This window comes from Thermostichus sp. MS-CIW-34 (assembly GCF_054060435.1).
Map to the genome: position 1 here is coordinate 1 of NZ_JBSSDE010000026.1, position 44,949 is coordinate 44,949.

Here is a 44,949-nt window from a genome sequence, read left to right on the forward strand (position 1 = left end):
TCTACTATATCCCTCTCAATGACTTTTGCCAAACCGCCTAAAGCTCAGTAAATTCAGCAAAGTTCAGGGTTTTGGGGGTTAGAGGCATGCTCCACCCCCTCTGGACTGCGCCAGCGTTCCCAAATGCCGGCAAAGGCAAATACCGGTCGATCCACCAGGTGAAACCAGTAGGGTTGTCTGCCCTTCTTGGCCGTACCTGAGTCGGCCCACTCGTAGAAACCATCGGCCGAGATCAAGCAGCGACGACGGCGGAAAGCTTCGCGGAAAGAAGGCTTCTCAGCTACTGTCTCAGCTCGGGCATTGATCCAGCCGGCCTGAGGAGCTCGGCTCCAGCTGGGGATCAAGCCCCAGCGAAAATGGGTTGCCTCGCGCTGAAGGGATCCCGCCACCACCGCCAGCACCGGCTGAGAAGGAGCGATGTTATACCGGGGGACAGCTGCCCTTTCTTGGGCTGCCACCGGCAAGCCGAAATGCTGCATCAGCACTTCTGGCGCCACTCCCAGGCTAAACCGTCCACACATGCTTGTCCCCCAGTCGCTCACCCCAAATGGCCTGCCGACAGGATCCCCTAAACCTTGGTGGAAATGCCCAGCAACTGCAGGATCCCGCGCAGGGGAATCTCCACCCACTCGGGGCGGTGGTTCAACTCATAGCCCAGCTCGTAAATGGCTTTTTCCAGCAGATAGGCGTCCAACAACACCTCTATCTCTTGCAGGCTGCGGGGCAAAAAAGCCGCTTGGGAAGCCACCTGCAGATATTCGGCCAAAAAGCCCGCGCAGACCCAGCGGTGCCAAAACTGGGCCCACCGCATCATGTCGGGGCAGTGGTCGGCGCAGACCAAGCCGCTCTCCAGTTGCTGGCGCAAAGCTGTGTGGACAGCATAGTGGAAGGATCGCAACATCCCCGCCACATCCCGTAAGGGGCAACGCTTGAGACGCCGTTCGCCCAAAGAGCGGGCCGGCTCCCCTTCAAAGTCGATGATGACAAAGTCTTTGCCGGTAAACAGCACCTGGCCCAGGTGATAATCCCCGTGGCAGCGGGTACGCAGGGCAGTGATCTTCCGCTCCAGGATCAGGCGGAAGCGGCTCATGATTTCCCCTTCTTGGTCGCAAACAGCCCGAGCCAAGTTGGCCTCTGCTTCCGGCAGCTTGGGGAGCTGCTTATAAGGACTCCGTCCCGCTGACGCGAACAGCAGCGGAAACACCTGCCCCACCAAGTTGCGCATGGACTGGTAAACGGAGCGCTGGTACAGGCTGGAGAAAGGCTCTGGGGCAAAGTCTTTGTTCTCCGTAAAGGACTCCGTCCCGCTGACGCGAGCGGCAGCCAGGGCGATGTGCAGCTCGGCGGTGCGCTTGGCCAAGATCCGCACCGATTCTAGGTAGCTGCCGATGGTGGCGTAGGCCAGCTCCGGCAAGGGCTGTTGGGAAAGCTCCAAGAAGGATCCCTGCGGCACGGGCACGGGATCCACCTCTGGGTAGTGAACCAGCACCGCCTCAAAAAATTGCCCCAGGCTGTCCAGGGTGTAGTGCCAGGCATCTCCCTCGTTGGGGATGTACTCCTGCAAAATGGCCAGGGTAATGGGCTGATCGGCGGGATCAAACCCACGGGCCCCGCGACGACGGCGATACTCCAGGGATCCCAGCAGCCGTGGCACGCGCACCTGGGGATGGTGCTCCAGCAGGTAGCGGCCTATCTCCAGCTCTGGGTTTACCCCCTCGGCCACCCGGTGGTAGAGCTTGAGGAGGTAGTGGTTGCCATAGACAACGGAGGTGTAGCTCTGCTCCGCCTTGAGGAGGCGGGGTTCCAGGTCATGCTCAAGGGCAGCAAAGCTAGTGGCCCAGAGCTCTCCCTGACGGTGACGCAGGCGGCCCTGCTGGGCAATTAGCTGCAGCAGCCGCAGCAAGAAGCTTTTGTCAGCCAGAGCGTTGAAAATTACTCCCGCCGGCCCTCCGGCCACTTGCACAGGGAGGATGACCGCCTGGGGCATCTCTAGGCGCAGGTGTACGGCTGCTTCTTGGGTGGCATAGCCCACAGGGAGAGAGTAGAGCTGCGTATCGCCCTCGATAAACTCGGCCTGGAGAAGCAAGATCTGGCTGCCCAGCAAGGACTCCTCTTCTCGGCGGCAGGGGATAGCCTGCAGGATATGGATCGCCTGGAGCTGGCGGTTTTGGGAGCCAAACCAACGACAGCGGTAGAGGTAGTCCACCAAGACTGCCTCCAGCTGCTTTTGGCTTTCCCCTTGCAAGAGACTGTCCCAACTACCACTTTGAACAACCAGAGGACTACCACTTTGAACAACCAGAGGGACCAGGCGTTCCTGCTCCTCCGCTTTGCTGGGGCTGAGGTGGATGGTCTCCGTTTTGGGCTCAAGGGAAAACCAGTAAAAGGAATGGGGGCCTAGCGTTAGGAAATAGGGCAGTCGCCCAATAGGGGGAAACTCGGTGTGGCCAAAGATCTCCACCGGGATCAATCCTTCCCACGGCGATAGATCCAGCCCCACCCACTGGGCGTAGCGGGAGAGGTTGGCCACCACCAAGATGCGCTCATCGCCAAAGGCCCGCATAAAGGCAAGCACCTTGCGATTTTCCGGGTGGAGCAGCTCAAAGGAGCCGCGGCCAAAAGCTTGGAATCGCTTGCGCACGGCGATGAGCCGCTTCATGGTCCACCACAGGGAATGGGGGTTGTTTCGCTGCGCCTCCACATTGACAGCTTCGTAGTGGTACTCGGCGTCGATGACGATGGGCAGGTAGAGCTTCTGAGGGTTGGTCCGCGAAAAGCCGGCGTTGCGGTCGGCGCTCCACTGCATGGGGGTGCGCACGCTGTTGCGATCCCCCAGGTAGATGTTGTCCCCCATGCCGATCTCGTCCCCGTAGTAGATGACCGGCGTGCCGGGCAGAGAAAACAGCAGGCTGTTCATCAGCTCGATGCGGCGGCGGCTGTTGCCCAGCAGGGGGGCCAAGCGGCGGCGGATCCCCAGGTTCACCCGCGCGTTGGGATCCTTGGCGTACACCTGGTACATGTAGTCCCGCTCCTCGTCAGTGACCATCTCCAGGGTGAGCTCGTCGTGGTTGCGCAGGAAGAGGGCCCACTGGCAGGTTTCAGGAATGGGAGGGGTTTGTTGCAGGATGTCAATGATGGGGAAGCGATCCTCCATCTGGATGGCCATAAACAGCCGTGGCATGAGGGGAAAGTGGAACTCCATGTGGCACTCGTCCCCATCGCCGAAGTAGGCCACAGCATCTTCTGGCCACTGGTTGGCCTCCGCCAGCAGCATGCGGCCAGGATACCTTTGGTCAATGTGTCGGCGCAGAACCTTGAGAAAGGCATGGGTCTCCGGTAGGCTCTCGCAGGTGGTGCCCTCCCGCTCGTAGAGATAAGGCACCGCGTCCAGCCGCATGCCATCTACCCCCAAGCTCAGCCAAAAGTCCACCACCTCGAACATGGCTTTTTGTACGGCGGGGTTGTCGTAGTTGAGATCTGGCTGGTGGGAGTAAAAGCGGTGCCAGTAGTAGGCCTTGGCCGCTGAATCCCAGGTCCAGTTGGAGGCTTCAAAGTCTTGAAAGATAATGCGGGCCTCTTTGTACTTTTCGGGGGTATCGCTCCAAACGTAAAAGTCCCGCTCGGGGGTGCCGGGGGCAGCTCGTCTGGCCCGCTGAAACCAGGGGTGCTGATCCGAAGTGTGGTTGAGGATGAGCTCAATGATGACGCGGATCCCCCGCTTATGGGCAGCCTCCAGAAAGATCTTGAAGTCTTCTAGGGTGCCCAAGTCAGGGTGAACACTGGTAAAGTCAGAAACGTCGTAGCCGTCATCTTTTAAAGGCGAGGGGAAAAACGGCAGCAGCCAGACGGCTGTAATCCCCAGTTCTTGCAAGTAGTCCAGCTTTTCGGTCAGGCCCTGGAAGTCGCCCACGCCATCGCCGTCGCTGTCGAAAAAGGCCCGTGCCGGCAGCTCGTAGATGATTGCATCTTTGTACCAAAGGGGGTCGTGGGTGAGGGGGGAGATGAGGCTGCGCAGAGGGGCTCGGATCATCATGTCGGTCATGTCGGCAACAGAGACAGGATTGGGACACCTTGGCAACCCTAGCCGTTGAATGGGGATCCCCTCAATAGGCTACAGCCTTCTCTTGGGTGCCAGGGATCCCCGGCGTCGGTTCAGGCAATGCCACTCCGCTTCTGGGCTTCCTTGCGGGAGACGGCCACGTGGCGCAGGCCGGCCCGGAGCAGCTCCTGCTCGATCAAGGCAAAAAACCGCTGCCGATCCCCGCTTCTCACCACCGCCAAATGATGGGCTTCCGCCAAGGCGATGGGGTAGCCAAAGCCCTTGTGCACTTGGCTCAGCACCCCTGCCAGAGCCCGCTGCAGCAACTCCGCATCCTGGACCACCCAAGCGGGAAACTCCAGGCGAGCAATTTCGGCTTGGCCCAGGGATCCCTCGCCAACATTGAGGTAACAACAGTGGACGTGGTGTTCCCCGAAGGCGTCCAACACGCTGGCGCCGCTGCGCCAAAGGGGGCTGCGCTCTCCCGGCTGCAGCAGGGATCCCCAAAAGACGCGGTCTGCCAGGGGGGCGAAGGGATGGCAGGGAGGAGACTTCTCGCCGGGACAGTAGCGGTAGCAGTCACAGCCCAGGTACGGGCACAGCCCCAAGCGCAGGTAGTTGAGGGTTTCGCTGCTGCGGGAGGCGCTGATGTAGCCCACGAGAGGAATGCGGGCCGCCCGCAACTGCTCCAAGGTCGCCAGAATGGGATCCAACCAGGGGCGCCGGGCCGACTGGGGCAGAGGCTCCAGTCCCCAAGGGATTAGGGATCCATCCAGGAGCGCCAGCGTGGTGCGGCGACGGGGCACCGACAGGGCCAAACGAGCCAGCTCCTCCAGTTCCGCTTGGGAGCGTCGTAAGGCCAGTATCTCTTCCAGCCCCAACGAGGACTCCGTGCCGCTGGTAGGATTGCGTTCACCTGGGGTGCGCCGTGGGCGAGAGTCTCGCCGGTTAAGGGGGGCGCTCGGCAACCCTTCTGCCCTCCGCTCCGGGGAAGAGGAGTCTGAGTGCCGGGCAAAGGATTCATCTCCATACAGCAGCAGGGGCTGGCTGTCCAGGAGCGGCCACTCCTGGGTGCCGTAGTGGAGAACCACGCGCCCAACATTGATCAGCGAGCAGTAGGCAATCTCGTGGTGACTGGGCAAAATCTGGGATCCATCCGTGGCCACCACCGTGTGTCGCCCCTGCAGAGGCTCGACCTTGGGCAGGGATCCCCAAGCTTCCGGCAGCTCGGCAGGGCTGGCGCAAACAAACGACAGATGGGATCCCCACTCCACCCAGCGGGACTGCCAAACCTGCGGCTCCTGCTGCCAGCGCTCGAAAACTTGCCAGGCTTGGCGGAGGCGTTCTTGGCTGGCTTTCGACTCCTGTTGCAGGTGCCGGGTGAACGCAGGAATTTGCCCGCTCAGCTTAACCAGATCCAACATGATGGCCGCATCAGCCCTGCATGGCAATACGGCTGCCAGAAGCGGAAGAAGCCACATCTTGTCCTTCTGAGGAGTTGAGCAGCTCTTCCAGCGGAAACTCCCCATAGACCTCGCTGCTGTTGTTGGGACTCTCCTGCAGGCGAACCCGATGCAACTGCACCCCCAGCTCCCGCAGGGGCAGAGTCAGCAGCCGCTGGATGTAGAGGGCGATGTTTTCGGCAGTAGGCACCACCTGGGCAAAGTAGGGAATGTCTTTGTTCAAAAAGGTGTGATCCAGCGGCTTCACCACCTGCTCCTCGATCAGCCGCTGCAGGGCCGCCAAGTCCACGATCATCCCCGTGCGCGGGTCGATGGATCCCTTGACGGTGATCTCCAGGCCGTAGTTGTGGCCGTGGCCGTGGGGACGGGCACAGAGGCCGTAGATGGCGCTGTTTTCTTCAAAACTCAGGTGATCCAGAGCCAAGCGGTGGGCGGCGCTGAAATGGGTGGCAACAGTCAAGTAGGCTTGCATGGCTTCTCCTCGGTATTCGGCCCAAAGCTCAGGATCTTCGTACAGACGGACGCTGGTTAGGGGCAAGGCATCGGCCAGGCGTTGCCAAATCACGTAAGCGATAAACTCGGTAGTGGGCAAGGTTTGGGCAAACTCCGGCCAAGCTTGATTTAGATAAGCAAAGTTGAGATCTTGAATCACCCGCTGCCGGATCACCTGCTTCACCTCCGAGAGGTTGAGCACCATCCCATAGTCATCCACCTCACCACTCATGCCCACCTCCAGCACGTAGTTGTGGCCGTGGCCGGGAAAACGGGCATTGGGGCCAAAGCGGGCTAAGTTCTCGGCTTCTGAGAGTTCGGGCAACCAGTACCGATGGCTGGCGGCAAATTGCGCACGGCGGTAGATTGTACAGATTCTGGACATGAGTGGAGAGGAGAGCATCTGCCGGGGGATCCACCCTTTAGCTTGACACACTCCCCGGCCCAGAGGGTGGAAATTCTCAGCGGCCCTCAGCCTACCCTCCCAGTGGTCTTGCCGTCATCTCTGTCCTGCGCCAGGTCAGGCACTTGCCCTGCCGACCGGGTCGGCCTGTGCATACCCTCATTTCCCAGAAAGCATTTCGAGCAAGGTTTTGGCGGCATTGTGTCCTGAGAGCCAAGCCCCCTCTACGCGCCCTCCGGCGCACCAATCGCCGGCACAAACCAAAGGCAATCCCTCAGCAGCGGAAACCGGCACACGGGTGCTTAAGCTGGCCAATCCCGTGGTTTCCAAAGGCAAAGCGTAGCGCCAACGGTGCACCTGCATCCATTGTGGCGAAGCCAGCCAGGGATCCAGCCGTTGGGCTGCGTGGGCCAGCAATTCTCGACCGGCCTTTTCCAGCTCAGAGGGGCCGGCCTCCAAGTACAGAGATGACCACTCCGCCCCCCCATGCAAGACCACCACAGGCGGGAGCGGCTGCAGGCGCTTGCTGCTGTCCAGTCCCAGCCAGGCCAACATCGGATCCTCCAAGCACTTGATCCCCTTCCAAGGCGGCGTATGCTCAGAGTAGCCCGCCAAAACCGCAAGGCAGGGTTGATACTGGGCGGATTCCAGCAGAGGCAACAGGTTTTCAGCCGAAGGGATCCCTTCCCGGAGCAGGGGCAGCAACTGGGGGGCCGGAATTGTCGCCACCAGGGCAGCAGCCTCGTAGCATTGGCCGTTCTCCGCCCTCAATTGCCAGCTTGTTGCCAAAGGTTTGAGACTGACCACACGAGTTTGGGTGTGTACCGACAGCGGGGCAGCCAAGTGTTTGGCCAGCATTGTCATGCCCTGGGGGCAAGCGTAGCGTGGTTTCTCGTCGTTGGGATCCTCTGGGCGCAGCCCTTCTCGATCCAGCACATGCAGCGAGCGCGTCCATTCCGCCAGCAGCCCCAGGCCCAGCAGCTCCTTCACCCAGCGATAAAAGCCATCCGAATCGGCAGTCAGGTATTGAGCCCCATGATCCACCGGCACCGTTTGCCCAGCATGTTCAACTCGACGGGTGGCCATGCGCCCGCCCAAGCCTGCCGATTTTTCCAGCACCAGAACCTGGAGCCCTGCCCGCAGCAGTTGCCTTGCACACACCAAGCCGGCCACTCCGGCCCCAATAATAATCACATCAGCGGATTTTGGGCTTGTCCCCTCGGAGGGCGTTACCGCTGCCTGGGTTGCTTCGCCTAGCATACTGAGCCTGCCAGCTGTGACCGGATCCGCACGTTCAGCTCCCGCCTCTGCCGAAGGGGTTGTTGCCCCTCTCTCCGAAGAGCTTGGCTTCTCCCTTGATGGCAGCCTTGATGATGTTGTAGGCAGCCCAGGCAACCACCAAAACAATGGGCGACAGAACGATCAGCGGACGGAGATCAATGTCCATGGTTTTCATCCCCCCCTAACATAGATTGATTTACCGACTGCTTGGAACAAGAGCCTCCAGGGTTGGCCACCGCCAGAATCCCGATGGGGTGAAACCGTTTTCGACTCTGGATCCCGCATAAGCTGAGGTGCAACTCTGGAAAGATGGCTAAGTCCAGAATAAACCCAAATGGGGATCCCTACCGGCTAGACTTTGCCCCATCTGGGCTGCCAAGGCGGGAGCCAACAGGCCCACACTGAGAATCGCGTCCAGAACTAGCGCACCCACCAGGGATGTGCAATCGACCCCGATCACCTGACTAACTGCTGCCCAAGCCCGCAACTTGGATCTTAATTCTGGGCTCTTTCTCAGTTGCTGTAGATTTTGCCCAAGGCAGCCGGCGGACGAGTGCGGCGGGCGCGGCCCTGCATTCCCGATAGAACCCCCATCGTCAACACAAAGGGCAACGCCTGGATCAACACGGGTGGCATCACATCTCCCCCTTGCAGTTGAATGGCCAGGGCGTCGGTGGCCCCAAACAACAGCGTCGCGCCCAGGATCCCGAAGGGGTGCCACTTGCCAAAGATCATCGCTGCCAAGGCGATAAGGCCCTTTCCTGCTGACATGTTGCGGACAAACTGGTTCAAAAAGCCAATGGAAAGGTAGGCCCCCGCCAGGCCCCCCAACAGGCCGGAGAGCAGCACCGCCGCGTAGCGCATACCCAGGACATCCACCCCCATGGTGGCAGCAGCCTGAGGATGCTCTCCCACCGCTCGCAGCCGCAAGCCCCAGGGTGTTTTGAACAGCAACCACCAGGAGATTGGCACCAACAGAAAGGCCAGATACACCAAGGGGCTAAACCCATGCCACAGCGGCAGCCGATTGACAATTTCTTGAGAGTTGGTGGTGTTGCCGTAGAACGATTGCAGCACCAGCGAAGGCACGCTCATGGCCAACAGGTTGATGGCAGTGCCGCTGACAATTTGATCGGCTCTGTAGCGGATGCACATCAGCGCATGCACAAAGGCAATGGCCACCCCCCCTAAGGCGCCGGCCAACAAACCCACCCAAGGGATCCAACCCACCTGAGCTGCTGGAGTCTGGGCCAGAAGGGAAGCTTCCAGGCGTTGGGTGGTTACCGCCGCCGCCAAAGCCCCAAACAAGATGATCCCCTCCAGGGCAATATTGACCACGCCGCTGCGTTCGGAGTACATGCCCCCCAAGGCCGTGAGCAACAGAGGGGTAGTGGAGCGCAGGGTAGCCGGGATCAAAGCCCAAAACAGAGTTGCCATATTGCTCCGCAGCGCCAGCGCAAACGAGATCTCCGCTCAGAGGTACTCAAGTTGAGCGTTCATCGCAGTCCATTTCCACCTGGGCTGCCTGCAAGGGATCCGTGAAATAGCCGGGCAACAGGCCGCCTGCAGCAATGAAAAGGTGTAGGTGATCAAGTCCAGTTTGGTGCTCAGCTTTACAAAAAAAGGCGAATCGGGCGAGGAGCCCAGGCCGGGCCGCAGCAACCCCACCACCACCGCCCCTGCTGCCACCGCCGCCCCCAAGGCACTCAGGGGTACGATGATCTGCCGCTGCCGCACCAAAAAAGCTTTTCCTCCCGGCAACTGCAGCCGCCCCAGCAGCAACAGCAGCAGGGCATAGGCAAAGCTGGCATAGCCAGCCAAAGAAGGGCTGAACCGCCGCAACGGCAACCGAGCCGGCGGGATCCCCTCCGCCAGGGCCGCCCCATTCACCGCCCCCACTGCCCCATAAAACCAGAGCAAGCCCAGCCCAAATAGAACCAGACCGACCACTCCCAAGCTGTACAGCCAGCGGGCCCGCACTTGCCGCTCCTTGATCCCCAGAGCCAGACATGACAACAGCGCCAACAGCACCCAGGCCCAGCTCAACCCTGGGATCCAACCCACCGCCAAAGTCTCCGGGATTCCCAACTGCTGCGGGTCGATGAGGCCAAAGGTTCCCGCCAGCACCCCTGCTCCGCCGAACTCCCGCCTCAGCATCCACTCAGCATCCACTAAGGGCAGAGCAAAAACAGCAAAACGGCGCTCAGATTGGTCAGCAACAGCAGCATGGGCAGAGATTCAGCAAAACCAAAGGGAATAATCCGAAAAGATAGCAGCCAGCCCTCTTCTCAGCTCCTCAGCTCAAGACACTTCTCACGGGAAAGTGTTCCGCACCTCTGCTGCGGACAAGGCCAGTTGGATCTGTTCTGGCCTCAGGTCTCGAATCAAAGTGGTGCGCAGAGGTGCTGGGATCAAAATCGCGTGTGAGCAAATCTGCCAAAGCTGCCTGCTGCTCTGGCGTAAGCCGCCGCAGATAAAAATCCAACTGCCGGCTCACCGTGCCATTGTGAGCAAACTGGGCCAGATCCTCCACGGGCAAGGAGAACTCAATCAAACAAAGGCGGCAGAAACACCCCCAAGCGCTCTGCACCCCCCATCTGGCCCAGACCGAAGAAAACTGTCCCCAATCCCAGAGCCAAGGCCAACAGTCTCCGTGGCCAGTTCATGCCTAGAGTACTCCCTTCGAACTGGGGATCCCTTCTTGTCGGCGGGGATCCCGTTCTACAGCCATGCGCAGGGCACGGGCAAACGCCTTAAAACTGGCCTCGACAATGTGGTGGGCGTTGAGACCGGCAGCTTGGCGAATGTGCAAGGTAAGCTGGGCGTGGTTGACCACCGCCTGATAAAACTCCCGCACCAACTGGGTTTCGTAGCGGCCAATGCGCTCTGTGGGCAGCTCCAGGCCATAGCTGAGGTGAGGGCGACCCGAAAAATCCAGCACCACCTGCACCAGGGCTTCATCCAAAGGCGCCCAAAAATGGCCGAAGCGATGAATGCCCCGCCGATCCTGCAAAGCCTGCGCCAGAGCCTGTCCCAGCGTGATGCCCACATCTTCGTTGGTGTGGTGATCGTCGATGTGCAGATCCCCTATGGCCTTGATCTGCAAATCGATCAACCCGTGGGTGCTGAGCTGGGCCAGCATGTGATCCAAAAAGGGGATCCCAGTATCGATCTCATGGCGCCCGCTGCCATCCAGGTTCAGATGAATTTGGACATCCGTTTCTCCAGTGCGACGGTGAACAGAGGCCGTTCTGGGCTGGAGCAGGCGCGAGGAGTCGAGGGCAGTCATGGGAAAAGTATCGAAGCAGGCGGGAAGTCCCAGCTCTAGGATCGCACAAGCCCGCCGCCATCGACACCTTCACCCATGCAGCAGGTGAGAATCCCTTCTCTGCCGGGGATCCTGATCCCAGCCCCCTGGACACGGGGATAGGTGTGACAGGGATCCCCTACAGGCAAGCCGGTGGGGCCGATCCTCTGCGCCCTCACCCCTTGGGAGAGGGGAGCTAGCAGGTTCAGCGGGATTTGAAATAGCCTATAAGACAGCTTCTCCCGAAATCGCTGTAGATTGCTGAAGGAAATTGTTGAAAAGGGGGTTGCCGTTTGCAAGATTGGCAGCAGATTCAGCGCGCCCTCAAGCAACACTGGGGTTACGAGAGGCTGCGCCCACCCCAGGATCAGGTGATCCGCGCTCTGCTGGACAAGCGCGACGCGCTGGTGGTGTTGCCGACGGGGTTTGGCAAATCCCTGTGCTTTCAGCTAGTAGCCCTGCTGCAAACAGGGGTGACGCTGGTGGTCTCGCCCCTGATCGCCCTGATGGAAGACCAAGTTCAGGATCTCTGGAAACGCAAGCTGCCGGCAGCCTGTCTCCACAGCGAACTGGATCCAGCCCTGCGCAAGCGGGTGTTGAAGGCCCTTGAGGAAAACCGACTGCGCCTGCTCTATCTGGGGCCGGAGACCCTATTCAGCCCCCCCGTTTGGCAACGGCTGCAACAGCCTCAGGTGCACATCAACGGCCTGATCGTGGATGAGGCCCATACGTTGGTGCATTGGGGGGGATCCTTCCGGCCCGACTACCGCCGTCTGGGATTGCTGCGCCCGGCTCTGGCCCCGGTGAAGCCCTCTTTTCCCATCGCCGCTTTTACCGCCACGGCTGACCCCCAAACCTGCAGCCGCCTCAGCCAAATCCTGGGGCTGCGGGATCCGGAGCACATTCGCGCCGATCCCCTGCGGGCCAATATCTCCCTCAATGTCGCGATAGCCTGGAGCCCGGCGGATCGCCGTCGTCGTCTGCTGCGATTCCTGGGCGAGAATCCCGGGTCGGGTCTGGTCTATGTGCGCACCCGACGGGATGGGGAAGAGCTGGCCGAGTGGCTGGGCCGACAGAACTTGAAAACCGCCACCTATCACGGGGGGCTGGAAGCGCGATCCCGCCGCCGGCTAGAACGATCCTGGCTGCAGGGGGAACTGCGCTTTCTGGTCTGCACCAACGCCTTTGGCATGGGGATCAACAAGCCGGACGTGCGTTGGGTGCTGCACTTTCATCCCCCGCCCACCTTGATGGATTATTTGCAAGAGGTGGGACGAGGCGGTCGGGATGGTGGCCCTTGCCGGGCCCTGATGCTGGTCTCGGAGCCGACGGGCCTGCTGGATCCCAGCGATCGCCGGCGCCAAGCCTATTTCTATTCCCAGCAGGAGCGCCTTCAGGCCCGAGCACGCCACCTGCTGCAAACCTTGCCTCAGCAGGGATCCTACGCCGACCTGCCGCCTGGAGAGGCACGGGTGGCCTTGGGTCTGCTGCAGGAGATGGGCTGTTTGCGGTGGCCGGATCCCTTTCACTTTCAGGTGTTGCACCGCCGTTGGCAGCCTTTAAGACGAGAGGATCCCTGGCAAGGGATGGAAGCCCTCATCCACGCCCGCGGCTGTCGGTGGCAGGCGATCTTGCCCTATTTTGGCTACCCTGGGGAGCAGCCCGGCCTGCCCTGTGGCACCTGTGACCGTTGTCGGCTTTCTCGTTAGCCCTCAACAGCCCGCTGCGAGCCGCAACCGGCAGGAGTGGTTATCATGATCTGCGTTTTCTGCAAAGGGAGCAGTTCCCCTTGCTGACGAACTTTCGGCTGTGCCTATGAGTGTTTCCGGATCTCCGCTTGAGGAACTGGATCGACCCTTATCCCTAGCTCGGCAGGTGGCGCAACTGTTGGTGGTGCCGGTCTCGGCCCGTCTGGGATCCCAGTCTCCTCCCCGAGAGATCCTCAAACGGCTTATCCAGGAGGTGGGGATCGGGGGCATCTGGCTCACGGATGGCCACGTGGCCGAGGCCCTGCTGCTGATCGAGGAGGCCCAGTCTTGGGCGGCTCTGCCCCTTTTGGTGGCAGCCGAGGTCGGGCGGGGGCTGGCCCTGCAGGGGGCGACCCCTTTCCCCCATCCTCTAGGGTTGAGCCGCCTGGGGGCGGAAGCCGAGCGCTGGGCCGAGCAGTGGGGGCGGATCACGGCGCGGGAGGCGGCGGCCATCGGCATCAATTGGTTGCTCAGCCCGGTGGCAGAGCCGCTGGGGGAAGGGGCGCTGGCGGAGGATCCCCTGTCTGCTTTGCAACTGGCGCGAGCTTTTGTGCGCGGATGTGAGCAAGCCACCCCGGGCAGCACAGGCGGGATCCTAACCACAGCCAGCTCTTTTCCGGGCAAAGGCTGGAGGGATCCGGTTCAGGCCGGACTGAAGCCATCCCCAAAGACAACAGACACCCCCTGGTGCCCCCGATTAACCCTGACCCTAGCCCAGCTCCAAGAGGGACCTTGGCTGCCTTTTCGAGGTTTGGTGGAGCAGGTGGGGGCGATCTTGGTTTCCCACGTGGTGCTGCCGGAGTGGGATGAGCGCTGGCCTATCACCCTGCTGCCGGGGCGGCTGACCCAACTGCTGCGCCAGGAATGGGGGTTTGGTGGGCTTATCGTCGTGGATAGCCTCGATCAAGGCTGCTTGGCAGAGCTGGCCAATGCTAACGGGCCCAACTCATTGGCCGTGCGGGCTTTCCAGGCCGGTGCCGATCTGATTCTGGCCCCCCCCGATCCAACGGCATCCTTGGCAGCCGTTTTGGAAGCGGTGCAACAGGGATCCCTCAGCACAGACCAGCTTGCCCAGTCGGTGACGCGGGTGCTGCGGGCCAAACAGCGACTCCTACCTGCCGCCTCAGCTCTCCTCAAACAGGTGTGGCCGGCCTTGGCGGAAACGGATTTCAGCACCGTTGGCGGATGGATGGGAGCCAAGGATCCCACAGATCCAGCCCTCAACCGTGGCTCTCCAGCCGAGCAACTGAAGCCTTTGCTGTTGGGGGATCCCATCTCCAAGGACAAGGACTCCGTTCCGCGGACGCGAACGGCGTTGGGAAAGTTGTTCAACAGGCGCTCCCACCTGACCTCTGCTCTGCACAGAGCCGCACAGCTAGGATCCCTCTTGGCCGAGAAGGATATCGCCCCCTGTCAAGCGGCTATGGCCCGCGGTGGCGTGGAAGGAGGCCGGCCCCTCAGCCCGCCCGCAGAGCCCGGATGGTTGAACTGGATCTGGCAGGATCCCCCCTTGGGTGCTGCCGATGTGCAGTTGCAGTCTCCCGCCCTCCATGTTCCGGCTGCCCTGGGCATGCTTCCTGTGCTCAGCGATGCCCTTACCCCCCTGCCTTGGTTGGAAGCCGCTCTAGACAACGCCCCAGGGTTGATTTTCCAAGGTTTCCTTGGGAATCCCTTGCCCAACTATGTGCTGGATTGGCTGCAACAGCATCGGGAGCGGGTGGCAGCCGTCGTCATTTATGGTAATTTATCTCTCTACCGCCGCCTGCAGGCGCACTTTCCATGGGCCAATGCCATCCACAGCCTCAACCGGGATCCCTGGGCCCAAGCGGAGGTGATGGGGCGGCTCTTTCCCAACCGTTCCCCCTCAGAGGGATCAAAGTCTCACGTGGCCCAGCCAACCATTAAGAAAAAGTAAATACCTTTACAGATTATTGGCAGGGAAAGGCTCCTGAGTTATCGTGTTGGTTGAAATGTAAAAGATTGAAACGGTTTCTCTCAGCGTTGTCTGTGCCTCCCTCCCTCTCAGACACTCCTCAATCCTGCAGCAGCCAGTCGTCAACTGGCAGTTGGGTTGAGTTTGAGCAAAAGCGACTTCAACCTCCATCCCAACGACGTTTACAACCCTTCCTCAAATCCTTGCAGCAGTTCTTTACAAGTGTCTGGTCTCAGAAAACTCGGCTGGGTCTTGCCCTCCTCGGCCTAGGGCTGGCGATATTGACCTGGGCTTGGCTAAGTGCTGAGGCTCGTCTGGATCCCTACACGGAAGCCGTCCTCAGCTTACAGGGGCAGGTTAGCCATGGTGCATCCTTGTTTGCCCTCAACTGTGCAGCCTGCCACGGAGAAGAAGCGGATGGGCGAGTGGGGCCCAGTCTGCGGGGGGTGAGCAGCCGCCGCTCGGATCGGTTTATTATTCAGCAGGTGACCGGTGGCAAAACGCCTCCCATGCCCCAGTTCCAGCCGGATCCCCAGGAGATGGCGGATTTGCTCAGCTACTTGAAAACCCTCTGAGGCCGTTTCATGGGCCTGGCCCAGCAGCTTGCTTGCTATGCTCTCTGGCTGGCCGCCGTATTTGCTTTTGCGGAATGGCTGCGCTCCCGGCAGGTGGACGGGGAATGGGTGCGCAAGGCCATTCACATTGGTGTGGGCAATATCATTTTGTTGGCTTGGGCTTTGCAAGTGCCTCGCTGGCTAGGGGTGGGATTCTCTCTGGTGTTTGCCGGCTTGGCGCTGCTCTCCTACCGGGTGGCCATCTTGCCCAGCTTGAATGGAGTCGGTCGCCGCAGCTTTGGCACCTGTTTCTACGCCGTCAGCATTGGCCTGCTGCTGTTTTGGTTTTGGCGTCCCCAGCGACAGGTCTTCGCGGTGATCGGCATATTGGTGATGACGTGGGCCGACGCCTTGGCAGGGTTGGTGGGCAAAACTTGGGGCAAACACCCCTACCAACTGGGATCCATTCAAAAAAGCTGGGAGGGATCCCTGACCATGTGGGCGGTGAGCAGCTTGGTGATTGCAGCTCTGCTGCTGGGGTACTTTGGCTTCTCCCCCCCTTTGCTGGCCATCAGCCTCTTGGTGGGGGGGATAACCATGGGGTTGGAGGTGTTCTCTTGGTGGGGGTTGGATAACCTGACCGTGCCCCTGGCCAGTGCCGGCCTCTGTTTTGTTCTGCTGCAGATCCTCAACTATTTGTAACGCTTGCTACGGAACGTTCCTCTCCGGTTCCCGGCGGTATAGTGTGGAAACAGCCCTTGCTTCTCTTCGCCATGGCTGCAAGTCCTGCGCTGGCCTCTTCTGCCCCTCCCTCTCCCGCCCATATCTGTCCCCTTGCCCAGGCCTGCAGCTACCTAGATTGGGCAGCTGGCGAGCTGAAACTGGATCCCGGCTGGGTGGCGATCCTCAGCTAGAAATTGCAGGAGCCCCACACTGTACCCGTAGGGTCGGTGTCGGGAGGAATGCTATAATAATACTGCGGACACCAGAAACGGTTGTTTAAGGCACTGGTAACGGTCGATTGGGGGTGCTGTAAACCACCCCAGAGGCTCGTGGTTGGCTTGCTAACTGCAGGGCTACTAAAAGCCCGCTCCGTACCGCCTAGCGGTTGGTGTCGGGTAGTTTACGACCTGGAAATGCGCCCTTATGGGCATTCCCTACGGTGGGGCCAAAGGGGGGATCCCTATCGATCCGAGGCGTTATTCGGTCTCGGAGCTGGAGCGCATTACCCGCCGTTACACCAGCGAGCTGATCAAGGATATCGGCCCTGCAGAGGATATCCCCGCTCCAGACATGGGAACTTCTGCCCGTGAGATGGCCTGGGTGATGGATACCTATTCTATGAATGTCGGGCATGCGGTGCCGGGAGTGGTGACGGGCAAACCTCTCTCGATTGGGGGATCCCGAGGGCGAGAACTGGCCACCGGACGGGGGGTGATGATCACGGTACGGGAAGCCTTGGCCCGACGCGGTGGATCCCTGGCAGGGGCAACGGTGTTAATCCAAGGTTTTGGCAATGTGGGCGGGGCAGCGGCCAGCTTGCTGCATGAGGCGGGAGCTAAGATTGTGGCGGTTTCCGGCAGTTCTGGGGGCCTTTATAACCCCAAAGGACTGGATATCCCCGCCCTCAAAGCTTACATGAAGGAACGGGGAGGCCGCATGGCGGGCTTTCCACAGGCTGAGCCCATCAGCAACGCCGACCTGCTGGTGCAAAAAGCGGATGTGTTGATCCCTGCCGCTCTGGAAAATCAAATTACCGAAGCCAATGCCCACCAAATTCAAGCCCGGATTGTGGCAGAAGCTGCCAACGGGCCAACCACCCTTGCCGCCGACCGGATTTTGGAATCGCGAGGGATCCAGGTATTGCCGGATATCCTAACCAATGCCGGTGGAGTGGTGGTGAGCTATCTGGAGTGGGTGCAGGGACTCTCTTACATCTTCTGGGATGAGGAGCGGGTCAATCAAGAGATGGAAGGTCTGATGGTACGTGCCTTTGAACGGGTGGTGCAGGAGGCAGAACGGCGGCAAGTGTCGCTGCGACTGGCTGCCTACACCCTGGGGGTAGGCCGAGTGGCGCAAGCCCTACAGGATCGCGGCCTTTACCCGTAGACCGGGAACTCTTGGCTCAACAAGCCTACTTGCCAAGGTTCGATTGCCCTTTTCTCAAGCCCGACGGCGTTCTTGCTCTTCCTGCTGCTGCCATTGCTTGAGCAGCTCTTTTGCCGCCTGCGGGGTAAAGTAGTCCAGCTCCATCAGCTTACGGTAGGTCAGAATTTGCCGCATCTCCAGGGGCATGTCTGCTTTTTGGTAGAAGTAGCGAATGCGATTGATGTTTTGCTCCATTTCTGTAAACTCTTGCTCCCGCTTGATCTGCCTTTCCTGCTTGAGCACTTCATGGGGAGCGGACAGGCGGCTGTAGTTGGGGATCCGTTGCGTGCCTGTGGTTTTGCTGGCAGCAGGCAGACGGTGGCCTCCGGTTTGTCGGCTGTTGGCCTTGTTGGAATTGAAGAAGAAAGAGAGCATCGGCAAACCTCACACAAACAGATAAACGGCGGGAGCTTAACGCCAAGTCAACAATATCAAGTTTAGGTGAAGAAGCCTGTGATCCAGATCCTTCTTGGAAAAACCCGTACTTCCGGCGCGGCGCTGTATCTCTCCGCCTCTCCTACCCCCTCGGATGGTTGAGGAAAAGCTGGGGTTTGGCCTCAAGCCAATCTATTCATGAGTCCAGCCTACCGTGTTTACACGGAAAATGACTGAGATCACGTCCGAGAGTACAAGGTATTTAAGTATCTTCACGTCCTTTTGTTCGGGATCCCTGTATCGGATGTACTTTCCCGCAGGCCGCTACAGGTGGGATTCATCTCCGCTCAGCAGCCAAGTGACCGATACCCCCAACGCCTTGGCAAAGGCCACCAGTTCCTTGTCGATGACGCGCCGTTTTCCCTTTTCCACCTGGCCAATTTTGACGTAGTCCAACTGCACACCGTACTTGGCCAAGCGACCCGCCAGTTGATCTTGGGTGAGTTGCAGCTTCTCCCGTACCCAGCGCACCCGCTCCCCAATCAAGTTGGCCGATGGATGGTGCCGGTCGTTAGACTCCATAGGAGCAGAAAGCCGTAAATATTCTTTTCCAGACTGAGGAAGTTGAGGGATCCTCACATGGTAGCCTGAGCTGGCAAGGTTCCCTTTTCCTGGGATCCCACCCGGCAGCCGTTGAGCTGACTGGCTCAGGAACAATCTTATCTCAAGGTCTAGATCGAAAATCGCTTACCGCTTTTTGGCGAGCGACCCCTTGCCTGCAAAGACTTGGCGGACGGGACCCCTGCTGTTCCCGCATCCAAGCGGAAAAATCTCCGGACAAAAAAGAGGGGCATGATCGATTTTCGCTCGCAGCAGCAGCAGAAACCTTTTTAGACTGGGAGATGAAGTTCTCTCCTCACCTGGCTGTGGTTTTTTCTCGTCCTCATCCTGAACACTCTGTCTCTTCGCCTCAGGAGTTCGACGATCTCTGGTTCGACCCCGAGTCTGCCCCTCAAGACGACCTCGCAGAAGTTGACTCAGAGCCAGGGGCCGGCGGATCCCGGTTGAACGAGGACGCTGTCGATCACTACCTGAATACCATCGGTCGCGTGCCCCGCATCGATCACGCTGAGGAAATCGAGCTGTCGCGCAAAATTCAGCAAAAGCTCCTCATCGATCAAGCCCGGCAGGAATGGCGGCAACGGCGGGGGGAGGATCCCAGTGACGAGACTTTGGCCGAGGCCCTGCAGATTTCCGTATCCACCCTACGCTCCCGCATCCGACAAGGGGAGCAGGCTCAGCGCAAGCTGATCAACGCCAACCTGCGCCTGGTGGTCAGCGTTGCCAAGAAATACCTCAATCGGGGGGTGCCCTTTTTGGATCTGATCCAAGAGGGCAATATCGGGTTGATCCGGGCCACCGAAAAATTCAATGCGGAGCGGGGGTTTCGCTTCAGCACCTATGCTCATTGGTGGATTCGCCAAGGCATTACCCGTTGCATTGCCAATCAAGCACGGACGATTCGCCTGCCGGTACACATGGTCGACAAAGTGCGCCTGCTCAAGCGCACCAACCGCGAGCTGATGAAGCTGCAGGGGAGGCGGCCCACCGAAGCGGAGCTGGCAGAAGCCTTGGGCATTAAAGTCAAGAAACTGCGCATGATCCAGCAGGCTGCTGCTTTGCCCCTGTCGCTGGATGTGCCGGTCGGCCAGGAAGGAGAAAGCCGCCTTGGAGATTTGCTGCAAGATGAGCGGCAAGAGCAGCCCTTTCAAGGGATCCTCGTGCAATCGATGCAGCAGGATGTGCGTTCTGCCATGCAAACCCTGAAGCCGATTGAGAGGCAAGTGCTGGAGTTGCGCTATGGGTTAGACGGGCAACAGGCAAGAACCCTGCGGGAGGTGGGGGATCACTTCAACCTAACGCGGGAACGGATTCGTCAGATCGAGCGGGATGCCCTGCGCAAGTTGCGGGTGGGATATTCTTCGCGGGCTTTGGCCCAGTACATTCGCTAGTGGCTACAGGCCTGGCAGACCGATTTCCGGGCCAGCTTCTGCCCAGGGATAGCCTTTTTTCAATCTTCTTGGGTTGAACACCATAGCCCCTTGCAGCGGCGATGATAAGGATCCCTTATCCCCTGAGCCTATTGGGGCTGATGACCCCCCGGCTACCTCATCTTCACGACCAGAGCCAGTGGGAAGGACTTTGGCAGCTAACCTCTTTGGTCGTTGAGGAGTTGGCTGATCGGTTTCCTCTGGCGCTCAGCTAGAAATCGCAGGAGCCCCGCACTGTACCCGTAGGGTCAGTGCCGGGAGGAATGCGCTTTGATGAAGTACAATGAACTTATGAGCCAAATCCTGACCATATCCTGCAAGCTCAAGGTGTCCCCGTCGCAAGCCGCTAAATTGGACGCGACGATGGATGCCTTTGTGCAGGCACTGAACTGGGTCAACCAGAACACGCCGGAGAAGATCGTCAATGCGGTCAAACTGCAGTCCCTTTGCTACTACGAGATTCGCGCCCGATTCGGCTTGTCCAGTAACTTGGCCCAGCAGGTCTGCAGACGGGTGGCCGGCGCCCGCAAAGTGGCGAGACAGCGCAACCGTCCAGTTAAAGAGTTCAAGCGTAGGTTCGCTACCTACGACGCTCGTATCTTCTCGTTCCGCGAGAAAGACTGGACAGTGTCGCTGACCACGGTGGAAGGGAGAGAACGCTTTGAACTAGCCATTGGTAACTACCAGAGGGGAATGCTGGCTGGCTCTAACCCCAAATCGGCCACCCTAGTCCAGCGGAAGGACGGCTCCTACTACATCCAGATTTGCGTAGAGAAAAACCCGCCCAAGCAACAAGATACCGACAGGGTGATCGGGGTGGACTTGGGCAGGACGGATATCGCCCATACGTCAGAGGGGGACAATTGGAATGGGCAGCAGTTGAACCGAGTCCGCGACCACTACTCCAAGCTGAGGGCGGCACTCCAACGCAAAGCCAGTAAGGGCACACGCAGTTCGCGGCGCAGATGCCGTCAACTGTTGCAACGGCTGTCTGGCAAGGAGAGACGCTTTCAAACGTGGGTCAATCATCGCATCTCCAAAGTTATTGTCTCCAGGGCAAAAGCTACCAACAGCGCTATCGCCCTGGAAGACCTGACAGGGATCCGGGAAAGGGTCAATCAACAGCCGCGGAGCAAAGCCGAACGGCGCAGGGCCAACGGTTGGGCGTTTTATCAACTCCGTCATTTTCTGGAGTACAAGGCTCTGCGTGCAGGGGTTGCCTTGATTCTGGTACCGCCTGCCTACACGTCGCAGACCTGCCACCGGTGTTTGCACATTCATCCCGACCCTGCGCAATCCTACCGCAGTGGAAAGAAGTTTAAGTGTAGGCACTGTGGATGGGAAGGAGATGCGGATTTGAATGGTGCGAATGTGATTGCGCTTTTGGGGGCTGTCGTAAACCAGCCTAGAGGTTCGGGCCTGTTTTGTTCTCTGGCAGAGCAGAGCAGGCTCAGGGCTACTGAAAGCCCGCTCCGTACCGCTTAGCGGTCGGAGTCGGGTAGTTTACGCATTGTAGTCATTCCAAACGAGATTGAGACACTCCCGTTGCCGCCCAAACGCTTCGCGCCGCTGCCGCGACCCCTCTCCCAGGGGGAAAAGGATTGGTCTGCTGGCTTGACTTCCCAGAGGTGCCTAGGATTCGGAACACCTGTGCGCCGAGAAAGAAATTCTTAAAAAGCCTTCGCCAGCCACAAAACCGCATTTAGGATTGGCTTCGAGGAATAGTCAGCGAGTAACCTGCGTCTTTGTTTCCAGATGGCCCGATACCAAGCCGGCTAGGCTTTTTTAGCCCAGCCTCTTTTTCAGTGCAGATGCTCGAGCCGTCAGCCCAGTCTTTGCTATGCCTTCAACTGCAATGGATTCTTCGATCTTTCATCAATCCCAACCTTCTTCCCAGCGGAATCCTGTGCTCTCAGACAAGCTTTCCCTGCGTATGGGACAAGCCCTACTGGGGTTAGCATTGGCCACTTGGCTGCTGATGGGGTTAGGCAGTGCCACCCGCGTCATGAATGCTGGGCTGTCCTGTCCAGATTGGCCCCTTTGCTACGGGGCAATTGTGCCCAGCCAGCAGATGAACCTACAAGTCTTTTTGGAATGGTTTCACCGCATGGTGGCTTCTGGGGTAGGCTTGGCTACCTTGGTTCTAATGGGGTTTGCTTGGCTGAAGCGTCAGGCATTGCCCACTTGGCTGCCCTGGGGTTTGAGCTGGGCTTTTGTTCTGGTCTTGACGCAAGGGATCCTGGGTGGGCTGACGGTCACGGAGCTGCTGCGCTTTGATATTGTGACGGCCCACTTGGGCACGGGCCTGCTGTTTTTTGCCACTTTGCTCACCCTGGGATTACTGATCTGGACAAAAGCCGGTTCTAAGGACTCCATCCTGCCGCTGCGACTGGGTGAAGGGCCATTTTCCGTCGGCTACTTGCCTTGGCTGGGCTTGGGGGCGGTGCTGCTGGTGTATGTCCAGAGCCTTCTGGGCGCCTTGGTGGCCTCCCAATGGGCTTTGCATCAATGCTTTGCTGCCGGCGAGCTGTGCTGGGTGATGAATAGCCACTTGCTGGGGGTTGCTCCGGCCACCCTTGGGGTGTTGGCGGTAGCGGTGGCCACCGGGCTGCGGCGCAAGCGGATCCCCCGCCTTCTCAAGTTCTTGGGCCATGGGTCTGTTGGCCTGCTGTTGGCCCAGGTGGGGATCGGTGTTTTGACCTATCATTACCGGCTGCAGGTAGAACCCCTAACGGTGGCCCATCAGATGATGGGGGCAGCTTTGCTGGCCTGTCTGCTGGGTTTTACGGTGCTGGCCTGGCGAATGCGAACCCAGGGGGAAGAAGGCCAGTGGATGGCCATGACCGCAGAAATGACCGGTGAGTGAATTTCATGCAAGATAGCGTTTTAGTCGACCGTCAGGCTTCCTACCAGAACCCGATGGGGGGGATCCCCTCTGAGCAGAGCCCATGTGCTCTGGGGTGCGAGCGCCAGGCGCTTGTCCAGGTTTTGCGCAGCTACAGCCAGTTGGTGAAGCCCAAGATCATCGCCCTCTTGCTGATGACGACGGCTGGGGCCATGTGGATGGCAGGCAACACCGACCCGTTCAGGTTTTTCATCACCCTTTTGGGGGGAGGAATGGCGGCGGCGGCAGCCAACGTCATCAACATGGTGTATGACACCGATATCGATCGGATGATGGAGAGAACCCGCCATCGTCCCCTGCCTTCCGGTCGAATCCGGGCGCGGGATGCTCTGATTTTTTCGGGGATCCTGGCTTTGGCTGCCTTTGGGTTGTTGGCTATTTTCACCAACCTGCTGGCTGCCGGTTTGGCCATGTCGGGGATCCTGGTGTATGTGGGGGTCTATACCCACTGGCTGAAGCGTTCCAGCACGCAGAACATCGTCATCGGTGGAGCGGCAGGAGCCATCCCGCCTTTGGTGGGCTGGGCAGCAACCACAGGCGAGCTCAGCTGGGCCGCGTGGGTGATGTTCGCCATCATCTTTTTGTGGACTCCACCCCACTTCTGGGCTTTGGCCATTCTGAAGCGGGAAGACTACGCTCGCGCGGGGGTGCCGATGCTGCCGGTGGTCGCGGGCGAAAGGATCACTGCCGCGCAGATTTTGCTCTACGCGCTGCTGATGGTTCCGGTCAGCCTGTTGCTGGTTTACCCATTGGGAATGCTGGGATCCTTTTATCTGAGCGTCGCGGCGCTGCTGGGATCCCTCTTGGTTTGGAAGGCGGTGCAGTTGCTGCAGGATCCCTGCGACCGAGATCGGGCGGCCTCGCTCTTCACGTTTGCCAACCTGTATCTGCTGCTGTTGTGCGGGGCCATGGGTCTGGATAGGTGGTCGTTAACCCACACCCTCTGGAGCCAGGCCACTGCGTCCCTCCAAGGGATTTACACCACCCTCATAGCGCTGGCCAGCTGACTTGCGCGAATGGGGGATCCCTGGGTTGATAACCCCCGTTGGCCAGCCGGTTTTTCCTCAAAATTGCGGCCCATTCTCAGAGAGTGACACTCCATACCGTGCAGGGTAGAATGAGCTAATCATTAGCCAAGCAAGACACACCCGGCCATGACCAATGAGGAAATTGAGACGCGGTTTGTCCAGTTGGCCGAAGCTGTGACCAAGGTGGCTGATACAGTTGCCAAGGTTACCGATGCTCAGCTTGCCTTGCAGACTCTTTCGGGGCGTCTCGCTGAGGTTGTCCTGGAATTGCGGCAGGAAGTGCGGGAATTGCGGCAGGAGCTGAGAGAATTGAGGCAGCGGCAGGCTGAATCGGATCAACGCTTTGAGGTTCTCCTTCAGGAAATCCGCTTCTTGATCCGCCGTCAGGGAGAGGAGCAAGCGTGAGTTGGGAAATCGCCTGGTGGAAGCCCCTGAGATAGGTCAGGATCCTCTCCGTGGAAAGGGTGAAAACAGCGGAGGATCCCTTGCTGCCTAAGGTTTGCTCCCAAGCAGAATACTTTCATTATTTCAAACAGCAATGAAACGGCTTGCTGCGTCGATCCCTAACTCCCCTCTCCCAGGGGGAGAGAAGCCGGAGGTGAGGGAAGGCCGCCTTACAGGAGAGGAGTTGGGGGTAGATTTTGCCGAGCCTTTGTGGACACTTAAGAAGCCCAGAAGCCTTGCTGGATAGGACTGTCTGGGCTTGGGGAGATGTTGCTGAACCGTTTCGCAACGCATAGTCACTTATCTCACCGTCAAGGTGAAACAAACAACCGCTTGCTTCCTGCTAAGGCCTCCGGCCCGCTAGTGCAAGCAGTAGAAATAGATGGTAATAGAAGCCACGACTGCTATCGGCCCTCTGGGGATGGAGCTTAGCGGACTTGAACCGCTGACCCCTTCAATGCCATTGAAGTGCTCTACCAACTGAGCTAAAGCCCCAATCACTTGGCTTCGAGCCAGAATCCCGCTCAAGGATCCTACCCTCTACTCCAGCTTACACTGGCAACCTGCAGAAGATGCCTCAGCGGTAAAAAACGCTGGAACCTGATCGTAAATAAGTGGAGGATCCTTGTCAATAGCTTGGATGGCTCAACCGAGATGAGGAGTTTGCTTGGTTCTCAGCCTTTTGGTGTCAGACGTTGCGAGAAGCCCACGGGGTGGTAGAACGGAGTCAGTGGCAATTGAGGGGCCTGTGACACAAGAAACTCAGCTTAACCGCATTTTGGCGGCTTCTTTGCTGGTCGTCTGCCTTATTGCGGCCATTGTCGGGGGCACGCGCCCTGCCCCAGAGCCTACCCGAGGCGGGGTTGGCCTAGAGGCTGCACGGGGGGCGGAGCGCATCGAGGTGGTCACCCTGGAAGGAACGATAGGCGGCCCAGGGGGTTCGACTTTGGTAGGCCTGCCCACTTCTCCTGTGGAACAGTTGCGGGAGGCAGCACGGGATCCCTCTGTCAAGGCTGTATTGCTGCGCATCAACAGTCCCGGCGGAGCTGTGGGATCCAGCCAGGAACTCTACCGTGCCGTAACCGCTCTACACGGAGCAGGCAAGCCGGTGATCGCTATCCTAGAAAACATTGCTGCCAGTGGGGGGTACTACGTGGCCAGCGCTGCCGACAAAATCTATGCCAACCCTGGCACCCTGACCGGCAGCATAGGGGTTATCATCAGCGGCCTCAGCTTTGGTAAGTTGCTGGAGAACTACGGCATAGAGCCGCAGACCTTCAAAACCGGCGAGTACAAAGACCTTCTCTCTCCTTTCCGCAGTGCCACTCCTCAAGAGCAGCGCCTTCTGCAAAACTTGGTGGAGGATACCCTCGAGCAGTTCATTCGCGATGTGGCCCAAGGACGCCAGCACTTGCCAGAAAAGGCAGATGAGGTGCTGGAAGCAGAGATGATCGCGCGACGGCAGAGCTTGGATGAAGACCGGGTGCGACAATTGGCCGATGGACGCATCTTCACCGGGGCGCAAGCTGTGGAGGTGGGCTTGGTGGATGCTTTGGGGGGGTACACGGAGGCGGTGGAGGATCTGCGGCGCATGACCGGGGATCCCTCTTTGTCGCCGGCGGGTGAGGGAGAGGGCTTCCAACGAGTACTGCGACGCCTGTTAAGCCAAGGACTGTCCTCGCAAAGGCAAGCCGCTTGGCTGGGCCGGCTGTTGGAGAGCAACGAGGCTGTTGGGATCCCAGACGTGCCGTTGCTGTGGATGGCGCCGGAGTGGACTTTGCGCTAAACCTAAATCTAATCAGGACGGGTTTTGGGTGTGGGGGGTGAACGGTGAATCGAGAACCGGTCGCGCCGGCGGCGCAGGGCACTTTGAGAGCAGCTGCTCTGGGAGTGCAGGGCAATACTTGGAGAGAGGGATCCCAGAAGGCCAATTCCTTGGCGGAGCTGGATTGGGCCATCGACCTGGAGCTGTTGACCAGTCGGGCTTGGGTGGAAATTGACGCAGCCCAGCTGCGAGAAAACCTGCGGCTGTTGCAGAGGCGCCTAGGCTCAAACGTCGAGATCTGGGCGGTGGTGAAGGCCAATGCCTACGGGCATGGGGCGCAGTTGGTGGCTCCCGTGGCTGTTGCGGCTGGGGCCAAGGGGCTATGTGTGGCCACCCTGGCCGAAGGGATCGAGTTGCGGCAAACGGGGCTGCAGGCTCCGGTTCTGGTGTTGGGAGCTTTGAATACTTGGGCGGAGCTACAGCAGGCCATGGCAGCCCGGCTGGAGGTCAGCCTCACCTGCACAGACCAAATCCCGCTGATGCGCCAGGTAGCCCGTTGGGCCGGGCGCCCCGTCCCGGTGCATGTCAATGTGGATACGGGTATGACCCGTTTGGGGATCCCCTGGAAGAAAGCTGCAGCCGTGTGGGGGCAGATTTGTCGGATCCCGGAGCTGGAAGGCTGTAGCTTGTTTTCCCATTTGGCGACGGCGGACGAGCCCCATTCTCCAGTCATGGAACAGCAGCACGCCCGCTTTGCCCAGGTGGTGGAACAGATCCGCCAAGCCGGGGATCCCTTACCGGCGCTGCATCTGGATAACTCAGCCGCCGCTCTGGCCCATCTCCACTACTCCCGTGTGCGCCTGGGACTGGCCCTCTATGGCTTGTCGCCTGCCCCCCACTTGCAACTGCCGGGTCTGCAGCCGATTCTGCGACTCAAGGCGCGGCTGACCCACATCCAAACTGTGCCTGCCCAGACCGGAGTGAGCTATGGACATCGCTACATCACCTCTCGCCCCAGTCGCATTGCCACTCTGGCCATCGGCTATGCGGATGGGATCCCACGGCGGCTTTCCGGCTGGCTGCGAGGATGGGTGCGCGGCGGCTTGATCCAACAGGTGGGCACAATCACGATGGATCAATGTATGTGGGATGTAACCGAGAGGCCGGATATCCAGGTGGGGGATGTGGTGGAGCTGCTGGGCCCCAATCTGGCAAATGCGGGTTTATCTGTGCAGGATTGGGCCGATCAGTTGGGTACTATTTCCTATGAGTTGCTGTGTGGACTTTCTGCCCGTCTGCCAAGAGTGTTGGTTAATTCTCTGGGTTTTGATGATGCCTGACACGACAGATTGGATTGCCTCAAGCACGGATAGGAGCGGGCCAGAGGCTGTTTGCGTCGGCAGCAGAGGGCTTGACTTGACGTGTCAACAGAGAGTAGAGCAGCATCGAAGGTAATCGAGGGCACTCCTGATCACTGAAAACAGTGACTTGGCGGCGGATTCGGTTCCCATTGGGAGGTAGCGATGGCGGAGCAACATAAGCCTCTGAAGAGCCTGGAAAATCAAATGGAACGGGCTGTTCTGGAGATGGTCAATGAAATCCTGCTGATGGAGAGTCAACAGCGCTACTGCTTCTGCGAGAAATTCTGTAACGATGCTGCCGCCCTGGCTTTGAACAACCTCCAGCCTCGATACGCCACCAGTTTTCACGGCTCTCTCCGAACTTTAGAAGCCATTCAAGCGGATCAGGAGTTGCAGAGGCTGATCCGGTTGGAGGTGGTGAAGGCCATGGACAAGGTGGCGGCCAATCCCCGTTGCCCAGAACCTGAATGTCCTTTGCTGCTGCGCGACGCCGAGACGATAGAGTTAGAACTGGCCCCTAGCGACAATTGAAGGAATGGCTCTGATGGAGCTGCGCTCCGCTAGCGCGAACGTTTCCCCTTCGCCAGTGGCCTTCCTCGGCCCTGCTGGAACCTACACAGAGTTGGCAGCTTTGCTGGCCTGCCCTGAGCAGCCTCACCTGCACAGCCAGGGATCCCACCCCTTAGTGCCTTATCCAACGATCAGCGCCTGTCTAGAGGCGGTAGCTGCCGGCCAGCAACAATGGGCGGTGGTGCCGGTGGAAAACTCGGTGGAGGGGGGGGTCTCGATGACCTTAGACGCCCTCTGGCAACTGGAGGGGCTAGGGATCCGGCAGGCGCTGATCCTGCCCATTCGCCATGCCCTCATCGGACGTGCCTCGCGGTTGGAGCAAATTGAGCAGGTCTACTCCCACCCGCAAGCTTTGGCCCAATGTCAGGCTTGGCTGAGATCCCATCTGCCCCAGGCCACTTTGATCCCAACCCGCTCGACCACCGAAGAATTGGATCGCCTGCAGGAGCAGCCCAGCGCCGCCGTCATCGCCTCAGAACGAGCTGCCACCCTCTACCAACTGCCGGTCTTGGCCTGCCCGATCAACGATCACCCCGACAATTGCACTCGCTTTTGGGTTATTGGCCGTGCGCCGCTCTCGCGTTCCGGTCAACAGGGTGAAACCTCTGCCGATCCTGCTTCTCCGGGGGGATCCCATACTTCCTTGGCCTTCAGCCTGCCCCACAACGTGCCGGGAGCACTGCTGAAACCTCTGCAAGTGTTTGCGGAGCGAGGCCTGAATATGTCTCGCATTGAGTCGCGCCCCACCAAAAAATCGGCAGGGACGTATGTCTTTTTTGTCGATTTGGAGAACCCTATCGGCCAACCCTATTTGGATGCCGAGGTGGTTGCGGCACTGGAATCAATTGCTGAAACCTTGAAGCTCTTCGGCAGCTACCCTGTGCATGACCTCTGCAAACAAGGGGATCTATCCCAAGTAGCAAAAGCCCTGCCCTCTGAGGGGAAAGCGCGTCCAGCGTAGCCAAGTCTTTCAAACCGTTGAATCCATCTGAGTCATCAGGCCCGAAAGCTGGGAGCGACACCCGATAGAGTCATTTCAGGTTAGGGTGAGACGCCTGGGCTGCTGATCGCGCCAGCGGGACGGAGTCCTTGAAAAGCCTTTTGGATCAGTGCATGCAACATTTTGGGTTTGAGTTCAGTGTCCCAGTTTAAATCCAAATGACCGTAGCTTGGAACCAGGACTGCTGTCCCGAGCACTGGGGCAGACCAGGATCACTTCACAGAGCTCGATAACCTTGCCAGGCTTGCCAAAAAATGTAAAGAGAAAGAATGGTCAGGAAGCCCCGAAACAACAGACTGACGGTTTCATCGGGCAATTTGGGCAGGGTGCGTGTGCTAATCTGTACACCGATTAACCCCCCTGTGCCCAAGATTAAACCTGGGATCCAGAGCACATTCTGGTGGATGGTGCCGTCCCCGAACCCCAGGCCATTCCAGATCCAATCGCTGAGGCCCGCATGGCTGGCAGTGGCAGCAACTGCTGTGATCACAATGGCCCCCAGACTGGTCTGAATCGCCACTTTGATTGTCTCTTTCAGCAGCAGGATCTGCATTGGCACCAGGATCACCCCACCGCCGATGCCAAACAGCCCGGCCAACAAACCGGCAGTGCCGCCGGTCAGGGCGCGGGCTAACCAGGGAGACATCTGCCCTGAGGACTCCGTCCCGCTGAGGTGCTCGGCACCGCTGACGTCAGCCCCCAATTCTTGGGCCTGGATAACCACCTTTTTGTTGAGTTGCACCAGGTAAGTGTTGGCCAGCAGCAACACTCCAAACGCTGCCAACAGCAGATAGCTGGGAAGGCGACTGGCGATAATTGCTCCTACTTGAGCCGTAAGCAACGCTGGGATCCCCAGCAGGATCACCCGTTTCAAATCCAGCATGCCCATCCGCCAGTTTTGGATGCTGCCCGCAATCGAGGTCATAACGATGGAAAGGTTGCTGGTGGCTGCAGCTTGAACCGGTGGGATCCCCAAGCTGACCTGTAAGGGCACCAGGATCGTTCCACCGCCAATGCCCAGAACCCCGGCTAGGATCCCTGCCACCAAGCCCCCAACTGCCAAGGCCAACTCCATCCCCTACCACTCCCCACCGCTGCTCTATCTTGCTGGCCAAAAAGCCGCCATCATCGTAACATTCTCCAGTCCTGGCAAGACTAGCAGGGATACATCGGTCGAGAAGCCTTGGGTGTGGGGTTGAAAAGAGGCGCATCATAATAATGTTGGACAGTAAATATTGGACAGTCGTACCGCCTTGGTGCAGATCGCGCCAGCATGTCAACTTCATCCATAGGCAAGGAAGCCTTCATGGTTGCCATCCATCCGGCAAATGATCTGGGTGCTCTGAAAAATCTAGGTTCCACGGCAAGAGGATCCCAGCCTGCTTGGTGGCCTCCATCTGGGCGGCAACAGGGAACTGTGGCCCCTCTGCAACCTCTGGGGCTGGTTGCTTTGGAAGGTTTGGCCACCTGGGGAGATCGCCTGTTGGGCTTGGATCGGGTGAGGGGCTATTTGGTGGAAATTCAAGAGCACAACACCCTGCTGCTCAATCCCCATCATGTCCATTCTTTCCAAGGCGCTTACGGTTTGTGGGTAGAGTCAGAAGGGGATCAAGCGTGGATTTGGCTCAGTCGGGAGCAAGAGGGGCAAATCTTGCGCATTCCCATGTCCGCTCTGCAGCAACCGGGATCCCTGGAAGCCTTTCCAGTGTGTAGGTGCCCCTACCCTATCGAAGGGATCGCCCTCTGGAGCGATCCCCACACGGGAAACCGCTACCTCTATGCCACCTGCTACCGACGGGAAAAAATCCTGCAACTGGATCCCAGCCGTGGTCTCATCGTGCAGGAGATGCCTGCCCCTGGGGTTGGCCGAGAACACATTGCGGTGCAGGGAGACTACCTCTGGGTGAGCGATCGGGTGGAAGAGACGATCTACGTGCTGGAGCGCCAGACCGGGCGAGAACTGGCCCGTATCCTCACCCCTTCTCCTGGGCCAACAGGCTTGGCCCATTGGCGGGGGCAACTCTGGGTGGCCTATGCCCACGAAGAAGCCTACATCCACGACAACCCCAACGCTCCAGATCCCTTGTCGGTGGCCCTGCGCGATAAAACCTGGGTGGCCCCCCTACGCCTGCGGCCTTTGGATCCCCTCTCTGTCCACAGCTCCTCAGACCCCTCTGACGTTGGCGGGATCGAGGCCAAGGACCCCCCCATTGCCTGTCCGGTAGTTTTTCAGCCCCAGTGTCTGGGGGAACGCGCCACCTACACCCTCTCCCACGGCTATCGGGTGGAGCTGACCTATGTGGAAGAAATTGCCCAAGAAGAGCCGCGCTTCCTGCCCGATTTGGTCTGGCGAATTGCCTTGCCCTGCAACAGCCTTCGCCAACGGGTGCGCAGCCTGCACTGGGTAGGTCTGCCGTTTGAAGTGGAAGAGCAATCTGGCCAACAGGTGGCGGTGTTTTCGCTGGGATCCCTGGGGGCCCATGAGGTGCGCTTGTTTGGCTGGCGGGCGGTGTTGGATCTCTACAGCATCAAGTACTGCATCGATCCGCTGGATGTAGAAGATGCCGTCGTGCCCCCAGACCTACGGGATCGCTACTTGGTGGACGATGACTACCTGGCCATGGACACCTCGATTGTTCGAGAGGCAGCGCGGCGGGCCGTTGGCAGCGAGACCAACTTGCTGCGCAAAATGCTCAATATCCGGGCCTATGTTTACGACAAGCTCTCCTACCGGGTCACCTCTCGCATCGATCCGCCGGATGAGGTTTTGCGGCGTGGCTCCGGTTCTTGTGGCGAATATGTGGGGGTGCTGTTGGCTTTGGCCCGCCTCAATGGGATCCCTTGCCGCACGGTGGGGCGCTACAAATGCCCACCTCACCCAGAACTGAAAGGGATCCCGCTGTTTCCCCAGTACAACCACGTGTGGATTGAGTTTTATCTGCCCGGCTGGGGTTGGGTGCCGATGGAGTCGAACCCCGACGATCGGGGGGAGCGCCCCTATTCGCAGCGCTACTTCATGGGCTTGCCCTGGACCCATGCCGAGATCGCCAAAGGGATCCCTTTCGAGACGATCAACACCGACCAAGCCTCAATTGGGGAGCTGGCCATTAACCATGTGCAGTTTCGCATCTTAGAAGAAATTTGAAAGGCGAATAGAGTGAGAAAACGGCCCTGAGATTGGCCAACACTGCTCCGGGAGTGATTTTTGCCGAAGATAACAATGTGGCTCCTGATGTGGTGTGGGTAAGCCGCTCTCGACTGAGAACAGCGTTAGCTTATGGGGGTGTGGGGGTAGCTAAGCCCTGCACTGTACCCGTAGGGTCAGTGCCGGGATACAGATACCCCCACATGGTGTATGATGGGAGCAGTTGCACAAAACGGCTTTTGCCGGAATCTGGTGCAACTACGCGGTGGGACATCCCGTGTCTGCTCGCTGAGGGTTCTTGCGAAAGCTCCCCGATGAAGCGAGAAGCCCACGCTGTACCCGTAGGGTCAGCGATGGGAGTATGTCACGGGCGGATGGCAAACTCCACAGTGCCCCAGAATCGGCGGTAGGAGTGCTGAGCCCTGGAGCTCGCAATATTGGCCAAGATAAGCAAACTAAGCTCAAGCTTTACAGTCGGCTTGGGCTACAGGAGTATTGAGTGGTGGACTGGCAACAGCAACAAATAGAGCTGCACTCCGCGGGCGCGAATGTCGCTTTTTCTTCCCCAGCCTGATGCTGGAATGGCTATGGGCCAACAACAGGGCTCTGCCCCCATCTGGGGCTTGCGTTAAAGACTAGGATAGGAGACTACGGCGGGGCTTGGCTTCGCTCCAGGCACATCCATCCAAAGCAATCCGCTCTACCTCCGAGGCCAGCCTCAATGCTTTCAGGGCCTGTTCCCCACCCACAGAAGGTTGGTTGCCCCCCCGCACGCAATTGATGAAGTGCTCCAGTTCGGCATGCAGCTTGTCGATATTGTCGGTGTGGACTTTCTCAATCAAACAATCCCGCTGGTAGGGCATTTGGCCGTAGTCGCTGGTGCTGCCGACGGATCCCTGGCGGTACACCGAGATCTCATTGTGTAGAAAATCTGCTTCTACCAAGGCATTCTTGCAGTGGACGGCAATTTTGCGCACCTTGCGGTGGGTGACCTTGCTGGCAGTGAGGGTGGCGATGGCACCGTTGGCAAAAGTGAGAGTAGCCGTGACGTAGTCCAGGTAGCCCAGCTTGGAGATGCGGTTGCCGCTGGCGGTAATCTGGGTCACGGGAGATGGGATCAGCTCCAGCAACAGATCGATGTCGTGGATCATCAAGTCGAATACCACCGACACATCGCTGGCGCGGTCGGAATAGGGGCTGAGACGGTGAGCCTCAAAAGCCAGAGGTTCTTCACTTTGCAAGACTTGGCCCAGCTTTTGGAAAACAGGGCTGAAGCGCTCGATGTGCCCCACCTGCAAAATACAATTGCAATCGGCAGCTCGGTTCACCAGCGATTCTGCTTCGCTGATGCTGGCAGCGATGGGCTTTTCGATCAGCACATGTACCCCGGCCTCCAGGCAGGCCATACCCACCTCATGGTGCAGAACCGTCGGCACGGCAATGGCCACGGCAGCTACGTGGGGCAGCAGATCGCGGTAGTCCTCATAAAAATGAACGCGGTGGCGGCTGGCCACATCCAATCCCCGTTCCACGTTGATATCCGCTACCCCCACGACCCGCACATCCTTCATCAGGCTGAAAACGCGGGTGTGGTGCTGGCCCATGTTGCCTACCCCGATCACCCCAACCGGGACAGCTTGCTCTGAATAAGCCAGTGGACGGCGGGGAGAGTTGGCAGAACTCGGGCAAGATCGGGCCATGACGTTTCCACTACCTCCACCACAAGGGTTTCGCGAACCTCGCTCCATCTTTCGGTAACGGAGCGCCGCATTTCACGAAACAAACTTCACAAAGCTTACCATGCCTCCCTTAGATCCAGTTCAAGCCGGGGATGGGCGGCAGGTACAGCGGGGGCTGTTGGCAGGATTGGGGGCTGAAACAGAACAGCGGCACCGGGCTAGAGCGAAACCACATGCGGGCGTAGAATCCGCTTGGACTGAGGGGCAGGCCAAGCCAAACGGGGAAAAAGAAGACAAAGGACGCCAAAACCAAGGCCACCGCCGTGATGCTCGCCCCGCGCCAAAAGCGGCGATAGCTCTGCCAGCCCAGCAGCACCAACCAAGCCAGGGCTAGGGTGCTAAACGCCAAGGCGCTCATGTAGTGGTAGATAAAAACGCAGCGGCTGACCCTAAACCAAGGCAGGTAATTGGCCGCATAGCCAATCAAAATGAAGGCTTCGAGACCGTGAAAGTGGCGGATCCCTCGCCAGACGAGCACCAAGATGGATCCCGTGCCCAGCCACCACAGCCAAGGATTGCCCAAGCCATGAACAGCTTGCCAGAGGTTGCCCTGACTGCTGAAGTAGTAGGCCACGGGGCGGCCCAGGATCGGCCAGGACCAAGCTCCTGCCGAGGCCAAGGGCGTAGTCAGCCAAGGACGCAAAGCCGGGAACCAAGCCACCAGGGATCGCAAGCTGGTGGAGCAGTAGGGGTGAACAGGGGTCTCTTCGTTCACCACCAGGTGGGCTGCCATGTGGCCGCCGTAGATGGATTGGTTGATGAGCACCAGGGATCGGAAATAATTCTGGATGCCCGTCCAGCTCCAATCCAGAGTTAGTCCCTGTTGGGGATTCAGCTGCAGGTGCGGGATCCACTGAATGGCGTAAAAGGCCAGCGGAGCGAGGATGAAGCAGAACGCATAGTGCCACCAGCGCAGATGACGAATCTGGCTCAAAATGCCCAACCGTGGGATCCACTGCGGGCGCAGCCAGACCACCCCCCAGACGAGGATCCCCAACAGAGCAAACATGAAGGCAAACCAGAGGCCATTCCACTTCACCGAAGCTGCCGCCCCCAACAGGATCCCGGAGCAAGCAAAGTGAGCAGCCCGTCGCCAACCTTGGTCTTCTAGACCTCTGAGCAACAGAATGGTCGCTGCCAGCCCAAAGGCTACCAGATACACGTTGATCAGGCCAAAGCGGGATTCCACCAGAAACACCCCATCGGTCAGCAGCAAAACCCCGCTCAACAGAGCAAAGCCCACGTGGTAGGTGAGGCGGTAGGCTAAACCGGTCAGCAACAGAGGGATCAGGGATCCGCAAAAAGCAGTGGCGAAGCGGAATCCCCACTCGTTGCGGCCAAACACCCGAATGCTGAGGGCAATGAAGTACTTTCCCAGGGGGGGATGCACATCGTAAAAAGGCTTGCCATCCAGGTAGTTCTGGGCAAACTCCGGGAAGTACACCTCATCGAACACAGGTGCCGGGAACTCGTCCAGCCGCCACAGGCGCAACCCCAGACCCACCAGAAAGATCCCCAGCGCTCCCCATACCAGCCACTGTCGGGATCCCACAGCGCTGTGCGGGGATCCGAGGATGGGCACAGACAGCAGCAAGCTGCCCTGAGACCGCTCCGGCCCGGGGTCAATGGGGGTTGGCTCTCCAATCATGGATGGGGCACCTTCAACACATCCGGCCAGGATCCCTAGGGATCCCCAGTGTTACTTTAGCCGACCGTGAAAGCCTAAGCGATTCCAAAGCAAACCACTGCTAGACTGTAGAATTGAATACAAAGTTGGCCAACTTCTGGCCACTACCCTGTCTGCGCTGGCGCTCCTGAGAGCGGGCGTTTGACGTTCGGTCATCTCAGTGGGGAGGAGACACCGTGGCGACTGGTGGATATGCGTTGGTGGACAGCCTGCACCGGCATGGGGTGCAACACATCTTTGGCTATCCGGGGGGAGCCATCCTCCCCATCTACGACGAGCTGTACAAAGCCGAGTCTCAGGGGCTGCTCAAACATTACCTGGTACGCCACGAACAAGCGGCTGCCCACGCCGCCGACGGATATGCTCGCGCCACTGGCAAGGTGGGGGTGTGTTTTGCTACCTCTGGCCCAGGGGCGACCAACCTGGTGACGGGCATCGCCAACGCCATGATGGACTCTGTACCCATGGTGGTCATCACTGGGCAGGTACCTCGCCATCTGATTGGCACCGACGGCTTCCAGGAGACGGACATCTTTGGCATCACCCTGCCCATTGTCAAGCACTCCTACGTGGTACGGGATCCGCGCCAAATGTCTCGGATCGTGGCAGAGGCTTTTCACATTGCCGGGACAGGGCGGCCCGGGCCGGTGCTGATCGACATCCCCAAAGATGTGGGCCTGGAAGAGTTTGACTATCAACCCGTCAGCGAGATCAACATCCCCGGCTACAAGCCCACCGTGCGTGGCAACCCACGGCAAATCCACACAGCGGCCAAGCTGATCCTGCAGGCCAAGCGGCCCTTGCTGTATGTGGGAGGTGGGGCGATCATCTCCGGTGCCCACGCCGAAATTGCCGAGCTGGCCCACACCTATCGGATCCCGGTGACCACCACCCTCATGGGCAAAGGGGCTTTCGATGAGAACGATCCCCTGTCGGTGGGGATGCTGGGCATGCACGGCACGGCCTATGCCAACTTCGCCGTCACCGAGTGCGACCTGCTCATTGCGGTGGGGGCCCGCTTTGACGATCGCGTGACCGGCAAGCTAGATGAATTTGCCAAGCACGCCAAAGTCATTCACATCGACATCGACCCAGCCGAGGTGGGCAAAAACCGTGCGCCCGATGTGCCGATTGTAGGAGATGTGCGCACTGTTCTGGTGGAGATGCTGGCTCAACTGAGCAAAATGCCTTCTACTCCAGGCCTAACTCAGGCCTGGCTGGATCGGATCGAGCGCTGGAAGCGGGACTATCCCCTGCAGGTGCCCAGCTACGAAGGCGTGATTGCCCCCCAACAGGTGATCGATGCCTTTCGTCGTCATGCTCCCCACGCCTACTACACCACCGATGTTGGCCAGCATCAGATGTGGGCGGCGCAGTTTCTGCGCAACGGGCCGCGCCAATGGATCTCCAGTTCTGGGCTGGGCACCATGGGCTACGGGTTCCCCGCGGCGATGGGAGTCAAGGTAGCCCTGCCTCACGAAGAAGTCATCTGCATCAGTGGCGATGCCAGCTTCCAGATGAACATGCAAGAGCTGGGCACAGTGGCTCAGTACGGCATTGCCACCAAAGTGGCCATCATCAACAACGGCTGGCAGGGCATGGTGCGGCAGTGGCAGCAGGCCTTCCACGGCGAGCGCTACTCCCACTCGGATATGTCTCCCGGAATGCCGGATTTTGTCAAGCTAGCCGAGGCTTTTGGGGTAAAAGGGATCCGCGTCGATCACCCCGACCAACTGGAAGATGCCATCCAGGAGATCCTCAAGCACGAGGGGCCGGTAGTGGCCGACTTTGTGGTCAAGCGGGATGAAAACTGCTACCCGATGGTGCCTGCCGGCAAAGCTAACTATCAGATGATCGGGCTGCCGGAGAAGCGGCAACTGGAACAAGCCGCCGAGCTGATCTACTGCCCCAATTGCGGCACCAAAAACCCCACCCTGCACAAGTTTTGCGCCGAGTGCGGCACCAAGCTCTAGAATCGGTAGCCTGGCCATCCGGCTGGGGAAGGCGGGCCCCAGCAGCAGGGAGTCTTCGGGGATATCGGGGCTACTGAACAAGCCAGATTAAAACGCTCCCTGAGCGCTCTGCGAGGCCAACACGAGCGACTCCTGCCCCTTTCCCAAAAGGAGAGGAAGGTTGGGATCAGCGCAACGAACGGAGGATCCCTCCTGCCCTGGGGTAGTTCGATCCCCTCAAGGAGGGTAGCCGGAAACTTCTGCCTCTGGTGTCTCTGGCGGTCGGAAGCAGGCACCCTCCAGACCTGCCCAACCGGCTTAGAGGGGTCGGTAAACCCGGTAGTTGATATTGGGGAAGATGTTGTCCATGTATTCCACCTTGGCCAGCCACTGCTCCTCTTCAGGGGTGGCTTTTTCTCGCCGAAACTGACCCTCTTTGATCTTCTCGTAGAGGTGGTTGAAGCGCAGCAGATGAGACTTGGTGCGGCGCACCGCGTAGGGAACCATCGTCCCTGTGCGCATGATAAAAGCCCAGTCAGACGATTGAGCCAGTAGCAATTCTCGCGCCGCCTGGTTCAAGGCCCGCCATTCTAGGTCATCGGCAGGCTCGCGACGGCTCAACTCGATCATCCGCTCGGTGGCCTTGTGCAAATGGGGATAAATCCAAGCGTTGCTGGGGTTCAGCCAGTATTCGTGGAAGCCGCGCGCCCCCCAACTGGATTGGGCGGGTTTGCATACCTGTTGGGTGGGGTTCTCTTTCAGGTACTCCGCCAGGTGAGTCATGCGGTAGGTGTTTTGGTCGAAGTAGCTCTTGCGGATGAGAAAATCCAAAAACCAAGGGCCCTCGTACCACCAGTGGCCGAACAACTCCGCATCGTAGGGGGCCACCACCAGCGGCGGGCGGCCCATGACGCTGTACAAATATTCGATTTGCCGCTGGCGGTTGAACATGAAGTTGCCCGCATGCTCTGCCGCTTTCTCCCGCGCCCAATAGGGGTCGTAAAGCTGCTTTTGCCCCAGGTCCAGGTTGCGCCCAGTGATGCGGTGGTACTTGATGCCGGTGTTTTTCCGCTGGCCGTTGGGCATGATGTAAGGCTTGATGTACTCGTAGTCGGCCTCATACCCCAGGTCTTTGTAGAACTCGCGGTAAACCGGATCCCCGGGGTAGCCCACTTCCGCCGACCACACCTGCTGCGAGGATTCGTGATCCCGCCCGAAAACGGCAACGCCAGTCTCGGTAAAAATGGGGGCGTACATGCCGTAGCGGGGCCGTGGCTTGGCATAGAGAAGACCATGGGCGTCGGTGATCATGTAGCGCAGGCCGGCATCGGCAATCATCCGCTCCAGCCCTTGGTAGTAGGCGCATTCCGGCAGCCAGATCCCCCGCGGCCATTGGCCAAAGTGCTCGTTGTAGTGCTCACAAGCTACAATCAACTGCGCCCAGACTGCCTGCGGGTACATCTGCATCAAGGGCAGGTAGCCGTGGGTAGCCCCACAGGTGATGATCTCCAGGTTGCCGCTGTCTTGAAACTGCTTAAAAGCTCGCACCAGATCCCGGTCGTAGCGCTCCCAGAGATCCCGCACCATGGCAAACTGCTTGATGTAGTGCTCCGCCAGGTAGCGAATGTGGCCGTTGGTGGTGTTTTTGTCGTACTCCAGCTGGGCCAGCTCTTCCAATTTGGTTAGATAGTGGTCGTAGCGCTCCTGCAGCAAGGGATCCCGCAGCATCGACACCAAGGGCGGCGTCAGGGACATGGTGAAGCGAAAGTCGATGCCATCTCGCTGTAGCCCCTCGAACATGTGCAGCAGCGGCACATAGGTCTCCGTGATGGCTTCGTAGAGCCATTCTTCCTCCAGCACAAAGTCTTGCTCAGGGTGGCGCACAAACGGCAGGTGCGCGTGGAGTACCAAGGCGAGATAACCCATGGCAGCCGGGGATCCTTACAGACAGGGAAAGATAACGGAGCAGACTTACCCTTCTCAGCAGCAAATCTGTAGAGAAGGTTAAGCCCAAGATTGCTACCTATCGTCCAGCATTTCGTCCTTGGGGTCAAGAGCTGGGATCGCTGGGGATCGCTGTTGGGCTCAGCGGTGACGAATGAAGTCGTAGATCTCCAGATACTCCTTGCCAGGATAGTTCCAGGAGTAGTCGTAGCTCATGCCTTGAATCTGCAGTTGACGGAACTGGTCAGGAGCGGTGTACCAAAGGTCGATGGCCCGATCCAGAGCCGACTCCAGAGCTGCCGGATCTGTGTGATAAAAGACGTAGCCGTTGCGTTGCTCGGGCAATTTGTGGGGATCGTAGTCGCGGTCGAAGACGGTATCCACCAGGCCGCCCACTCCTCTCACCACCGGAACTGTGCCATACTTCAAGCCAATCATCTGAGTGAGTCCACAGGGTTCGTAGTGGCTGGGCACTACGATGATGTCTGCCCCCGCATAGATAAGGTGGGAAAGTTCTTCGTTAAAGCCCAACTCAATGTGAACATCGGGGTTGTTGTTGAGGTAGCTTTTCTCGTGGGCAAACCAAGCGCCGATCCCTCGCTCCGTAGCGGATCCCAGCAGAACAAATTGGGCATTTTTGAACAGGGAGCGGTAGATGGCATGATGCACCAAATGCACGCCCTTTTGCTCGTCCAATCGCCCGATATAGGCCACGATAGGCTTGTCAACATCCTGCAGTAGCAGCCGATCCCGCAGAGCTTTTTTGTTTTTAGCTTTATTTTCCAGCGTTTGAGCAGTGTAGCGCACGGGGATAAAGCGGTCGATCTCCGGGTTCCAAATGTCGTAATCGATGCCATTCAAAACGCCGCGAAACTTGTGCCGGTGCAAGTAGAGGGTATGGCCCAGTCCATAGCCGTAGTCGCCAAATTGCACCTCCAGCGCGTGATTGGGAGAGACCGTAGTGACAAAGTTGGAAAAAACAATTCCCCCCTTCATAAAGTTGAGAGAAAAGGGGTTGAAGTTATCGCGCAAACGGTCGTAGTGGAAGTAGTAGGGTTCGCGGTTGAGGCCGGTAGCCCAAAGAATCTCTGGGCCGCCAAAGCCTTGGTGTTTGAAGTTGTGAATGGTGTAGCACACCCGCTGGTTTCCCATGCCGTGGTACTTGTAGATCTCAAACAGCAGCACCGGTACCAACCCTGTCTGCCAGTCGTGGCAATGGATGATGTCGGGGCGCTTGTTGCTTTGTAGGAGAAACTCTAGAGCCGCCTTGCTGAAAAAAGCAAAACGCATGTTGTCATCCGGGCAGCCGTAATAACACCCGCGATTGAAGAAGTTATCGCCCGAGTGGGGCTCAATAAAAAAGCAAAGGCGGCCATGCACCCAGCCGCAGTACACCGAGCAGTGAATGGCTCCCCCGTACCAGGGCACCCAGAGATCGCGATAGGCATCGTGCAAACCCCAGATCTGGTCGTAGCGCATCGTGTCGTACTTGGGCAAAACCAGCTCGACACAGTGGCCCCGCACCTCCAGCTCGCGGCTGAGGCCGTACACCACATCCCCCAGTCCCCCCGCCTTGATAACCGGGGCGCATTCAGACGCAATCTGCACGATGTACATTTCGAGATCTCCTGTAGCAGAGCCTTACCTTTCTTCACAAAACGATAATCGTTTTTGGCCCCGACAGAACATCCCTCGCAGCGGCAAGGGATCCCTGCACTGGGGAACAACCTCTGGGCTGACCGGGTTCGAGCCCCAGCTGCGCCGTTTGCCGGGGAACCTGATCTACGGGAGCAGCCCTCTGGGCAATTATGGGTATTTCGATTCAAACTAGAAACGTTGAATGCACGGGGCTAGAAGGCTTTTCAAGGACTCCGTCCCGCTGGCGCGATCAGTAGCCCAGGCCTCTCACCCTAACCTGAAGCGCGACTATGAACGGCTGATCCCGCTGGGGCGGTACCGTTCTTCGAGCCAAGTGCGCAGCTCATCTTCCGGGAAGGCGGCAGCCAAGGTGCCCGTTCTGGGATCGTGGGCATGCCAAAGAACATGGCCGGATGGATCCTGGCTTTACGGTAACTGCAGCCGGCTGCACCTCCCTTCGTCTCTTGCGAGCAGGCTTACTCTCTCCGGCTAGGGGTAGCCAGGGATCCTTCAAGGTCACGCGAACTCAATACCACTGCTGAGCGTAAAGGCGCTGCACCAAATAAAACACGAATAGGTTGACATCCACGCGCCGCTCGTCGATCATAAAAGACTCGATGGTGCTGGCCGGGGATCCTTCGGTGGTACAGCGGAAGAACTTGCGGCCATTCAAGGATCCCTCAGCAAACAGCACGCTGAACTGCTTCTTGCCTCCTGCAAACGCGCCGACCAGCGTCTTGCCTTCTAGGCGCAGCTCCAGATCGTTGACCCCGCGCTTTTGAAAAGCCGCAATGGCCGCCGGGATCACCTCTTCCGTGATTTGTTGCTCGAAGGGCTTTTCTTCCTTAGCAACTTTTTTCGCAGCGGCTTTGGGGGAATCCTCAGCAGCAGGCTTGGCAGCTTCAGCGGGTTTCTCGGCAGCAGCGGCCTCGGGGGTGGGTTCTCCAGACATGGGGAAACACTCCAACAATCAGATGGGTAAAAGCCTTAGATGCAGAACAATCAAAAACTCTGTCCAGAACCGGCAAAGAGCTAGCCCTTGGGGATATATTGGCCGACAATTTCTTCAGCAGGGATCTGGGGAAAGCCCATGCTGAAGTTGGGGGCACGCCCCTGCAGGTTGTAGGCAATCTCCCCTTGCTTGAGCAGGGATCGGATGAAATGTTCCAGGTCAGACCCAATGCGGCGGATATTGTACTCGGTCAAGTCTCGCCCCCGGTATTCTTCCACCAACTCTTCGAAACGGGCATAGACCTTTTGCAGGGCAGCATCAGTCCAGACCAGCTCGTTGTCCGGATCCACATCGAGGGTAAACAGGTCGTCGCGGGGCACGAAGTTGTTGTCTGCAGTAACTTCACCGGCAAAAATGTGGACGTGGCGAGTGGTGCATTTCAGCATTGCGATGGCTCCGCTCCGGATCTAACCTGATAAACAGCGTATCACTACCTAGCGCTTGTGGGGGATCCGCTATTTGCCCTCGACTTGTTCCGGCCCTCTCTATGTCTGCTGTTAATGTCTGCTGTTATTCCCCAACTGGAACGCCTGCACATAGAGGTGACCAACGTTTGCAACTTTAAGTGCGAGTTTTGTCCAGATGGGATCATGCAACGGCGGCGGGGGCACATGGAGCCCGCTCTGCTGGAGCAGATTTTGGAGGAAGTAGCGGCAACAGGGCTGGCCCGCGTGATGGCTTTTCACCTGATGGGGGAGCCGCTGCTCTACCCATACCTTTTCGAGGGTATTCGCAGGGCCGCTGAGCTTGGCCTTCGCCTGCACCTGACCAGCAACGGCAGCACCTTTGCCCTCTGGCCGGAGCACATTGAAAAGCTGAACCGCAGCCCCTTTGCTAAGCTAACCATTTCCCTGCAAACTCCCGATCCAGTCACCTTCAGCATTCGCAGAGCACCTCCCCGCCTCACGCCGGAGCGCTACTTTGCTGGGATTACCCAATTTCTGCAGGTGCACTTGCGCTCCTCCAGCCCTACGCAGGTGCATCTCAAATTCCTGGATACTAGCCCCCACCCGTTTTTGGTGCCGCATAAGGCTCTTTCGGTGATCGATTCTGCACAGCAGATGCGCGCTCAGCTCTCGGCTTGGGCCAGACGAGCTTTGCAAGGGATCCCGGATGCACCGGCTCTCGATTGGGTAGAAGCCCAGATTGCTACTTACCGACCGGGCCGCTGGCAGCAGATCCGCATCCATCCCCGCTTGGTTTTGGAAACGTTTCCCTTGGACAGTTGGGGCAACGTGGAGACAGACCGGGTAATCCCAGCTCGCTGGGGATACTGCAATGGCGCTTCCGGTCAGGCGGGGATCCTCTACGACGGCACGGTGGTGCCCTGTTGCAAGGACTATGAAGGGCAAATCCCGCTGGGGCAAGTGACGCTGGGGGGATCCCTGGCCGAGATTTTGCGGGGCCAACCGGCCTGTGCGCTGCGGCGGGGGTTCAATCGTCTGCAGGTGAACCATCCCGTTTGCCAGCGCTGTATGGGTGGAGACACTTGCATCAAAGCCTTGGCCAGACAAGTGGGTTCCGTTGTCTACTTCAAGGTGTATCGGCCTTGGAAACAGAGGCTGGATCCCGGTTGGGGACAAGTGTAGACAGTTTCGGGAAAAGTCAACGCCCCACAGCAGCGGTTTCCCTGCCCATAGCAACAACGTGACTTTCTTTCGTGATTTCTTCTAAGGGGCTCAAGCCTTGGGAGGGAGTTCCAAGGCCAGCGGCCCCAGCAAGCCCTTGCGGTAGTCGTTGAGAACTTGCCGTGCCGCCCGCTGGGGATCCCCTTGATACCGCCGCTCGGCCAACTCCTGCACTGCGGCACCACCGGGAGGGATCGGATCCGGCCAACCGTAGCGCTTTTGCAAGAGAGATCCGGCTTGGGGCTGCACCCTCAGCACTTGATCCAAAAAGTGGGCCGCCACCCGTTCGGGATCGTAGGCCGCTTCGCCGATGTCATCGCAGATGGCCAATAGAGAGGCCGCCTGTTGATCCGGCAGAGAGGGCGGTAGGATGCCCGGCGAGTCCAACAGATCCAACTCTCCCCCCAGCCGCACCCACCGCAGTTGCCGCGTCACCCCAGGACGTGCTGCGCTCTCAGCTGCCCGCCGCCCCAACAGTCGATTCAGCAAAGCAGATTTGCCCACATTGGGAAAGCCCACCACCACCGCCCGAACGGCCCGCGGTCGCATTCCCCGCTGTTGACGCCGCATATTGACCGATTGCCCCAGTTGCAAGACCGCCTGCTTGAGGCGATTCACCCCTTCTCCTGAGCGGCCATTGGTGGGATAGACAGGGATCCCTTGCCGTAAAAAATACTCCTGCCAAGCTTTCAGATCCCCAGCCTCAATGCAGTCCGCCCTGTTCAGAGCCAGGAGGCGAGGTTTTTCCCCCAGCCACCGGCCCAGCTCAGGATGACGACTGGCCAACGGGATCCGCGCATCCAACACCTCGATGACTGCATCCACCCGCTGCAACTCTTCCCGCAACTGGCCAATTGCCTTGGCAATATGGCCGGGATACCACTGGATGGCCGGAGAACTCATGCCGCCAGAACCCTAGAAGTGGACAGCAGAAATCAACAGTGGGATCCAATCTAGCTCGATTCCCCAAAAGAGGCTCGACCTGCTGGCTGAAGTAGCCAATAATACAACGTGAGTGCCGCTGGGATCCCTTTCCTGGGCAACCTAATGTTTAACCAACGGGGGTGCGGGGGCAACAAGCCCCGCGCTCTACCCGCAGGGTTAGCGTCGGGATACATGGATCCCTGCATGCTATACCATTATCTTTTTAGGTTGTGTTGATCTTTCATTTGAGCCAAAAGAGAGCACTGACGAGATAGAGAAAACTCAAGAAGTTCCTGGCCAATTTGTCAAAACGAGAACATAGATGCCGGTACTGCTTTAACTTATGAAAAAAGCATTCGATTAAATGCCTCTCTTGATACAGATGCTTGTCATAATGCCGCTGCGTCTTTCTA

Annotated in this window: 35 protein-coding genes, 1 tRNA gene and 4 pseudogenes; 18 read left to right on the plus strand and 22 right to left on the minus strand. The window is 58.9% G+C overall.

Annotated features, from left to right (window positions below; all coding sequences use genetic code 11):
* Nucleotides 1-53: 53 nt before the first annotated feature.
* From ACVWYY_RS09715 to hisB, 10 genes are all read right to left on the minus strand, one after another.
* The gene (locus ACVWYY_RS09715) at nt 54-521 is read right to left on the minus strand and encodes an SOS response-associated peptidase (protein WP_457402302.1); all 468 of its coding nucleotides are present in this window, start codon (nt 519-521) and stop codon (nt 54-56) included.
* A 47-nt stretch (nt 522-568) separates the two neighbouring features.
* Nucleotides 569-4,030, minus strand: coding sequence for a maltose alpha-D-glucosyltransferase (treS, locus tag ACVWYY_RS09720; RefSeq protein WP_457402459.1), 3,462 nt, complete (start codon nt 4,028-4,030; stop codon nt 569-571).
* A gap of 122 nt (nt 4,031-4,152) precedes the next feature.
* Entirely contained in the window at nt 4,153-5,463 is a 1,311-nt protein-coding gene (locus tag ACVWYY_RS09725; protein ID WP_457402300.1) for a DNA double-strand break repair nuclease NurA, read from the minus strand.
* A 10-nt stretch (nt 5,464-5,473) separates the two neighbouring features.
* Nucleotides 5,474-6,379, minus strand: a complete 906-nt coding sequence (locus ACVWYY_RS09730) for a 6-carboxytetrahydropterin synthase (RefSeq protein WP_011432318.1) — start codon at nt 6,377-6,379, stop codon at nt 5,474-5,476.
* A 177-nt stretch (nt 6,380-6,556) separates the two neighbouring features.
* Nucleotides 6,557-7,591 (minus strand): NAD(P)/FAD-dependent oxidoreductase, encoded by a 1,035-nt coding sequence (locus ACVWYY_RS09735; protein ID WP_457440411.1) that lies wholly within the window; start codon nt 7,589-7,591, stop codon nt 6,557-6,559.
* 100 nt (nt 7,592-7,691) lie between these two features.
* A complete protein-coding gene (locus ACVWYY_RS09740) occupies nt 7,692-7,844 on the minus strand; it encodes a photosystem II protein Y (protein ID WP_414330801.1) in 153 nt (50 codons plus the stop codon).
* Nucleotides 7,845-8,191: 347 nt separating this feature from the next.
* On the minus strand, nt 8,192-9,115 hold the full coding sequence (locus tag ACVWYY_RS09745; protein WP_414330799.1) for an ABC transporter permease: 924 nt from the start codon (nt 9,113-9,115) through the stop codon (nt 8,192-8,194).
* Nucleotides 9,116-9,151: 36 nt separating this feature from the next.
* Nucleotides 9,152-9,835 (minus strand): hypothetical protein, encoded by a 684-nt coding sequence (locus ACVWYY_RS09750; RefSeq protein ID WP_457402296.1) that lies wholly within the window; start codon nt 9,833-9,835, stop codon nt 9,152-9,154.
* Between the two features lie 139 nt (nt 9,836-9,974).
* Entirely contained in the window at nt 9,975-10,211 is a 237-nt protein-coding gene (locus ACVWYY_RS09755; RefSeq protein ID WP_457402457.1) for an alpha/beta hydrolase, read from the minus strand.
* A gap of 135 nt (nt 10,212-10,346) precedes the next feature.
* The gene (gene hisB / locus ACVWYY_RS09760; RefSeq protein ID WP_011432314.1) at nt 10,347-10,967 is read right to left on the minus strand and encodes an imidazoleglycerol-phosphate dehydratase HisB; all 621 of its coding nucleotides are present in this window, start codon (nt 10,965-10,967) and stop codon (nt 10,347-10,349) included.
* Between the two features lie 311 nt (nt 10,968-11,278).
* Here hisB and ACVWYY_RS09765 point away from each other — a divergent pair, with 311 nt between their 5' ends.
* From ACVWYY_RS09765 to ACVWYY_RS09790, 6 genes and pseudogenes are all read left to right on the plus strand, one after another.
* Entirely contained in the window at nt 11,279-12,694 is a 1,416-nt protein-coding gene (locus tag ACVWYY_RS09765; RefSeq protein WP_457402294.1) for a RecQ family ATP-dependent DNA helicase, read from the plus strand.
* Nucleotides 12,695-12,800: 106 nt separating this feature from the next.
* Nucleotides 12,801-14,648, plus strand: coding sequence for a glycoside hydrolase family 3 N-terminal domain-containing protein (locus ACVWYY_RS09770; protein ID WP_457402293.1), 1,848 nt, complete (start codon nt 12,801-12,803; stop codon nt 14,646-14,648).
* A gap of 263 nt (nt 14,649-14,911) precedes the next feature.
* The gene (locus tag ACVWYY_RS09775) at nt 14,912-15,241 is read left to right on the plus strand and encodes a c-type cytochrome (RefSeq protein WP_049749615.1); all 330 of its coding nucleotides are present in this window, start codon (nt 14,912-14,914) and stop codon (nt 15,239-15,241) included.
* A gap of 9 nt (nt 15,242-15,250) precedes the next feature.
* On the plus strand, nt 15,251-15,922 hold the full coding sequence (locus tag ACVWYY_RS09780) for a diacylglycerol/polyprenol kinase family protein (RefSeq protein ID WP_011432309.1): 672 nt from the start codon (nt 15,251-15,253) through the stop codon (nt 15,920-15,922).
* A gap of 71 nt (nt 15,923-15,993) precedes the next feature.
* Nucleotides 15,994-16,135 (plus strand): annotated as a pseudogene (locus tag ACVWYY_RS09785) (glutamate dehydrogenase); the annotation flags it as partial.
* Nucleotides 16,136-16,345: 210 nt separating this feature from the next.
* Nucleotides 16,346-17,329, plus strand: a pseudogene (locus ACVWYY_RS09790) (Glu/Leu/Phe/Val family dehydrogenase); the annotation flags it as partial.
* A 54-nt stretch (nt 17,330-17,383) separates the two neighbouring features.
* Here the strand turns inward: ACVWYY_RS09790 and ACVWYY_RS09795 are convergent.
* The gene (locus ACVWYY_RS09795; protein ID WP_414351532.1) at nt 17,384-17,743 is read right to left on the minus strand and encodes a hypothetical protein; all 360 of its coding nucleotides are present in this window, start codon (nt 17,741-17,743) and stop codon (nt 17,384-17,386) included.
* A 324-nt stretch (nt 17,744-18,067) separates the two neighbouring features.
* Nucleotides 18,068-18,325, minus strand: coding sequence for a helix-turn-helix domain-containing protein (locus ACVWYY_RS09800; protein ID WP_041436246.1), 258 nt, complete (start codon nt 18,323-18,325; stop codon nt 18,068-18,070).
* A 320-nt stretch (nt 18,326-18,645) separates the two neighbouring features.
* Here ACVWYY_RS09800 and ACVWYY_RS09805 point away from each other — a divergent pair, with 320 nt between their 5' ends.
* The 5 genes from ACVWYY_RS09805 (at nt 18,646) to ACVWYY_RS09825 (ending at nt 24,132) form a co-directional block, all read left to right on the plus strand.
* Nucleotides 18,646-19,755 carry an RpoD/SigA family RNA polymerase sigma factor gene (locus tag ACVWYY_RS09805; RefSeq protein ID WP_457402291.1) on the plus strand — a complete coding sequence of 370 codons (1,110 nt, stop codon included), beginning with the start codon at nt 18,646-18,648 and terminating at the stop codon, nt 19,753-19,755.
* 330 nt (nt 19,756-20,085) lie between these two features.
* Nucleotides 20,086-21,279, plus strand: coding sequence for an RNA-guided endonuclease InsQ/TnpB family protein (locus ACVWYY_RS09810; RefSeq protein WP_457440413.1), 1,194 nt, complete (start codon nt 20,086-20,088; stop codon nt 21,277-21,279).
* Between the two features lie 448 nt (nt 21,280-21,727).
* A complete protein-coding gene (locus ACVWYY_RS09815; protein WP_457402288.1) occupies nt 21,728-22,660 on the plus strand; it encodes a COX15/CtaA family protein in 933 nt (310 codons plus the stop codon).
* A 53-nt stretch (nt 22,661-22,713) separates the two neighbouring features.
* Nucleotides 22,714-23,706: a heme o synthase gene (locus ACVWYY_RS09820; protein WP_457402455.1), complete on the plus strand. Its 993-nt coding sequence runs from the start codon at nt 22,714-22,716 to the stop codon at nt 23,704-23,706.
* A gap of 147 nt (nt 23,707-23,853) precedes the next feature.
* Entirely contained in the window at nt 23,854-24,132 is a 279-nt protein-coding gene (locus tag ACVWYY_RS09825) for a hypothetical protein (protein ID WP_457402286.1), read from the plus strand.
* Between the two features lie 461 nt (nt 24,133-24,593).
* Here the strand turns inward: ACVWYY_RS09825 and ACVWYY_RS09830 are convergent.
* A tRNA-Ala gene (locus ACVWYY_RS09830) sits at nt 24,594-24,666 on the minus strand.
* Between the two features lie 253 nt (nt 24,667-24,919).
* Here ACVWYY_RS09830 and sppA point away from each other — a divergent pair.
* The 4 genes from sppA to pheA all read left to right on the plus strand — a co-directional run bounded on the left by sppA (nt 24,920) and on the right by pheA (nt 28,828).
* Nucleotides 24,920-25,957 carry a signal peptide peptidase SppA gene (gene sppA, locus ACVWYY_RS09835; protein WP_457395024.1) on the plus strand — a complete coding sequence of 346 codons (1,038 nt, stop codon included), beginning with the start codon at nt 24,920-24,922 and terminating at the stop codon, nt 25,955-25,957.
* 44 nt (nt 25,958-26,001) lie between these two features.
* Nucleotides 26,002-27,276 carry an alanine racemase gene (alr, locus tag ACVWYY_RS09840; RefSeq protein WP_457402283.1) on the plus strand — a complete coding sequence of 425 codons (1,275 nt, stop codon included), beginning with the start codon at nt 26,002-26,004 and terminating at the stop codon, nt 27,274-27,276.
* Nucleotides 27,277-27,459: 183 nt separating this feature from the next.
* Nucleotides 27,460-27,828, plus strand: a complete 369-nt coding sequence (locus tag ACVWYY_RS09845) for a late competence development ComFB family protein (RefSeq protein WP_414330167.1) — start codon at nt 27,460-27,462, stop codon at nt 27,826-27,828.
* Nucleotides 27,829-27,841: 13 nt separating this feature from the next.
* Complete coding sequence (pheA, locus tag ACVWYY_RS09850) at nt 27,842-28,828, plus strand: prephenate dehydratase (protein WP_457402280.1); 987 nt, start codon at nt 27,842-27,844, stop codon at nt 28,826-28,828.
* A gap of 256 nt (nt 28,829-29,084) precedes the next feature.
* Here the strand turns inward: pheA and ACVWYY_RS09855 are convergent, their stop codons facing one another.
* On the minus strand, nt 29,085-29,942 hold the full coding sequence (locus ACVWYY_RS09855) for a sulfite exporter TauE/SafE family protein (RefSeq protein WP_457402278.1): 858 nt from the start codon (nt 29,940-29,942) through the stop codon (nt 29,085-29,087).
* 342 nt (nt 29,943-30,284) lie between these two features.
* On the opposite strand from ACVWYY_RS09855, the gene ACVWYY_RS09860 reads away from it, so the two are divergent.
* The gene (locus ACVWYY_RS09860) at nt 30,285-32,012 is read left to right on the plus strand and encodes a transglutaminase domain-containing protein (protein WP_457440415.1); all 1,728 of its coding nucleotides are present in this window, start codon (nt 30,285-30,287) and stop codon (nt 32,010-32,012) included.
* Nucleotides 32,013-32,647: 635 nt separating this feature from the next.
* On the opposite strand, the gene ACVWYY_RS09865 is transcribed toward ACVWYY_RS09860, so the two are convergent.
* Nucleotides 32,648-33,712 (minus strand): Gfo/Idh/MocA family protein, encoded by a 1,065-nt coding sequence (locus ACVWYY_RS09865; RefSeq protein ID WP_011432295.1) that lies wholly within the window; start codon nt 33,710-33,712, stop codon nt 32,648-32,650.
* Nucleotides 33,713-33,821: 109 nt separating this feature from the next.
* The gene (locus tag ACVWYY_RS09870) at nt 33,822-35,399 is read right to left on the minus strand and encodes a phospholipid carrier-dependent glycosyltransferase (RefSeq protein ID WP_457440417.1); all 1,578 of its coding nucleotides are present in this window, start codon (nt 35,397-35,399) and stop codon (nt 33,822-33,824) included.
* Between the two features lie 212 nt (nt 35,400-35,611).
* Between ACVWYY_RS09870 and ilvB the strand changes: the two are divergent.
* A pseudogene (gene ilvB, locus ACVWYY_RS09875) lies at nt 35,612-37,411 on the plus strand (biosynthetic-type acetolactate synthase large subunit); the annotation flags it as partial.
* 297 nt (nt 37,412-37,708) lie between these two features.
* On the opposite strand, the gene ACVWYY_RS09880 reads toward ilvB, so the two are convergent.
* The 4 genes from ACVWYY_RS09880 to ACVWYY_RS09895 all read right to left on the minus strand — a co-directional run bounded on the left by ACVWYY_RS09880 (nt 37,709) and on the right by ACVWYY_RS09895 (nt 42,370).
* On the minus strand, nt 37,709-39,316 hold the full coding sequence (locus ACVWYY_RS09880) for a glycoside hydrolase family 57 protein (RefSeq protein ID WP_457440419.1): 1,608 nt from the start codon (nt 39,314-39,316) through the stop codon (nt 37,709-37,711).
* Between the two features lie 159 nt (nt 39,317-39,475).
* Complete coding sequence (glgA, locus tag ACVWYY_RS09885) at nt 39,476-40,951, minus strand: glycogen synthase GlgA (protein WP_011432291.1); 1,476 nt, start codon at nt 40,949-40,951, stop codon at nt 39,476-39,478.
* A 547-nt stretch (nt 40,952-41,498) separates the two neighbouring features.
* Complete coding sequence (locus ACVWYY_RS09890) at nt 41,499-41,924, minus strand: DUF2996 domain-containing protein (protein WP_414330231.1); 426 nt, start codon at nt 41,922-41,924, stop codon at nt 41,499-41,501.
* Nucleotides 41,925-42,004: 80 nt separating this feature from the next.
* The gene (locus tag ACVWYY_RS09895; protein WP_011432289.1) at nt 42,005-42,370 is read right to left on the minus strand and encodes an NAD(P)H-quinone oxidoreductase subunit M; all 366 of its coding nucleotides are present in this window, start codon (nt 42,368-42,370) and stop codon (nt 42,005-42,007) included.
* 114 nt (nt 42,371-42,484) lie between these two features.
* Between ACVWYY_RS09895 and ACVWYY_RS09900 the strand changes: the two genes are divergently transcribed.
* Nucleotides 42,485-43,573 (plus strand): radical SAM/SPASM domain-containing protein, encoded by a 1,089-nt coding sequence (locus ACVWYY_RS09900; RefSeq protein WP_457440420.1) that lies wholly within the window; start codon nt 42,485-42,487, stop codon nt 43,571-43,573.
* Nucleotides 43,574-43,663: 90 nt separating this feature from the next.
* On the opposite strand, the gene ylqF is transcribed toward ACVWYY_RS09900, so the two are convergent.
* On the minus strand, nt 43,664-44,515 hold the full coding sequence (ylqF, locus tag ACVWYY_RS09905; RefSeq protein WP_414343260.1) for a ribosome biogenesis GTPase YlqF: 852 nt from the start codon (nt 44,513-44,515) through the stop codon (nt 43,664-43,666).
* Nucleotides 44,516-44,777: 262 nt separating this feature from the next.
* A pseudogene (locus tag ACVWYY_RS09910) lies at nt 44,778-44,949 on the minus strand (IS5-like element ISSoc13 family transposase); the annotation flags it as partial.

What these genes read in the sequence shown, in the direction of transcription:
- ACVWYY_RS09715 (WP_457402302.1), bottom strand. Translation starts at nt 521, where the DNA reads ATGTGTGGACGGTTTAGCCTGGGAGTGGCGCCAGAAGTGCTGATGCAG.
- treS (WP_457402459.1), bottom strand. Translation starts at nt 4,030, where the DNA reads ATGATCCGAGCCCCTCTGCGCAGCCTCATCTCCCCCCTCACCCACGAC.
- ACVWYY_RS09725 (WP_457402300.1), bottom strand. Translation starts at nt 5,463, where the DNA reads ATGTTGGATCTGGTTAAGCTGAGCGGGCAAATTCCTGCGTTCACCCGG.
- ACVWYY_RS09730 (WP_011432318.1), bottom strand. Translation starts at nt 6,379, where the DNA reads ATGTCCAGAATCTGTACAATCTACCGCCGTGCGCAATTTGCCGCCAGC.
- ACVWYY_RS09740 (WP_414330801.1), bottom strand. Translation starts at nt 7,844, where the DNA reads ATGGACATTGATCTCCGTCCGCTGATCGTTCTGTCGCCCATTGTTTTG.
- ACVWYY_RS09745 (WP_414330799.1), bottom strand. Translation starts at nt 9,115, where the DNA reads ATGGCAACTCTGTTTTGGGCTTTGATCCCGGCTACCCTGCGCTCCACT.
- ACVWYY_RS09750 (WP_457402296.1), bottom strand. Translation starts at nt 9,835, where the DNA reads ATGCTGAGGCGGGAGTTCGGCGGAGCAGGGGTGCTGGCGGGAACCTTT.
- hisB (WP_011432314.1), bottom strand. Translation starts at nt 10,967, where the DNA reads ATGACTGCCCTCGACTCCTCGCGCCTGCTCCAGCCCAGAACGGCCTCT.
- ACVWYY_RS09770 (WP_457402293.1), top strand. Translation starts at nt 12,801, where the DNA reads ATGAGTGTTTCCGGATCTCCGCTTGAGGAACTGGATCGACCCTTATCC.
- ACVWYY_RS09780 (WP_011432309.1), top strand. Translation starts at nt 15,251, where the DNA reads ATGGGCCTGGCCCAGCAGCTTGCTTGCTATGCTCTCTGGCTGGCCGCC.
- ACVWYY_RS09795 (WP_414351532.1), bottom strand. Translation starts at nt 17,743, where the DNA reads ATGCTCTCTTTCTTCTTCAATTCCAACAAGGCCAACAGCCGACAAACC.
- ACVWYY_RS09800 (WP_041436246.1), bottom strand. Translation starts at nt 18,325, where the DNA reads ATGGAGTCTAACGACCGGCACCATCCATCGGCCAACTTGATTGGGGAG.
- ACVWYY_RS09805 (WP_457402291.1), top strand. Translation starts at nt 18,646, where the DNA reads ATGAAGTTCTCTCCTCACCTGGCTGTGGTTTTTTCTCGTCCTCATCCT.
- ACVWYY_RS09810 (WP_457440413.1), top strand. Translation starts at nt 20,086, where the DNA reads ATGAGCCAAATCCTGACCATATCCTGCAAGCTCAAGGTGTCCCCGTCG.
- ACVWYY_RS09815 (WP_457402288.1), top strand. Translation starts at nt 21,728, where the DNA reads ATGGGACAAGCCCTACTGGGGTTAGCATTGGCCACTTGGCTGCTGATG.
- ACVWYY_RS09820 (WP_457402455.1), top strand. Translation starts at nt 22,714, where the DNA reads ATGGGGGGGATCCCCTCTGAGCAGAGCCCATGTGCTCTGGGGTGCGAG.
- ACVWYY_RS09825 (WP_457402286.1), top strand. Translation starts at nt 23,854, where the DNA reads ATGACCAATGAGGAAATTGAGACGCGGTTTGTCCAGTTGGCCGAAGCT.
- ACVWYY_RS09845 (WP_414330167.1), top strand. Translation starts at nt 27,460, where the DNA reads ATGGCGGAGCAACATAAGCCTCTGAAGAGCCTGGAAAATCAAATGGAA.
- pheA (WP_457402280.1), top strand. Translation starts at nt 27,842, where the DNA reads ATGGAGCTGCGCTCCGCTAGCGCGAACGTTTCCCCTTCGCCAGTGGCC.
- ACVWYY_RS09855 (WP_457402278.1), bottom strand. Translation starts at nt 29,942, where the DNA reads ATGGAGTTGGCCTTGGCAGTTGGGGGCTTGGTGGCAGGGATCCTAGCC.
- ACVWYY_RS09865 (WP_011432295.1), bottom strand. Translation starts at nt 33,712, where the DNA reads ATGGCCCGATCTTGCCCGAGTTCTGCCAACTCTCCCCGCCGTCCACTG.
- ACVWYY_RS09870 (WP_457440417.1), bottom strand. Translation starts at nt 35,399, where the DNA reads ATGATTGGAGAGCCAACCCCCATTGACCCCGGGCCGGAGCGGTCTCAG.
- ACVWYY_RS09880 (WP_457440419.1), bottom strand. Translation starts at nt 39,316, where the DNA reads ATGGGTTATCTCGCCTTGGTACTCCACGCGCACCTGCCGTTTGTGCGC.
- glgA (WP_011432291.1), bottom strand. Translation starts at nt 40,951, where the DNA reads ATGTACATCGTGCAGATTGCGTCTGAATGCGCCCCGGTTATCAAGGCG.
- ACVWYY_RS09890 (WP_414330231.1), bottom strand. Translation starts at nt 41,924, where the DNA reads ATGTCTGGAGAACCCACCCCCGAGGCCGCTGCTGCCGAGAAACCCGCT.
- ACVWYY_RS09895 (WP_011432289.1), bottom strand. Translation starts at nt 42,370, where the DNA reads ATGCTGAAATGCACCACTCGCCACGTCCACATTTTTGCCGGTGAAGTT.
- ACVWYY_RS09900 (WP_457440420.1), top strand. Translation starts at nt 42,485, where the DNA reads ATGTCTGCTGTTATTCCCCAACTGGAACGCCTGCACATAGAGGTGACC.
- ylqF (WP_414343260.1), bottom strand. Translation starts at nt 44,515, where the DNA reads ATGAGTTCTCCGGCCATCCAGTGGTATCCCGGCCATATTGCCAAGGCA.